The sequence below is a fragment of the Halorhodospira halochloris genome (assembly GCF_002356555.2).
GTDB lineage: Bacteria > Pseudomonadota > Gammaproteobacteria > Nitrococcales > Halorhodospiraceae > Halorhodospira > Halorhodospira halochloris.
On sequence record NZ_AP017372.2, the window covers coordinates 2634296 to 2691966 of the forward strand.

47 protein-coding genes (2 of these 47 running past the window's edge) are annotated in these 57671 nt (G+C 54.5%); 23 read left to right on the forward strand and 24 right to left on the reverse strand.

Features of this window, described 5'->3' with window-relative positions; all coding sequences use genetic code 11:
- Positions 1 to 702 carry the 3' portion of a HesA/MoeB/ThiF family protein gene (locus HH1059_RS12105; protein WP_096406404.1) on the forward strand. 45 nt of this gene lie to the left of the window's left edge, so only the last 702 of its 747 coding nucleotides appear in the window; its start codon lies off the left edge, out of view; its stop codon occupies positions 700 to 702.
- Here HH1059_RS12105 and hslO read toward each other — a convergent pair.
- The 4 genes from hslO to gatC all read right to left on the reverse strand — a co-directional run bounded on the left by hslO (position 699) and on the right by gatC (position 4879).
- A complete protein-coding gene (gene hslO, locus HH1059_RS12110) occupies positions 699 to 1586 on the reverse strand; it encodes an Hsp33 family molecular chaperone HslO (RefSeq protein ID WP_162549546.1) in 888 nt (295 codons plus the stop codon). The genes HH1059_RS12105 and hslO overlap by 4 nt on opposite strands.
- A complete protein-coding gene (gene gatB / locus HH1059_RS12115) occupies positions 1583 to 3022 on the reverse strand; it encodes an Asp-tRNA(Asn)/Glu-tRNA(Gln) amidotransferase subunit GatB (RefSeq protein WP_096406410.1) in 1440 nt (479 codons plus the stop codon). Before gatB ends, hslO begins: the two co-directional genes overlap by 4 nt.
- Positions 3023 to 3113: 91 nt before the next feature.
- Complete coding sequence (gene gatA, locus HH1059_RS12120; protein WP_096406412.1) at positions 3114 to 4568, reverse strand: Asp-tRNA(Asn)/Glu-tRNA(Gln) amidotransferase subunit GatA; 1455 nt, start codon at positions 4566 to 4568, stop codon at positions 3114 to 3116.
- A 23-nt stretch (positions 4569 to 4591) separates the two neighbouring features.
- On the reverse strand, positions 4592 to 4879 hold the full coding sequence (gene gatC, locus HH1059_RS12125) for an Asp-tRNA(Asn)/Glu-tRNA(Gln) amidotransferase subunit GatC (protein ID WP_096406414.1): 288 nt from the start codon (positions 4877 to 4879) through the stop codon (positions 4592 to 4594).
- A 129-nt stretch (positions 4880 to 5008) separates the two neighbouring features.
- Between gatC and HH1059_RS12130 the strand changes: the two genes are divergently transcribed.
- The 10 genes from HH1059_RS12130 (at position 5009) to lipB (ending at position 15756) form a co-directional block, all read left to right on the forward strand.
- Positions 5009 to 6052, forward strand: coding sequence for a rod shape-determining protein (locus tag HH1059_RS12130; RefSeq protein WP_096406417.1), 1044 nt, complete (start codon positions 5009 to 5011; stop codon positions 6050 to 6052).
- Positions 6053 to 6158: 106 nt separating this feature from the next.
- Positions 6159 to 7043: a rod shape-determining protein MreC gene (gene mreC, locus HH1059_RS12135; protein WP_096406420.1), complete on the forward strand. Its 885-nt coding sequence runs from the start codon at positions 6159 to 6161 to the stop codon at positions 7041 to 7043.
- On the forward strand, positions 7043 to 7552 hold the full coding sequence (mreD, locus tag HH1059_RS12140; RefSeq protein WP_096406423.1) for a rod shape-determining protein MreD: 510 nt from the start codon (positions 7043 to 7045) through the stop codon (positions 7550 to 7552). The genes mreC and mreD overlap by 1 nt, the downstream gene beginning before the upstream one ends.
- Positions 7553 to 7645: 93 nt before the next feature.
- A complete protein-coding gene (gene mrdA, locus HH1059_RS12145; protein WP_231901957.1) occupies positions 7646 to 9589 on the forward strand; it encodes a penicillin-binding protein 2 in 1944 nt (647 codons plus the stop codon).
- Positions 9586 to 10719 (forward strand): rod shape-determining protein RodA, encoded by a 1134-nt coding sequence (gene rodA / locus HH1059_RS12150; RefSeq protein ID WP_096406425.1) that lies wholly within the window; start codon positions 9586 to 9588, stop codon positions 10717 to 10719. The genes mrdA and rodA overlap by 4 nt, the downstream gene beginning before the upstream one ends.
- Before the next feature lie 16 nt (positions 10720 to 10735).
- The gene (mltB, locus tag HH1059_RS12155; protein WP_096406430.1) at positions 10736 to 11758 is read left to right on the forward strand and encodes a lytic murein transglycosylase B; all 1023 of its coding nucleotides are present in this window, start codon (positions 10736 to 10738) and stop codon (positions 11756 to 11758) included.
- A complete protein-coding gene (locus HH1059_RS12160) occupies positions 11755 to 12789 on the forward strand; it encodes a septal ring lytic transglycosylase RlpA family protein (RefSeq protein WP_096406432.1) in 1035 nt (344 codons plus the stop codon). Before mltB ends, HH1059_RS12160 begins: the two co-directional genes overlap by 4 nt.
- 291 nt (positions 12790 to 13080) lie before the next feature.
- Positions 13081 to 14259 (forward strand): D-alanyl-D-alanine carboxypeptidase family protein, encoded by a 1179-nt coding sequence (locus HH1059_RS12165; RefSeq protein ID WP_096406436.1) that lies wholly within the window; start codon positions 13081 to 13083, stop codon positions 14257 to 14259.
- A gap of 15 nt (positions 14260 to 14274) precedes the next feature.
- The gene (locus HH1059_RS12170; RefSeq protein ID WP_096406439.1) at positions 14275 to 15120 is read left to right on the forward strand and encodes a D-amino acid aminotransferase; all 846 of its coding nucleotides are present in this window, start codon (positions 14275 to 14277) and stop codon (positions 15118 to 15120) included.
- Positions 15121 to 15756, forward strand: coding sequence for a lipoyl(octanoyl) transferase LipB (gene lipB / locus HH1059_RS12175; protein ID WP_096406441.1), 636 nt, complete (start codon positions 15121 to 15123; stop codon positions 15754 to 15756).
- 100 nt (positions 15757 to 15856) lie between these two features.
- Here lipB and HH1059_RS12180 read toward each other — a convergent pair whose 3' ends face one another.
- Complete coding sequence (locus tag HH1059_RS12180) at positions 15857 to 16885, reverse strand: M14 family metallopeptidase (protein WP_096406444.1); 1029 nt, start codon at positions 16883 to 16885, stop codon at positions 15857 to 15859.
- Positions 16886 to 17157: 272 nt separating this feature from the next.
- On the opposite strand from HH1059_RS12180, the gene HH1059_RS12185 reads away from it, so the two are divergent.
- From HH1059_RS12185 to pdxA, 7 genes are read left to right on the forward strand one after another with little or no spacing between them, the layout of a single operon-like run.
- Positions 17158 to 17424: an HP0495 family protein gene (locus tag HH1059_RS12185; RefSeq protein ID WP_096406447.1), complete on the forward strand. Its 267-nt coding sequence runs from the start codon at positions 17158 to 17160 to the stop codon at positions 17422 to 17424.
- Positions 17425 to 17449: 25 nt separating this feature from the next.
- The gene (locus HH1059_RS12190; protein ID WP_096406449.1) at positions 17450 to 18487 is read left to right on the forward strand and encodes an aminoglycoside phosphotransferase family protein; all 1038 of its coding nucleotides are present in this window, start codon (positions 17450 to 17452) and stop codon (positions 18485 to 18487) included.
- Positions 18484 to 19140 carry an N-acetylmuramate alpha-1-phosphate uridylyltransferase MurU gene (gene murU, locus HH1059_RS12195; RefSeq protein WP_096406452.1) on the forward strand — a complete coding sequence of 219 codons (657 nt, stop codon included), beginning with the start codon at positions 18484 to 18486 and terminating at the stop codon, positions 19138 to 19140. The genes HH1059_RS12190 and murU overlap by 4 nt, the downstream gene beginning before the upstream one ends.
- 13 nt (positions 19141 to 19153) lie before the next feature.
- Positions 19154 to 20584, forward strand: coding sequence for a glutamate-cysteine ligase family protein (locus HH1059_RS12200; RefSeq protein WP_096406454.1), 1431 nt, complete (start codon positions 19154 to 19156; stop codon positions 20582 to 20584).
- Positions 20581 to 23025, forward strand: coding sequence for an LPS-assembly protein LptD (locus HH1059_RS12205; protein WP_096406457.1), 2445 nt, complete (start codon positions 20581 to 20583; stop codon positions 23023 to 23025). The genes HH1059_RS12200 and HH1059_RS12205 overlap by 4 nt, the downstream gene beginning before the upstream one ends.
- Positions 23026 to 23080: 55 nt before the next feature.
- Entirely contained in the window at positions 23081 to 24364 is a 1284-nt protein-coding gene (locus HH1059_RS12210) for a peptidylprolyl isomerase (protein WP_096406459.1), read from the forward strand.
- Positions 24361 to 25371, forward strand: coding sequence for a 4-hydroxythreonine-4-phosphate dehydrogenase PdxA (pdxA, locus tag HH1059_RS12215; protein ID WP_096406462.1), 1011 nt, complete (start codon positions 24361 to 24363; stop codon positions 25369 to 25371). Before HH1059_RS12210 ends, pdxA begins: the two co-directional genes overlap by 4 nt.
- A 254-nt stretch (positions 25372 to 25625) precedes the next feature.
- Here pdxA and rsmA read toward each other — a convergent pair whose 3' ends face one another.
- Both rsmA and argH read right to left on the reverse strand, forming a co-directional pair.
- Positions 25626 to 26387 (reverse strand): 16S rRNA (adenine(1518)-N(6)/adenine(1519)-N(6))-dimethyltransferase RsmA, encoded by a 762-nt coding sequence (rsmA, locus tag HH1059_RS12220; RefSeq protein WP_096406464.1) that lies wholly within the window; start codon positions 26385 to 26387, stop codon positions 25626 to 25628.
- Entirely contained in the window at positions 26384 to 27781 is a 1398-nt protein-coding gene (gene argH / locus HH1059_RS12225; protein WP_096406467.1) for an argininosuccinate lyase, read from the reverse strand. Before argH ends, rsmA begins: the two co-directional genes overlap by 4 nt.
- A gap of 209 nt (positions 27782 to 27990) precedes the next feature.
- Between argH and hemC the strand changes: the two genes are divergently transcribed.
- The 4 genes from hemC to HH1059_RS12245 are packed head-to-tail and all read left to right on the forward strand — an operon-like array spanning position 27991 to position 32980.
- Positions 27991 to 28923: a hydroxymethylbilane synthase gene (hemC, locus tag HH1059_RS12230; RefSeq protein ID WP_096406470.1), complete on the forward strand. Its 933-nt coding sequence runs from the start codon at positions 27991 to 27993 to the stop codon at positions 28921 to 28923.
- Complete coding sequence (locus HH1059_RS12235; protein ID WP_096406472.1) at positions 28920 to 29705, forward strand: uroporphyrinogen-III synthase; 786 nt, start codon at positions 28920 to 28922, stop codon at positions 29703 to 29705. Before hemC ends, HH1059_RS12235 begins: the two co-directional genes overlap by 4 nt.
- 6 nt (positions 29706 to 29711) lie before the next feature.
- Positions 29712 to 31613, forward strand: coding sequence for a uroporphyrinogen-III C-methyltransferase (locus tag HH1059_RS12240; protein ID WP_096406475.1), 1902 nt, complete (start codon positions 29712 to 29714; stop codon positions 31611 to 31613).
- Positions 31614 to 31615: 2 nt separating this feature from the next.
- Positions 31616 to 32980 carry a heme biosynthesis HemY N-terminal domain-containing protein gene (locus HH1059_RS12245; protein ID WP_096406478.1) on the forward strand — a complete coding sequence of 455 codons (1365 nt, stop codon included), beginning with the start codon at positions 31616 to 31618 and terminating at the stop codon, positions 32978 to 32980.
- A gap of 65 nt (positions 32981 to 33045) precedes the next feature.
- On the opposite strand, the gene HH1059_RS12250 is transcribed toward HH1059_RS12245, so the two are convergent.
- From HH1059_RS12250 to ubiU, 5 genes are all read right to left on the reverse strand, one after another.
- Complete coding sequence (locus HH1059_RS12250; RefSeq protein ID WP_096406480.1) at positions 33046 to 35337, reverse strand: NADP-dependent malic enzyme; 2292 nt, start codon at positions 35335 to 35337, stop codon at positions 33046 to 33048.
- Entirely contained in the window at positions 35327 to 36142 is an 816-nt protein-coding gene (locus HH1059_RS12255) for an alpha/beta fold hydrolase (protein WP_096406483.1), read from the reverse strand. Before HH1059_RS12255 ends, HH1059_RS12250 begins: the two co-directional genes overlap by 11 nt.
- A gap of 56 nt (positions 36143 to 36198) precedes the next feature.
- Complete coding sequence (gene ubiT / locus HH1059_RS12260) at positions 36199 to 36660, reverse strand: ubiquinone anaerobic biosynthesis accessory factor UbiT (protein ID WP_096406485.1); 462 nt, start codon at positions 36658 to 36660, stop codon at positions 36199 to 36201.
- Positions 36661 to 36726: 66 nt separating this feature from the next.
- A complete protein-coding gene (locus tag HH1059_RS12265; protein WP_096406488.1) occupies positions 36727 to 37632 on the reverse strand; it encodes a U32 family peptidase in 906 nt (301 codons plus the stop codon).
- Positions 37633 to 37779: 147 nt separating this feature from the next.
- Positions 37780 to 38775 (reverse strand): ubiquinone anaerobic biosynthesis protein UbiU, encoded by a 996-nt coding sequence (ubiU, locus tag HH1059_RS12270; protein WP_096406491.1) that lies wholly within the window; start codon positions 38773 to 38775, stop codon positions 37780 to 37782.
- Between the two features lie 213 nt (positions 38776 to 38988).
- Between ubiU and HH1059_RS12275 the strand changes: the two genes are divergently transcribed.
- Entirely contained in the window at positions 38989 to 40422 is a 1434-nt protein-coding gene (locus HH1059_RS12275) for a hypothetical protein (protein WP_096406493.1), read from the forward strand.
- Between the two features lie 80 nt (positions 40423 to 40502).
- On the opposite strand, the gene HH1059_RS12280 is transcribed toward HH1059_RS12275, so the two are convergent.
- The 12 genes from HH1059_RS12280 to tkt all read right to left on the reverse strand — a co-directional run.
- Positions 40503 to 41078, reverse strand: a complete 576-nt coding sequence (locus HH1059_RS12280) for a hypothetical protein (RefSeq protein ID WP_096406496.1) — start codon at positions 41076 to 41078, stop codon at positions 40503 to 40505.
- A 79-nt stretch (positions 41079 to 41157) separates the two neighbouring features.
- Positions 41158 to 42264 carry a hypothetical protein gene (locus HH1059_RS12285; RefSeq protein WP_162549547.1) on the reverse strand — a complete coding sequence of 369 codons (1107 nt, stop codon included), beginning with the start codon at positions 42262 to 42264 and terminating at the stop codon, positions 41158 to 41160.
- Between the two features lie 124 nt (positions 42265 to 42388).
- The gene (locus tag HH1059_RS12290; RefSeq protein ID WP_096406501.1) at positions 42389 to 43534 is read right to left on the reverse strand and encodes a transglycosylase SLT domain-containing protein; all 1146 of its coding nucleotides are present in this window, start codon (positions 43532 to 43534) and stop codon (positions 42389 to 42391) included.
- A gap of 449 nt (positions 43535 to 43983) precedes the next feature.
- A complete protein-coding gene (locus tag HH1059_RS12295) occupies positions 43984 to 44565 on the reverse strand; it encodes a hypothetical protein (RefSeq protein ID WP_096406506.1) in 582 nt (193 codons plus the stop codon).
- 89 nt (positions 44566 to 44654) lie between these two features.
- A complete protein-coding gene (locus tag HH1059_RS12300) occupies positions 44655 to 45809 on the reverse strand; it encodes a transglycosylase SLT domain-containing protein (RefSeq protein ID WP_096406509.1) in 1155 nt (384 codons plus the stop codon).
- A gap of 171 nt (positions 45810 to 45980) precedes the next feature.
- Positions 45981 to 47777, reverse strand: a complete 1797-nt coding sequence (lpdA, locus tag HH1059_RS12305) for a dihydrolipoyl dehydrogenase (protein WP_096406511.1) — start codon at positions 47775 to 47777, stop codon at positions 45981 to 45983.
- 217 nt (positions 47778 to 47994) lie between these two features.
- On the reverse strand, positions 47995 to 49386 hold the full coding sequence (gene aceF / locus HH1059_RS12310) for a dihydrolipoyllysine-residue acetyltransferase (RefSeq protein ID WP_096406514.1): 1392 nt from the start codon (positions 49384 to 49386) through the stop codon (positions 47995 to 47997).
- Between the two features lie 2 nt (positions 49387 to 49388).
- Positions 49389 to 52067, reverse strand: a complete 2679-nt coding sequence (gene aceE / locus HH1059_RS12315; protein WP_096406516.1) for a pyruvate dehydrogenase (acetyl-transferring), homodimeric type — start codon at positions 52065 to 52067, stop codon at positions 49389 to 49391.
- 87 nt (positions 52068 to 52154) lie between these two features.
- Complete coding sequence (fba, locus tag HH1059_RS12320; protein WP_096406519.1) at positions 52155 to 53219, reverse strand: class II fructose-bisphosphate aldolase; 1065 nt, start codon at positions 53217 to 53219, stop codon at positions 52155 to 52157.
- A 20-nt stretch (positions 53220 to 53239) separates the two neighbouring features.
- Positions 53240 to 54706, reverse strand: a complete 1467-nt coding sequence (gene pyk, locus HH1059_RS12325; RefSeq protein WP_096406521.1) for a pyruvate kinase — start codon at positions 54704 to 54706, stop codon at positions 53240 to 53242.
- Between the two features lie 91 nt (positions 54707 to 54797).
- Positions 54798 to 55964 (reverse strand): phosphoglycerate kinase, encoded by a 1167-nt coding sequence (locus HH1059_RS12330; RefSeq protein WP_207148163.1) that lies wholly within the window; start codon positions 55962 to 55964, stop codon positions 54798 to 54800.
- An 87-nt stretch (positions 55965 to 56051) separates the two neighbouring features.
- Positions 56052 to 57671, reverse strand: the 3' portion of a protein-coding gene (tkt, locus tag HH1059_RS12335; protein WP_096406526.1) for a transketolase. 384 nt of this gene lie beyond the right edge of the window; only the last 1620 of its 2004 coding nucleotides appear in the window; its start codon lies off the right edge, out of view; it ends in the stop codon at positions 56052 to 56054.

Consider the following 57671-nt stretch of genomic DNA (forward strand, 5'->3'; position numbering starts at 1 on the left):
CCGCAAATAGATGTCGCAGGCCAACAACGCCTGCTTTCAAGCACTGCCTTAATCATTGGGGCCGGCGGCCTGGGCTCACCAGTCTGCATGTACCTCGCCGGGGCAGGAGTAGGCAAGCTGATCATCGCCGATGGCGACACAGTGGAGCTAGCCAATCTTCAAAGGCAAATTGCTCACACAACAGCTGACATTGGCCAGCCAAAGTCCAAATCAGCAGCCAGCGCAGTATATAATCTAAACCCCGAAGTCATTACTAATACTCTACCTGCCCTTAACGACCACGAACTGATATGTGAGCAAGCCCGACGGGTTGACCTGGTCATTGACTGTTCCGACAACTTCGCTACCCGTTTTGCAGTAAACCGAGCCTGCCTTGCAACCGAGAAACCTCTAGTCAGCGCGGCCGTAATCCGCTGGGAACTGCAAGTTGCTACCTTTAGCCCCACAGGAGAGCCCTGTTACCGCTGTATCTTTGGGGGAGGTGATGTAAGCCATGAAGGGTGTAGCGACAACGGTGTAATCGCGCCATTACCCGGCATCGGCGGTAGCATCCAGGCATTGGAAGCAATCAAACTGCTTGCCAATGCCGGTGAGCCACTAATCGGCAGGATGCTGGTTATGGACACGCTATCTATGCGTACCAGGACCCTCAAGGTGCCGGCTGACCCGAACTGCCCCAACTGCGCAAGAGAGGGCGGTTAGTGGTATCTTTCACTACCCGGCGTAGCACTATCGGCGAGAGCGTGCTCGACATCAACCCGATCATACCGAAAAGCCGCCCCACAGAACTCACAACGCACTTCGACTACACCTGCCTCGTCGAGGACCTTGTCAATCTCCTCGCGTTCAAGCCCACGTAAGATTGAGGCAATACGCTCGGCAGAACAGCGACACCTAAAGTAAAGCTCACGAGGCTCAAAAACTCGCACCGTCTCCTGGTGGAAGAGCTTATGCAACAGCTCCTCAGACCCGGTCTCCAAGAGCTCACGCTCACTCAGAGTAGCTGCAAGATGACCTACTCTTTCCCAGGCGTCTGGATCTACCGCAGGTGATTCACCTTCGCTAGTTTTCTGTGGCATGCGCTGTAATAGCATACCGGCGGCGCGGGCACCATCACTCGCGAGGAAAAATCGGGTTGGTAACTGCTCAGAATCGCGGAAATAGGTCTCCAGGGTTGCCGCCAAGCCTTCTTCCTCGGTGCCAACAACGCCCTGGTAGCGCTGCCCATCTTCGGGCTCTATGGTGATAGCCAGGCGCGCATTACCGCAAAGTTGATGCAGCCCACCCCGCTGCGGCTCCCCCTGATAACGCACAGTACCTCGCATAGCCCCATCTCCATCTGCATGAACTAGCAACAAGGAGATAGCGGCGTCGTCATCACCATAAACCTGCAATGTCAGCTGACCCTCAAGCTTGATAGTTGCGCGCATCAGGGCACATGCGGCCAATGCCTCGCCAAGCAGGCGCGCAACCGGCAGAGGGTACTGGTGATGCTCACAGGCCGACTCTAGTACAGAGTCGAGTTCGACTACCTCACCGCGAATATCAGCTTCATCAAATAGAAAACGTTGGCAAGCGTCGGTCACGATTGATCCAGTTTATTTTTGAGTAACTCATTTACCTGCTGAGGGTTAGCCTTACCCCCAGAGGCCTTCATAACCTGTCCGACAAAAAAGCCGAACAGCTTATCTTTACCAGCTCGGTACTGTTCTAGCTGCTTAGGGTTGTTAGCAATAACCTCATCGACCATCTCTTCAATCGCCGATGAATCGGTAACCTGTTTTAGTCCCTTAGCCTCAATGACCTCATCGGGTTCGCCCTCGCCTGCCCACATGGCCTCAAAAACATCCTTAGCTACGCGCCCCGAGACCGTTTCGTCTTCGATACGCGCCACCAAACGTCCCAGCATCTCTGGGGTGACTGGAGATTCAGTAAGGTCTAACCCATCTTTGTTCAAGTAAGCGAGCAGCTCGCTCATAACCCAATTAGCCGTCCTTTTTGCAAACCCCCCTGACTCGGTCACCGCTGACTCATAGAAGTCGGCCAACTCTCGGGTAGCGGTCAAGACCCCGGCATCGTAGGCAGGGAGTCCGTGCTCCTCGATGAACCGGTTACGCTTCTCATCGGGCAGTTCAGGCAGCGTCTCCCGGACTTCGGCTACCAGCTGTTCGCTCACTTCAACCGGGAGCAAATCGGGCTCCGGGAAGTAGCGATAATCGTTGGCCTCTTCCTTGGTGCGCATTGAGCGGGTAACGCCCTTGTCGACATCGAAAAGGCGAGTCTCTTGGACTACCTCACCCCCGCCTTCAATAACATCGATTTGGCGTTCCACTTCATATGCCAATGCCCGCTCGACAAAACGGAATGAATTGAGATTCTTTAACTCAGCGCGGGTACCAAACTCTTCCTGGCCACGCGGACGAACAGAGATATTGGCATCACAGCGGAATGAGCCTTCCTGCATGTTGCCATCACAGATTTCTAGGTAGCGGACCAAGGCATGGAGCTTCTTCATGTAAGCGGCAGCCTCCTGCGGCGAACGCAGGTCAGGCTCGGACACAATCTCCATTAGTGGTGTGCCGGCACGGTTTAGATCCACCCCGGTCATACCGTGAAAATCTTCGTGCAAAGACTTCCCGGCATCCTCTTCCAGATGAGCCCGGGTAATACCGATACGCTTGGTGCCGCCATCGTCGAGTTCTATATCTAGGCTGCCACCTTCAACCAGCGGCAAATCGTACTGAGAGATCTGATAGCCCTTGGGCAAATCAGGGTAAAAATAGTTTTTCCGGGCAAAGACCGAGCGGGGTGCTATATGTGCCCCTACCGCCAAACCAAACTTAATGGCCATGCGGACAACTTCGGCATTTAACACCGGCAGAACTCCTGGCATCCCAAGATCAACCGGACATGCCTGCCTGTTGGGTTCGGCGCCGTAAGCCGTAGAGGCGCCCGAAAAAATCTTACTTTTTGTGGCCAACTGGACGTGAATTTCAAGGCCGATGACGGTTTCCCACTGCATGGGCGATATAGCTCCAGTTTTTGTATGCTTAGATTACTCTTTCGTACGCACGAGACGTTAGGCGAAGCAGCTGCCGCCCAACGGCAACTGCTTACTCAAAGCCTTCGGGCACGAGTCTATGCCAATCAGTAAGCTGCTGATACTTATGGGCCACATTGAGCAAGCGAACTTCATCGAAGTGGCCACCAATTAGCTGCAACCCTACCGGTCGGCCGCGCGAGAAACCGGCTGGTATCGACATGCCAGGCAAGCCGGCAAGGTTAACTGCCAGGGTGTACATATCGGACAAATACATCTGAACCGGGTCGTCGCTTCGCTCGCCTATGTCAAAAGCGGGGGTCGGCGCAGTCGGTCCGGCGATGACATCCACCTTCTCCAATGCCTGGCTAAAGTCGTCTGCAACCAATCTACGTATCTGCTGCGCTTTACGGTAGTAAGCGTCGTAGTAGCCGGCCGATAGAGCATAGGTGCCTACCAGTATCCGCCTTTTTACCTCTTCACCGAACCCTTCTGCTCGGGTGCGCTTATAAAGATCTTCAAGCCCCTGAGGATCTGCGCAGCGGTGGCCGTATCGAACACCATCATATCGAGCAAGGTTAGAAGAGGCCTCGGCCGGGGCTATCACGTAGTAAGCAGGTAGGGCCAAATCCATATTCGGCAGGTCCACTTCTATTAACTCGGCCCCCTCTCCCTGCAAGACCTCAAGCGCCGCCTCTACCCGGGATCGCACATCGGCGTCCAGGCCGGTACCGAAAAACTGTGCCGGAACGCCTACCTTTACCCCCCTTATGGAACGGTTCAGCCCCTCGGTGTAATCGGGCACAACATGATCAACACTGGTCGAATCGCGCGGATCGAAACCTGCCATCGCACCTAGCATCAAGGCCAAATCCTCGGCAGTACGGGCAAACGCCCCACCCTGATCGAGACTAGAGGCAAAGGCGATCATGCCATAACGAGAAACCCGGCCATAAGTGGGCTTGAGCCCACAAACCCCGCTAAGCGCTGCTGGCTGGCGTATCGATCCCCCCGTATCAGTGCCCGTTGCCGCGGGAACCAGACGCGCGGCAACCGCGGCCGCTGAGCCTCCGGATGACCCGCCGGGTACTGCATCAAGATCCCAGGGGTTACGCACCGGGCCAAAATAACTGGTCTCGTTTGAGGAGCCCATGGCGAACTCATCCATATTCGCCTTGCCAAGCACAACCGCGCCAGCCTCAGCCAAGCGCTCTACAACCGTCGCGTTGTAGGGCGCTTCAAAATTGGCAAGCATCCGTGACCCGCAAGTTGTCGCGACACCTTCGGTACAAAAGATATCTTTGTGGACGATCGGCACCCCGGTCAGTGGACCGCAGTTGCCGGAGCGGATCCGCTCATCAGCCACTTCAGCGGCTTGTCGGGCACGCTCTGCAGTGATTGTAATCAAACTATTGATTTGCGGTTCAACCTGCTGGACTCGCTCGAGAAGCGCCTCGGTGAGTTCGCAACTCGTAACTTCCCCAGCTCGCAGGGCCGCAGAAATCTCAGCTACTGTCTTTCGGTGCATGGATTCTCGGATTCCGTTAGGAGTTATTCGACTACGCGCGGGACCAAATATAGACCGGCCTCAACCGCCGGCGCGCCGGACTGGTAATGCTCACGCCTATCATCCTCGGTTACCTCATCAGGGCGCAAACGCTGGGTGGCATCCAGAGGATGGGACATTGGCTCTACGCCTGTTGTATCGACCGAATTCATCTGCTCAACAAAGCCGAGAATCTCGGACAGGCTGCTAGCGTAGTCTGTGACATTGCGTTCCTCAATGCCTATACGGGCTAGATGGGCGATGACTTTGACCTCTTCAGCCTCAATCGCCATGACAATCTCCTCGGGGTGATAATTTGCGGGATATTATTTTCAGATGCAAATCTACCACAGCCCTTCTCTTGCCCAAACCCCTTTACACTGCTAGATTGGGCGACTTAAGGTTTTCTCTAGGGCTAGGGCATGTTCAAAGGAATAAGAGGACTCTTCTCGAACGATCTGTCAATAGATCTGGGCACGGCCAACACGCTTATCTATCTGCGGGGCCAAGGCATTGTGCTTAGCGAGCCCTCAGTGGTCGCAATCCAGCAGGATAGAGACGGCGGAAGCAAACGGATTGCTGCGGTAGGTGCTGAAGCAAAAGCGATGCTGGGCCGCACTCCCGGCAACATTCGTGCTATACGCCCGCTCAAAGACGGCGTCATAGCAGACTTCACCGTTACCGAGAAGATGCTGCAACATTTCATTAAGAAGGTGCACGAGGCACGCTTCTTTAAGCCCAGTCCGAGAGTCCTAGTCTGCGTGCCCTGTGGCTCGACCCAAGTGGAGCGGCGCGCTATTAGGGAATCGGCAGCAGGCGCCGGCGCCCGGGAGGTCCATCTTATAGAAGAGCCCATGGCCGCAGCTATCGGCGCCAACATGCCGGTAAGCGAAGCAAGTGGTTCCATGGTCGTGGACATCGGCGGCGGCACATCTGAGGTCGCGGTGTTATCGCTCAATGGCATTGTCTACTCTGCGTCTGTACGGCTCGGAGGCGATCGATTTGATGAGGCGATCGTCAATTACGTACGACGCAACTACGGTATACTCATTGGTGAATCGACCGCTGAGCGTATCAAACAAGAGATAGGCACGGCATTCCCAGATACCGAGGTACGCGAGATAGAAGTGCGCGGAAGGAATCTAGCCCAAGGCGTGCCGCGGAGCTTTTCACTGAACTCAAACGAGATCTTGGAGGCCCTTCAAGAACCCCTCTCAGGGATAGTTTCAGCATTGAAGACGGCCCTCGAGCAAACCCCTCCGGAACTTGGTGCTGATGTTGCCGAAAGGGGTATCGTGATAACTGGTGGCGGCGCTTTGTTGCGCAACCTTGAGCGCCTCTTTATGGAAGAGACGGGCTTGCCAGTGCTAGTAGCAGAGGAACCACTTACCTGCGTAGCCCGCGGCGGCGGTAGGGCCCTTGAGTTGATGGATGAACGCGGCGCTGACCTGTTTGTAAGCGAATAAAGTAAAAGTTTTTTGTGGTGACACTTCAACTCTGGGCAAGGTTGGAGTGGATTAAATAGCAAATCTTGAGTAACAACATACTGAGCACACAGAGGCTCGGGGAACTATCAAACCGTTATTTCTACAGCGACCGTCGGCCGCAACCAGGTTGTTCCTGCTAGCCACGGCGTCCGTTTTGTTGATGGCCTTAGACCACCGGGAACATCTTATAGAACCGGTAAGAGAGGCGATGTCGGGTATTGTCTACCCGTTGAGGATTGTTGTCGACGCTCCATTTGCTTTAGCGGATAGCGGCTCCAGATGGCTTACCACCCGGCAGTCGCTTTATGCCGAAAACCATCAACTACGCACCCAAAACCTCCAACATCAGGGGCGCCTGCAACGCATGGAAGCTCTCGAGAGAGAAAACCAACGGTTACGCCAACTCCTCGACTCATCGCAGCGCGTTGAGAGTGAAGCAGCCATAGCGGAACTGATCCGGGTAGACCTGGACCCTCACTCCCACCTAGTAGAGATAAACCGCGGCACAAATCACGGGGTATTCATCGGCCAACCGGTGATAGACGCGGACGGTGTCATTGGCCAGATTGATAGAGTAGGGCCTTTTTCCGCTACTGTCAGGCTAATATCTGACGCAAGTCATGCCATCCCGGTTGAGGTCAATCGCAACGGGTTGCGAACTGTCGCCCGCGGCAGCGGCGACACCCAGCAACTTGAACTAGCGAACATCCCCACGAATGCAGATATTCGCGAAGGGGATTTGTTAACGGCTTCCGGATTAGGCGACACCTTCCCCCGTGGCTATCCGGTCGCCTATGTCTCGCAGGTGGTCAGTGAGCCGGGCGAGCCATTTGCGCGAGTACTAGCAAGGCCTGCTGGAAACCTTGATAGGAGCCGCAAGTTGTTGCTGCTTGAGAGTCGCCAAGAAACCAATACCGAGGATAAAGCGAAAACCTCTGAGCAAGAGCAAGCTGAGGAGGTGAACAATTAGTGACCGGTTACAGGCCTAACAGCGGTGCAGGGATAATCCTGCTTAGCTTTATCCTTGCGTTGATGCTAACTATTTCACCGATTCCATGGGAGGATCGGCTACCAGACTGGTTCAGCGGGCTACGCCCAGAGTGGACCGCTCTCGTACTTTTGTATTGGAGCTTGGCTGTTCCAGAAAGAGTAGGAGTAGGCTGCGGGTGGCTAGCAGGACTCTTCCAGGACGCTTTACTAGGCACCCTACTTGGCCAACACGCATTGGCTTTTGCAGTCATTGCATATTTCGCTATACGTTTGCATAAACACCTCCGCATGGTCCCAGTCTGGCAACAATCGTTAGTGGTGCTCGGGCTGTTATTTCTCGTTCAAATATTACTATTCTGGATCAATGGGATAATTGGTAGACCGTCTCCCGACTGGCAGGTGTGGACTTCACCTATAATCGGGGCCTTCTTGTGGCTGGCACTCTTCCCTTTTATGCGTAACATACGCCGACGCTATAATATACAATGAGAAGATTGTCCCAGGTTATGGATTTGCCGAAAGATAGGCAATTTTCACTCGGGCCCTGCCCGAAAGCAACTAACAAAGTATGGATCTACTAGGGTGAGCGAAGCTTCACGCATTCCTGATCATCACCGCGATGCGCACATAACTCGCACCCGCATAATATTAGCGGGAACTGTCTGCTTAATAACGGTGTTGATAGTCTTATCCCAAATGGTGCGACTCCAAATAGTCGACCATCAGCACTACGCTACTCTCTCTCATGAAAACCGCATTAAGGTTACGCCTATTCCACCGACTAGAGGATTAATATACGATCGCAATGGACACGTGCTAGCAGAGAACCGCCCTTCATATCAGTTGACTTTAATTCCTGAGCGAGTTCCTGATCTCGAAAAAACCCTCGAGCAGATTTCTCAAATAGTCCATGTCAGTGATGCTCAAAAGGAGCGATTCAAAACTCAGCTGCAACGCTCACGTCGCTTCGAGGAGGTGCCTCTTCGATCTCAACTCGATGATGAAGAAGTAGCCAAACTGGCGGTACACCGGCACCGCTTTCCAGGCATGGAGGTGAATGCCCGCTTAGTCCGGCACTACCCCAACCCGAACCATTCGAGTCATGCTGTAGGACACGTCGGGCACATAACCCGCGAAGACTTAAGGCGCATTGATCAGTCCACTTATCGCGGTACTCACCATATTGGCAAGAGCGGTATTGAGCTCGCTTTTGAAGATACCTTGCGCGGTGAGGTTGGCTTTGAGCGTGTCGAAACCAATGCCTTAGGCAGAGTTATTCGCAGCATAGAGCGCACCCCCCCGAAGCCCGGTAACGATTTGATCTTAACTATAGATAGTAAGCTGCAGGAGGTTGCCGAGCGGGCCATAGGTGATGAAAGAGGAGCAGTCGTCGCCATAGAGCCGCAGAGCGGGGAGATATTGGCCCTAGCCAGTCAACCCAGCTATGACCCGAATAAGTTTGTCGAGGGCATGACACATCAACGTTTCCGTGAGCTCGAACGAACTGGCTGGCAGCCGCTTTACAATCGCGCTAGCCGCGGCACCTACTCACCGGCTTCGACTATAAAGCCTTTCGTCGGCCTCGCAGCACTTGAGCATGGAGTGATTGAAAAGGACACAGAAGTCAATTGCGATGGAGAATTCTTCCTGGAGGGGCGTGATCGACCCTACCGCTGCTGGCGAGAGACCGGTCACGGCGACATTAACTTCGGCCAGGCTCTAGCTGAGTCCTGTAATGTTTTTTTCTATGACACCTCCTTCAAGCTAGGCATCGACCGAATGTCAAAATTCTTGGAACAGTTCGGTTTTGGGGCGCAGACAACCTCAGACATCCCTGGCGAGCGACGCGGTGTTTTACCTTCCCGTGACTGGAAAAGGGGCGCCATCGGGCAGGGATGGTTTCACGGAGAGACGGTAATAACGGGCATTGGCCTAGGTTATTTTAATGCTACCCCCCTGCAGCTGGCTACGGCCACCGCCATCCTCGGCAATAGGGGCGAACTAATAACGCCACGACTGGTTAGAGGTGTAGCTGACGGCGCCAACAATGATCAGAACTCGGCAATTGAACTGGGCCAAGCCACGGAAACCACACCAACTCAACGCATAGATATTGATGACCCATCCCACTGGGAAGAGACTATCGAGGGCATGCGTCTTGCGATACAGCACTACCGCGGAACCGCCCGGCTGATCAACGAGAACTTAAACTACGACTTCGCTGGCAAGACTGGAACGGCGCAAATCACCGAAAGAGACGTCGATGACGACGAAGAGAGACCAGAACACCTGCGCAACCACGCGCTATTTATCGGCTTGGCCCCAGCAGACGACCCCCAAATAGCAATAGCGGTGGTCATTGAGCACGGCGGTAGTGGCGGTGCCGCAGCCGCACCAGTAGCACGAGCAGTTGTAGACTACTGGATGCTGCAAGATAAAACCTACCTCCAACAGCTAGAGCAGGGGCGGATAGATGCGAGCGAAGTTGAAGACGAAGAGGATTCTGAACTCGAGATAGCCCCATGAACACCTCTACCGCACTCCCCGATCACCGCGGCGTAAACGTCCGCCAGTCTTTTCTACAATCACGGCTCCATATTGATGGAACCATGGCTACAGCCCTGCTGGTACTCGCAGTATTTGGAGTGGCTGTGCTTTATAGCGCTTTTGGCGAAGACTGGGCCCAGACCCAGCAACAAGTTATTAGGGTCTCGCTCGGATTTTTGGCCCTCTTCGTCTTTGCTCAAATACCTCCGCGAACTTTGCGCCGTTGGGCACCATGGATTTTTGGCCTAGGGCTGGCCCTATTGTTAACTGTGATGATCAAGGGGGCAATCGGCCAAGGAGCTCAACGCTGGATAGAGATTGGATTTATTCGCTTCCAACCTGCTGAGCTAATGAAGCTCGCATTACCAATCATGATAGCCTGGTTGCTTGCAGATTCCGATGTCCCCCCTCGCCCCTCCCGAGTACTACTAGCCATAGGGTTGATACTGGTACCAACGGCGCTCATAGTCCTGCAACCTGACCTTGGCACTGCTGTTCTTGTCGCAGCCGCCGGCCTGTTTGTCTTGTTCATTGCCGGCATCAGCTGGCGATGGATTGCTGGAGGGTTAGCAACCCTCTGCGTTAGCGTGCCACTATTGTGGTTTTTTGTGATGCATGACTATCAAAGGGCCCGGGTTATGACCTTCATTAACCCGGAATCCGACCCCTTAGGAGCCGGGTATCACATAATTCAGTCCAAGATAGCTATCGGTTCGGGAGGGCTGTTTGGTAAAGGTTGGTTAAACGGCTCCCAGGCACATTTGGAATTCATTCCTGAAAGGCATACTGACTTCGTTCTGGCGGTAGTAGCAGAAGAATTTGGCTTGGTTGGCGTAGCGCAACTGCTCGCCGTCTATCTGATAGTGGTTGGTAGAGGGCTATATATTGCTGCCATGGCTCAAGATAATTTCAGCCGATTACTGGCTAGCAGCATATCCCTAACATTTTTCACCTATGTTGTAATAAACGCTGGCATGGTTTCCGGACTACTTCCCGTAGTTGGGCTGCCACTTCCTCTCATCAGCTTCGGCGGGTCATCTTTGGTTACAGTAATGGCGGCCTTCGGCATACTGATGGCTATTCATACACACCGACGACTCTGGACATAAACACGGGCTCCTGGACATGCTCAAGCCACTGATAACCTATTATGCACTTATAGCTGCTGGTTATGTCATAGTTACTACTATTCTGGCGCTGGCACCATTTGCTACCACCCTCGCCAACCAAGGCCTATCCACTGACAAAGAAAGCTTTGTTGAGCGGATGTCCAGCCAGCATGGTTTTGATGCCGAAGAGATGCGTGATCTGTTGGCGCAGGCTCGCCACGACGATAGGGCTCTAAAAAGAATCAAAAGCCCAGCGGAGGCTTTAGAGTGGCACCGCTACCGACAAATTTTCCTAACCCGTGAAAGAATCACGGCAGGGGCAAAATATTGGCAAGAGCATGAGAAGATTATTGATGATGTCGTAGACAAGTTCGGGGTAGAAGCGCATATCCTAATTGCCATACTTGGAGTGGAGAGCTACTACGGGGAGCGCTCGGGTGATCATCGGGTCCTTGATGCGCTAAGTACGTTGGCGTTCCAGTACCCGCCACGCAGTTCTTTCTTCCGCAACGAACTCGAGGCCTTCTTGCTGCTAGCCAAGCAGCATGGCCTTGATCCCACAGAGATTTATGGCTCCTATGCAGGGGCGATGGGCAAACCGCAATTCATTTCCTCAAGTTACAAGCATTATGCTGTAGCTGCCGATGGCGATGGACAAGCCGACCTATTCAATAACGTCGCCGACGCCATGGCCAGTGTTGCAAATTACCTCAACAAGCACGGTTGGCAACATAACGGACAGATCACCAACAGGACAGAGGCGGATGGATCTGAGTGGGAGAAGGCTCTGGCATCGCTAAACAGACCTGTGCGCAGCGAATATACCGCTGAGCAGCTTACCAATCTCGGCGTTAAGATACCCCAAGACGCGGCTGGCAGCGATAGACTCGGGCTTATTAAACTTGAAGCCGAGGATGGTCCCGAGCTGTGGCTAACGCACACTAACTTCTATGTCCTCACCCGATATAACCATAGTGCACTCTATGCCATGGCGGTTTATCAACTTGCAGAGGCAATATTAGAGGAGCATAAGAGGTGACGCAGGGGCTTTTTGGCAACCGGGTAAAGCTGTTCATCCCAATCAGCTCGTTCTTGGTATACCAATTGCTATGCGGGTGTTCCACAACCCCTGAGCAAGCTGAAGATCCGGCAATTGAGCATGAACCAAGTGAAGAGCCAGACGCACACGCACCACCTGGACCTGACGTGGATCCGTCAGCACGAGTGGCCGGTGACGGTCCTTCGCTTCACCGCAGTCGGGAAGAGCTAACCAGCATTCCCGATGCAGTGCCACGCAAAACCAACCGGAGCCGCTACGGCAATCCCGAAACCTATGAGGTGTTTGGCCAGCAATATTCGGTGATGGATTCTGCTGAAGGTTTCACCCAGCGCGGCTACGCTTCATGGTATGGCAGACAGTTTCATGGCCAACGCACATCCAGCGGGACCCCATATGACATGTATGCGATGACCGCTGCCCACCGCGAGATCCCTTTGCCAAGCTGGGCGGAGGTGACCAACCTGGAAAATGGCCAAACTATCGTCGTTAAGATCAATGATCGGGGCCCTTTTGTTGACACCGACCGGAGGATAATCGATCTTTCTTATGCAGCAGCGGTAAGACTTGATATCGATGATCGCGGCACAGCACCTGTAAAGATCAGGGTGATAGAGACACCCCCCCCTCAGCAGGAAGAGGGGAAGTTAGCTTCTGTGGAGCAGACTGAAAAGAGCCAAACACATCATCCTACGCCGGCATACAACCAAATACCAGTTACCAGTTTTGATCATTTCATTGCGGCCGCCGACCAACTTCCCCCTCTTGAAAGCAACGCAGAAGCAGCATACCTCCAAGCGGGCGCCTTTAGTTCCAGGGATAATGCCAAAAGAACGCAACAGAAGCTCCGCCAGTTTAAGCATCCGGTCGAGATAGATGAAATCAATAGAGAACAAGGGGTTATATACAGGGTCATACTCGGGCCAATAAAAGGCGCTGATGAACTCGAAAACACTAGGGCAGATTTAGAAAAAATCGGGGTTGACGCCATACCCGTGCGCTCTATGGAATGATCATCCTCTCCACGAGGGAACCTCTAAAACTGCCCTGGCGCCATCATCTGCCCCGGTGTGGAGGTCTTGGCGCCAGGGATGGCGCCATGAAGCCTCCAGGAATGGATTCACGGCGCCCTCCACACCGGGGCAGATGATGGCGCCAGGGCAGTTTTAGAGGTTCCCACGAGCACCCCTATAGGTTTGGTCACGAGAGGTTAGACCACATTGTGGAGCGCTTCGGAATCTCGGAGTACAATGCTCCGGTATGCCAACAGCATGTAGCTACATATCCTGAGGTAAATATAGACCATGAGAAAAGCCTTTGTCAGCTTGGTCGCGGCAACGCTAATTGGTTTTTGCTGCTCCCTGTCAGTTGTTGCCGATGATTCGCGTTGGGGACAACCAATCGTTGAGGCTGTACCAACTCCTTCACCACCTAGCATAGGCTCGCCAAGTTTTATACTTGTTGACATCAAAAGCGGTAATATCATCGCTAAACGCGACCCACACGAACAGTGGGAACCAGCGAGCCTAGCCAAGATGATGACCGCGTACGTAGTCTTCCGCGAGCTTAGCGCCGGTCACATAGACTTAGAAGATCGCGTCACCATAAGTGAACGGGCTTGGCGCTCCCAGGGATCACGCATGTTCGTTGAAGTCGGCGAACAGGTGTCTGTCAAAAAGCTTCTCCAAGGCTTGATCATTCAATCAGGCAACGACGCCGCAGTAGCTCTGGCTGAGCATGTAGCCGGAGACGAAGATACTTTTGCCCAGGTTATGAATCAGGAGGCACAACGCTTGGGCATGGAGAATACTCAATATGCCAATTCTACCGGCATGCCGAATGCGGAGATGTATACAACAGCATTCGACACCGCACGCTTAGCTCGGGCAATCATTGAAGAGCATCCTGAGTTTTACAATTGGTATTCGCAACGCTCTTTTGAATACGCCGGCATCGTGCAACATAATCGCAACCGTTTGCTATGGCGCGATGAGAGCGTGGACGGCTTGAAGACCGGCTATACCAGCTCGGCCGGATACAATCTCACCACATCCGCTGAAAGAGCAGAAATGCGGCTCATATCGGTAGTATTAGGGGCTGATAGCGAAGACGCCCGTGCCCAGCAAAGCCACCAACTACTCAACTACGGGTTCCGCTTCTTTGAAACTCATCGCCTTTATAGCGCACAAGAGCGACTCAGCGAGGCCCGTACCTGGAAAGCTGATAAGGAGTCTTTGGAGTTAGGCATCGCAGAGGATCTCTATGTAACGATTCCGCGCCGGGAAAGAGATAATCTTAGCGCCTCGGTAAGGCTCCACGACGAGCTAATCGCCCCAATTACTCAAGGCGAAGAGATCGGCGAGGTGGATATCGTACTTGCGGGGGAGGTCATCCACACCGAGCCACTAATAGCCCTAAATGACCTTGAAGAAGGTGGGCTATGGCGCCGGTTAGTGGATAGCCTTTGGCTAAGATTCCAGTAAAGCTTTGTTTTAGTCATGCCTGAGCATTCTATCTGCTATCTCAACGGTCGCATGCTACCGCTCGATCAGGCCCATATCTCACCGCTTGATCGGGGTTTCCTTTTTGCCGACAGCGTATACGAGGTTATCCCCGTATACGCTGGCAAGCCCTTCCTGCTCGAGGCTCATCTGCAAAGGCTACACAGTTCTCTAGATGCTATCAGGATGTCCAACCCTCACAGCTACGCTGATTGGGAAGACATATTGACGAGGTTATGCAGCCTTAACGGGGGTGGTGATCTTGCTTTATATCTTCAGATTACCCGCGGCAGCCCTGTCCAAAGACGACACGAATTTCCCGCCGATGGTAACCAACCCACTATCTTTGCGATGGTCAGTGAGCTGCCTTCACCGACAAACCATGGATTAAAGGCAATAACACTTGAGGATACACGCTGGGCGCGCTGTGACATAAAAAGCACTGCTTTGCTGGCCAACGTTTTGCTGCGCCAGAGCGCAACGGACAACGGTGCTGATGAGGCAATCCTGCATCGCAACGGCTTAGTTACCGAAGGCGCAGCCAGTAGTCTGTTTATTGTTAAGGACCGGCACCTGAGTACGCCACAACTGAATCACGACGTTTTACCTGGGGTTACACGCAATGCGATTCTTGCTCTGGCCGAGCAATATGGCTTACCGCACAGCTGCCGCGAGATTCATATCGACGAACTGAGCAACGCCGATGAGGTCTGGCTAACCAGCTCAACCAAGGAAGTAGCCCCGGTCATTGAGATTGATGGCCACCCCATTTGTGAAGGAAGACCTGGCCCTATACATGAGTCCATGCGCCTCTGGCTAGACAAACTGAAAGAGGAAAGCTAAATGGTCACGGCCTTGCTAGACACCCAGGTAAGTTATCTGGGGTTGCGCGACTACACCGACACCTGGCATGAGATGCGCAAACTAACCACTCAACGTTGCCCAGATAGCCCTGATCAAGTCTGGATAGTTCAACACCCGAGCGTATATACCCTAGGCCAATCAGGCAAGGAAGAGCATATTTTGAATCCGGGAGATATACCAGTAATCCACTCCGACCGGGGCGGCCTGGTTACCTGGCATGGCCCTGGACAGATTATCGCTTACCCGCTGCTCGATCTCCGGCGCTGGGGCATATCTGTACGCGAACTGGTACACGCCCTGGAACAAGCTGTCATCTCACTTCTAGCAATACACGAGGTCGCCTCACACAGACGCGAAGGGGCGCCCGGTGTCTATGTCGATGGTGCCAAGATCGCCGCCTTGGGAGTAAGGGTAAAGAATGGCCGCTGCTACCATGGGGTCGCCCTAAACGTCAGTAACGATCTTGAACCATTTTCTAGGATTAACCCTTGTGGTATGAAGGATATGCCTACAACACGCCTCTACGACCATGGTGTCACACCATCGCTGGATAGAGCGGAAGTAGAGTTGGGAATTCACTTGCTAGCCGCACTCGAAAGAGAAGCAAAACACTGAAGTGGGCCTCTCCAGGCTCTTTTTTTAGCCCCTAAAACTCGACTAGGCTATCTTTAATTACCTATGTGGAATCTATAAGACAGCGCTCGAGCCCATTGGCTCAGGCGCTGTCTTTAGAGGCGTCGTACGGATGAGGCAAACGCTCCATTAAGTAGCACAGTACATCATCGCGAATTGCCTTTTCGTTGACCGCCAGCATAGCCGGCATAGCCGGTCGGCGCAGGCGAATAGAGTCGCCATCACGAACAAAGAAATCCGCGGCTGCCTCTCGGCCCTCATTGTCCTCAACTGAAAAAAATGCCCCCCGTGCCGGATCAGTCCAGGCAAATAGAGTCCCCGCAGGCAAATCGCGGAAGTTATACAACTCCAAATCGCTGGTCAAATGCAAATCGACTTCCCGCTCGCCACCAAACCCGAAGCTGTGGTGGCTAGGCACCCTGACGGCACCAACCGTATGGTATATATCAATTTCTCGCGGCGGATGCTCCTGGATGGTTGCTAGATGCAGCGCCGCATCCACCAATTCGGCCGCGTGCTCTGCTGCACCCGGACTACCCGCCTGTCCACACTCAATGGTGGTGGCAGGACAAAGCTTGGCCATTGCCAAAGACAGTACCCCATGAGGTCGCGTGAAGTACACGACCGTTCGCGAAAAAAGTGCTGCAAGCTGTAAATAAGGACCATCAAGCTTGTTTACGCAGCCATAATGGGGATTAAGACCAGTGTTGTTGTGGATATCAATAGCTGCAAAACAGCCACGCGACTTCACTCGCGCTATCACCTCAGCAGCAAGCCTTTTCTCAGGCGAATCGGGTAAGGCCGTACCAGGCCAAACGCGGTTCATATCCGGCTGCTCTGGAAGCTTTCGCAACCCTCGCCGGGCAGCTGCAACATTTCCTACAAACAACAAGATCGTGCGCGGTAACTCACGCTCCCGATATTTATTAAAGATAAGCTGTAGCGCATCCAGGCCGGTGGTTTCATTGCCGTGCAACAAGATAGAAACAAACAGGGGAGGCTCCCTGCGCCCTACGATCTCTATCAGGCTCGGCCCGCCAAGCAGCTGCTGCAAGTCGCTTGCCTTGGCCGCAAGAAACCCCTCTGGTAAACCACTATATACATTCAGCATAGATTATCTTTTGCATGCTCAAAATTTTTATGAAGAGGCCTTTTACTGCCACTGGATGAGCAGCATAATACAGTTCCAGAAGGATTTACGAATCCTCACGAGCGCCCCAATAAACTTCCCCGGCCCCACCCACTATCTGCCCCGGTGTGGAGGCCTTGGCGCCAAGGGTGGCGCCATGAAGACTCCAGGGAGGGATTCAAGGCACCCTCCAAACCGAAGCAGCCGGCTCAGCGGGGATTTTATTGAGGCCCCCAACTGGAGGAGGCATACCTATGTCTGGCTTTGATAGCGAAACAACTCCCCTTGAATTTCCTTGCCAGGTTGGTATTAAGGCGATGGGATCTTCCACGGCCAACCTGACGGACAGGGTTGAGGAAATCGCTTCGTCACACGCCCAGGTAGTCAACACCAAAACCACAGCAAGCCGCAATGGACGTTACGTTTCAGTCACAGTGACTGTAGAAGCCAGCAGCCGCGAGCAGCTAGAGGATATCTACGGTGCCCTCCAGAGTGATGATGCTGTCATAATGACCCTTTGAGAGCCACGTAGCAAAGCACTTAACCATGACAGGTTACCCTGACAGCCGCCTGGATCGCGCCCTTGACTGGTGTCAACGGGTGCTCGAAACGAGTGTGACAGCCGCACCAGCAGCATCTGATGCCAGCTCCAGGCGCTATTTCCGTATCACAAGGGTAGGTTCTGACCCCTACCGCCCTGTCCAGGAAAACGGCCACGTCACCAGTTACATACTAATGGACGCACCGGGCCAGGGGGACAGTACCGCCGCCTTTGTGCGCATTGGCTGGATGATGCGCCAAGCTGGGCTTAACACCCCTAGGATCATCGCTGCCGACTACCGTAACGGCTTCCTACTTCTAACCGATCTTGGTCAATTGACTTACCTCGACGCGCTCACAGAACAGGGCCAGTCGCCCGAACCATTGTTCTCAGCCGCCATTACAGCTCTTATCGATTGGCAGCTAAGCAGCCGTCCTGCGAGGTTGCCGGAATTCTCCGCCCGCTTACTCCGAGCCGAGCTCGACTTATTCACCAATTGGTATTTAGAGCATCACTGTGCTCTTAATCTATCCGTCTCCGCTAAGAGTGAGATAGACGGTTTATTCGACTGCATAGTTGAACAACTTATAAGCCAGCCACAAGTATATGTGCACCGCGATTTTATGCCCCGCAACTTGATGATTTCTCAACCCCTCCCCGGGGTACTTGACTACCAAGACGCAGTAACTGGCCCAGCCAGTTACGACCCGGTATGCCTATACCGTGACGCCTTCTTAAGCTGGCCAATCGACTTTGTTCGAGAAGGCCTTTATGCATATTGGCGGCAAGCACGCCAGGCGGGGGTTCCACTCGATGATTCTTTCGACAAGTTCTGGATAGATTGTCAATGGACTAGCTTGCAACGCCATTTCAAGGTAATAGGAATCTTTGCGCGGCTTTTTTATCGTGATGGCAAAACTAGCTACCTTAGAGATGTGCCACGCTTTTTCGGCTACCTGCGCAGCGCGGCCGAGTCATTGGAGTGCCGAGAAAAGGTCGATTTTGTTCTGCAGTTGGCCAACAAATCGGGTGAGCAGACATGAAAGCTATGATACTCGCCGCCGGGCGCGGCGAAAGAATGCGGCCCCTAACCGATCTGACGCCTAAGCCACTAATAGAGGTTGGCGGCCAACCACTTATCAGCAGGCACCTGGAAAGATTAAAGCAGGCCGGTGTGGATGAGGTCATTATCAATACGGCATGGCTTGGCGAGCAGATAGAAGAGTATGTCAGTGATGGCCACCCTTGGGGTGTGAAAGTAGTCTATAGCCGTGAGGCAAAGGGCGCACTAGAGACCGGAGGCGGCATATTGAAGGCAATGCCCCTGCTAGGCAATCAACCCTTCTGGTTAGTAAACGGCGATATATGGACCGATTTCCCCTTTGCTCGCCTGCCAGAGCGACCGAGTGATTGCGCACATCTAGTATTAGTCGACAACCCACCGCATAATGAAAAAGGCGATTTTGCATTGGCAAACGGTCGAGTACACACTAGTGGCGCGCAAATGCTAACCTTTGCCGGCATCGCCGCTTTGAAACCTAACTTGTGGTCTGGTTACCGGCCTGGCAACTTTCCTCTCGCCCCTTTGCTTCGCCGCGCAGCTGAACTGGGCCGAGTAAGCGGTGATTACTGGCCAGGCGCTTGGCACGATATCGGTACACCTGAGCGGTTGCAGGCTGCTCGCCAGGCTATTTAAAGGAGAGCATCAGGTGGGACAGGAGATCGCCAAATCCCGCTTCAGTGCTGCAGATTTTCGCCGCTTTCGCCAAGCTCTCAAGGAAGAGACCAACCTGCTAAGTGAATGGATTAATAAAGGCAAGTTGGCTGACGACGGCCTGCGCTTTGGACTCGAGTTAGAGGCCTGGCTGATAGATGGCCACGGCTCACCAGCCCCGTTGAGCGATAGGGTTCTAGGCAACACAACCGATCCAAGAGTTGAGAATGAGCTAGCCCTGTTCAACCTTGAGATCAACACCGATGTCAGGGATCTGCTCAATGCCCCATTCTCAGCTCTTAGCAACGAGTTGAGTAAGCGTTTGCTGAATGCCCATGAGGCTGCCCAACAAGAAGACGCAGCAGTATGCCTTATCGGCATCCTACCCTCAGCCACTGAGGCTGATGTATCTCTTGATAATATAACTCCTTCGCCGCGCTACAGCGCCCTTAACGAACAAGTTCTCGCCCTGCGCAACGGCCAGCCTCTAGCCCTTAATATCGAAGGTACTGAGCAGATATCAACCACCCGTACCGATGTCATGCTGGAGGCCATGACAACCTCCCTGCAGCTTCATCTGCAGCTTCCGGCAGATCGAGCCAGCTACTACTTTAACGCAGCGATTGCTCTCTCTGCTGCGACTGTAGCGGCTGCAGCGAACTCTCCATATTTTTTCGGCCGCAGACTCTGGGAAGAGACGCGTATCCCTGTCTTTGAACAGGCAGTCGCTGTAACCCAGCTTGAGCCTGGGGGAGCGGGCACCCTTGCTCGAGTAGGATTCGGCAGCGGCTACGCGCGCGACAGCCTGCTGGATTTCTTTATCGAAAACCGCCAACACCATCCTGTACTACTACCAATGCTTCTCGATACACCTCATGAGCAGCTAGCCCACCTGCGCCTGCACAATGGCACCATTTGGCGCTGGAATCGACCCCTGGTAGAAACGACCGAAGACGGCTGCCAACTCCGCCTTGAACATAGAGTGATGGCGGCAGGACCTACCATAAGTGATGTTATTGCTAACGCGGCGTTTTTCTATGGGGCAGTAGCTGAACTGGCCGAATCTGAGAAACGTCTGATCGAAAGATTGCCTTTTCACGTGGCAGAACAGAACTTCTATCGCGCCGCCCGTTATGGTCTGTCAGCCGAGGTTGAGTGGCTTGATGGCTGGTACGGTACCGTTAGGGAATTGATCCTCGACAAATTGCTCCCCGCCGCGAGAAGGGGGTTAGCTCGGGCCGCAGTGAATATGAAAGATGCTGGAGAACACCTTAAGGTCATTGAACAAAGAGTAGCTTCGGGCCAGACAGGTGCTGCCTGGCAAGCAAACTGGGTAGCCAAGCATGGCCACGACATGCAGGCACTTACATTGGCCTACCTGGAACAATCGCGCTCAGGCAACCCAGTGCATACCTGGCAGCTGTGACAACTAAGGGTCTGCTAGCAAAAACCGGCGGCTATTGGCTGTGCGCGGCCCTGTTTTTAAGCCCTTTAGCTGAGGCTGAAGACTCTTCCTCAAATATTCTCAGTGAAGACCAGAACGAGAACGCAGAGGAGCTGCCAGCTAGCACATCGGCTGGACTCGAAGATCCACGGCTACTGCGCCGAATCCAACTCTGTGGCCCACCGCTCGCAGCGCCGCCCGATTCTGTAGATCGGTCCAAGCGCAATGATCCACAGACTCCCTGGCAGCTCGAAGCTGATGAGATCAGTGGCAACTATTTGCTTGGCATATACACCCTGCGTGGCCGTGCCGGACTGCAGCGCCTAGATCAGCTCCTGCATGCTGATAACGTCGAGTTGAATGAGGCTGAGGGGCTCGCAATTGTTCCTAATCAATTCACCTATTCTGAGGCAGGCTTAAATCTGTGGGGTGGTGCGGGTCGATTCGACATTCATGCTGACAGCTTGGAGGTCGATAGAACTGAATTCAGGCTCTTTCCCTACCACCAAGGCGCAGCCCGCAGACTTCTCAGCACCGGGGCAGAAATGGCGCGCATAGAGGATTTACGTTACTCGACATGCCCTCCAGGTGAAGAGATGTGGTTGCTCCAGGCCGGGTCTCTGGAAATTAACTATGAAACAGGATTCGGCACGGCACGCCACGCTCGTCTTGAGGTCGGAGGTATACCCTGGATCTACACCCCCTACCTCCGATTCCCAGTCGATGACCAGCCCCGTACTGGGCTCCTACCACCAAGCTTTGGTCAGTCCGAGTCCGATGGTGGGCACTTCACCCTGCCGCTATACATTCGGCTTGCCCCGAATTACGATCTTACTCTGGCTCCTACATACTACTCTCGCCGTGGGGAGAAGATTGGCGGAGAATTTCGCTACTTACGTCCCGAACTTGAGGGTGAATTTACCGCAGAGTACATGGACAGTGACGATGTATATACCGAGCACTTAAGTGAACAGGGCCACGCCGATCCCGATAAGCCGCGCTGGGCCGTCGATTGGCAACACAGTGGAGACTTACCCTACGGCATCGATTATGGCATTGAGCTTGAGAGAGTGAGCGATGAAGATTACCTGCGTGACTTCTCCTCAGATCTGGTCGGCAGCAGTGGCACAGAGCTGGAGAGCAAAGGCTATGCAGAACAGTCCATAGGCAATCACTCCTGGGAGGCAGAAATACAGCATTGGCAAAATCTTCGACCTGGATCTGATGACCCCTACCGACACTGGCCGGCGATTTGGTATGAACACAATCCCGGACTACTCCCAGGCAACTTAGAGTACCGCTTAGAAGCTCAGGCCATCCAGTTTGAACTGCCCGATGAAGCCAAAGAAGAAGGTGATGCGCAGCGACCCACAGGCAGGCGCTACCATATCAACCCACGCCTATCTTGGCCCGTTCATAGACAGGCTTTTTTCTTAGAGCCTGCGCTGAGCCTTCACCACTCGCACTATGATACGACCAACCATCTACCTGATGATCACGACGGTGATAGCCCATTTGCGGAGGGCAAATTAGACCGTACGGTGCCCATAGCCAGTATAGACGCCGGCATATTTCTCGAACGCCCCTTTATCTTTGGTCAACGACCATTTTTACAAACCCTCGAACCGCGTATCTTTTATCTTTACGCTCCATACGAGGAGCAAGGCCAATTTCCCATTTTCGACACCGGTGAACGCCCAAACACAGTTGCCCAGCTCTTCCAGGAAAACCGCTTCTCGGGAGTAGACCGTATTGCAGATGCCAATCAGATAACTACCGCTGTCACCACCCGTTTGCTTAACGTAACCGAAGGCTCTGAACCGTTTCGAGCCAGCGTCGGCCAGGTGCACTACTTGCATGATCGCCGAGTAACATTGCCAGAAGACCAGGACTCTGAAGAGTTATCCCGGTCACGTTCAGACATCTTCGCTGACGCGGAGTTACGCCTACCCGGCGATCTAAATCTACGTGCGGAGCACCGCTATGACCCGCATCGTGATGAACCTGTCGCTACCAGCTTTAGCGCCGACTGGCAGTACCGTCCCGCCCCGCGCACCTTACTAAACTTAAGCTACAGAATACGCGAAGAGCAGGACGACGATGACACGTCAATATTCGAAAGGACCCAAGACTATATAGAGGCTTCTGGAACCTTGCCTGTAGATGTAAACTGGAGCTTAGTGGGTGGCTGGCAGTACTCTCGCCTGGAACGCACTAATCTTGAAGTGGTCGGAGGAGTTGAGTACCGCTCGTGCTGTTGGGCTGTGCGCGGCGTAAGCCGGCGCTATCGGCGTGGGGCAAGCGGAGAGCTGGAAAACACCATAATGCTCGAGTTCGAGCTTACCGGGCTTACCCGGTTTGGCGATGACACCGAGTCTTTCATCAAAGACATAGTGCAGGATTATGATGAAGCTGTATTCTAGTGTTAACTGCTAAAATCGAAAAAGCACTCTCAGTGGAGCACATATTATCAGCAACATGCAAAGACTAACCGTAATCACCGTACTGATAGCCCTGCTTACTGCAACAGGCGTATTGGCAAGCGAGCGCCTTGACCGGATTGTCGCCGTCGCTGATCAGGAGATTGTTCTGGCTTCTGAACTGGAGCGTGAAGTTCAGGGCATCCAGAGTCAACTTATGCAGCAAGGGCAACCGCTGCCAGACCTCGATCAACTGCGCCGTCAGGTTCTAGAGCGCCTAGTTATGCAGCGGCTGCAGCTTGCGCATGCACAACGCGCCGGAGTAAGAATAGATGATGCCACTCTCGACGCCGCCATGCAGCGAATAGCCGCGCAAAACAACATGACTTTGACTCAGCTGCGCAGTGCTGTAGCTCAGCAGGGCATGGATTTCGCCGAGTTCCGCTCCGGCCTACGGGATGAAATCGCCATCAGCCAACTCCACCAAGCCATTGTGCAACAAGAGGTTGATGTCTCACCCAGGGAGATAGAAGATGCAGTTGAGGCAGCGGCAGCGCAGGATAATATCGAATATCTTGTCGCGCATATACGCGTTGGCACTCCTGAAGGCGCTTCCCCTGAGCAGTTGCAAAGCGCCGAGGAGCGTGCCAAACAGCTTCGCGAGCAGGCGCTGGAGGAAGACACTGACTTTCAATCACTAGCTGAAACCTTCTCCGACGCTGCCAGTGCTGAAGACGGAGGAGTACTTAGCTGGAGACTGCCTGGGCAACTGCCTGGCTCTATAGCTGAACCAGCAACCGAATTGGAGACCGGGGAAATCAGCCAGGTAATCCAGGCGGCGGACGGCTTTCACATCGTCAAGCTATTGGACAAACGCCGCGAAGATGCCCAAATCGTGGAGGAGACAAAATCGCGCCATATCTTACTTCAAACAGATGAAGGGGTCACTGACGACGATGTCCGGCAAAGGCTGGAGAGCTTTCTTGAGCGAATTGAAGAGGGTGAGAGCTTTGAATATCTCGCTCGCATGTACTCAGAAGACCCAGGCAGTGAGGCAGATGGCGGCAACATCGGCTGGACCTCCCCAGGGCAACTGGTACCTGAATTCCAGGAACAGCTCGACAAGCTTGAGCCCGGCGAGACAAGCGAGCCTTTTCAGACTCAATACGGCTGGCACATCGTCCGCGTAGAGGAACGCCGCGAGCGTGACGTCACCGATGAGCAGCGACGAGAGCAAATTGCTCAGCAGATATTTGAGCGCAAGAGCCAAGAAGCCCTTGAGCAGTGGCAACGACAGCTCCGCGAGGAGTCCTACGTCGACTACCGCCTGGAGAGCCCATGAGTTGCACCCCGAGGATAGCAGTCACCTGCGGCGAACCGGCCGGCATAGGCTATGAGCTTGTTGCCGCAGCGGCCTGTAGCCAGCAGAAAGCTGAAATAGTAGCCATAGGCGACCCTGATCTTCTCCGCCAGCGCTCTAAGGTTTATTCTTGCCCAGCCCAAGAACTAGAGCTTTTCCCTTGGCAAAGCCAAAACCCTCCATGCGGTCACACAGCAGGTCGCTTGCCGGTTGATGGCGTTGAGCTAGCGACTCCAGCGCAGGCAGGAGTCCTTAACCCCGCCAACTCGCCAGCGGTCATTAAGACACTCCAGCGCGCAGTTAACCTGACGCTCGATAACCAGGTTGATGCCATAGTTACAGCGCCAGTACATAAAGGGGTTATAAACGAGGCCGGGATCCCCTTCACCGGCCACACAGAAATGCTCGCTGAACTGTTCGGCACCGCCAACCCAGTTATGATGCTCGTCGCAAAAGGGCTGCGGGTCGCGCTTGCCACTACCCACCTCCCGCTAAGAGAGGTCCCGGATGCCATTACCGATGAACTTCTAGAATGCGTAATAACCACACTACATCATGATTTAGTAGATAAATTCGCCATTGCCGCGCCCCGTATCGTAGTGACTGGTATAAATCCACACGCCGGCGAAGGAGGCCACCTAGGCAGCGAAGAGATTGACACAATAATCCCCGTGCTCGAACGACTGCGCGGCGCTGGCATGAACCTTACGGGGCCAGTACCAGCAGATACCGCCTTTATCCCAGCTGCCCTGGAAGGAACCGATGCGGTTCTGACCATGTACCATGATCAGGGCCTGCCAGTACTCAAGCGCACCGGGTTTGGCCACGCAGTTAACGTAACTTTGGGCTTGCCGATAGTCCGCACTTCTGTCGATCACGGCACAGCTTTAGAACTGGCCGGCAGCGGTCGCGCTGACTGCGGCAGCCTGCAGTCAGCAATTGACCTAGCAGCTGAGTTGGCAATTCGTCGTCAACATAGACCAACCTAACTAGGGCACTTGCTTAGGGAAGACCCACGGCCTCCTCCACAATAAGGGTGCCTTTAAAACACCTCCCCGGCGCCATCATCCGATCTGCCCCGGTATTGAGGGCGCCGTGAACCCGTCACTGGAGGCTTCATGGCGCCATCCCTGGCGCAAAGAGCTCCGCACCGGGGCAGATGATGGCGCCGGGGAGTTTTTTTAGAGGTTCCCAATAGGAGGCATGCGGCTGAGCGGGTTTCAGCGCTACTAAAAATCCCAAGTCATGCAGCGATGTTGACGAACTCTGCCACAGTTAGGCTCTCGGCACGCCGTCCTGGATCCACGCCTGCACGGACAATCTTCTGCTCATCGACCAAGCCACGTAGACTATTTCTAAGAGTCTTGCGACGGGTAGAGAAGGCTGCAGCTACCACTTTAGCGAACAGTTGTTCGTCCCTTGCCGCCGCGGGCAATTGCCGATAAGGCACCAGACGAGCGAAGCTAGACATAACTTTGGGAGCAGGAAAGAAGGCCCCGGCAGGAACATTAAAGCAGCGTTCGACATGGCAGCGATACTGAATCATAACCGAAAGTCTGCCCCTGGCTTTGGATCCAGGAGCAGCAAGCATGCGGTCAACTACCTCCTTTTGCAGCAGCAAATGCATATCTTCTATATGCTCTGCTACCGCCAATAAATGAAAGAGTATCGGCGTCGAAACGTTGTAGGGGAGGTTACCCACCACACGCAATCGCCCCTGATCCGGCAAATACGGTTGGAGATCTAGCTCAAGTACGTCTCCAACTAGAAGGTGCAAGCGTTGCCCAAAACGCTGCTCAAGAGCCAGCGCCAAATCTCTGTCCAACTCTACCGCTGTTAGGCTGCCCAGCCGATCCAATAATGGCTCCGTCAAGGCGCCCTGCCCCGGCCCAATCTCGAGCAGCTGCTGCCCTTGCTGGGGGGCAATGTGGGCAACCATGCGCTCTATAACTGCTCTATCATGCAGAAAATTTTGGCCGAATCGCTTCCTTGGCCGGTGGCTCAAGCTAACCGCTCCCGAGCTGCCTTAACTTGTGATTTAACCTGCTTTGGCGCCGTCCCGCCGATGTGGGATCGGGCTGCAACTGAGCCCTCCAGGGTCAAAACTGCATAGACATCATCTGCAATGGCTGAAGAGAACTGGCGTAGCTCTTCAAGACTCAGATCAGCCAAGTCACGGTCATTGTCAGCAGCATAACGCACTGCCTTACCTACAACTTCGTGGGCATCACGGAAGGCCACATTCTGTCTTACCAAATAATCTGCCAAATCAGTTGCTGTAGCGAATCCTGCTCGGGCAGCTTCCCTGCAGCGCTTACGGTTAACTTCCATGGCTGGCACCATGTCAGCAAATGCTGTTAGCGAGTCGCGTAGGGTATCCACACTATCGAAGATGGGCTCCTTGTCCTCTTGGTTATCGCGGTTATATGCCAAGGGCTGGCCTTTCATTAGGGTTAACAGTTGGACAAGGTTGCCCTGTGCCCGCGCCGCTTTTCCTCGCACCAGTTCGGCGACATCGGGGTTTTTCTTCTGCGGCATAATAGAAGAGCCCGTGCAGAAGCGATCAGGCAATTCGATGAAACCAAACTGTTGTGATGCCCAGAGAATCATCTCCTCAGCCATCCGCGATAAATGGACAAGGGTAATACTGGCTACTGAGGCGAACTCTATGGCGAAGTCACGATCGCTCACCGAGTCCAGAGAGTTGCGCGTCGGCGCATCAAAACCAAGTTCTTCTGCAGTAGCAGACCGATCGATGGGGAAGGAGGTGCCCGCCAAGGCAGCTGCGCCGAGTGGGCACATGTTCATGCGGCCACGACAGTCAGCCAACCGGCCCCTATCACGCTCCAGCATCTCCCACCAGGCCAGCAGATGGTGCCCCATGGTCACCGGTTGAGCCACCTGTAAATGCGTAAAGCCCGGCATAATTGTATCTGCTTCACGCTCAGCCAGATCTAACAGTCCCCTTTGAAAACGGGTAAGCTCTGAAGAAATAGCATCTATCTCAGCGCGCAGAAACAGACGAATATCGGTGGCGATTTGATCGTTACGTGAGCGCCCCGTGTGTAGTTTTTTGCCCGCCTCGCCAATCTTCTCGGTTAGACGATGCTCGATGTTCATGTGGACATCTTCTAACTGCGTCGCCCAAGGGAAGACGCCAGCTGCGATCTCCTCACCGATCTGCTCTAATCCGGCAAGAATTGAGTCCCGCTCATCTGGACTGAGCACGCCACAATCGGCTAGCATCCGTGCGTGGGCCGCAGAGCCTTGGATATCATGCAGGGCTAGGCGTGAATCAAAATCCACCGAAGCGGAGAACCTCTCAACGAAGGCATCGGTAGGCTCGCTGAAACGGCCTGTCCAAAGCTGTTTGCCGGCAGGGGAGGTAGATTTACTCATCGACAAAAATCACCGTAGTCTTAGCTATAGCTGGATGTATACTGTGTAGTTTACTAAGTTTGCGCGAGTATTTGGGAGGGGGTTGCTAAATCGCCAGGGCTGTTTGCAATATGCCCGCCGTTTGCGCCATTCTTGCATCGGGGACGGTTTAGCAACGATACTCTACGTGAACTTGCTTATAACAAACCACCGGACGGATCGATAACACAATGGCATCAGAAACCCTGCGTATTGCTACCCGCCGCTCCCAGCTCGCCCTGTGGCAGGCTGAGTACATAGCTGCCGAACTGCGTCGGCTCCACCCTGAGCTCGAGGTAGAGCTGGTGCCCATGTCCACACGCGGCGATCAGATACTCGACCAGCCTCTCGCCAAGATAGGCGGCAAAGGGCTGTTCATGAAGGAGCTTGAAGACGGGATGCTGCGCGGTGACGCAGACTTGGCGGTCCATTCAATGAAGGACATCCCCTGGCGACTGCCGGAAGGTTTCGCCCTAGCGGCAGTTTCCAGTCGAGCCGATCCGCGCGATGCCTTCGTCTCGAACAAATATACCACTCTAAGTGAGCTGCCCGAAGGGGCCTGCGTCGGAACGGCCAGTTTACGCCGGCAGTGCCAGATAAAAGACCGCCGTCCCGACTTGCACGTAGAGGTACTGCGGGGCAATGTGCAGACTCGGCTGCGCAAACTCGACGACGAGGTTTACGACGCCATAATCCTAGCCGCTTCTGGGCTCGATAGGCTCGAACTGACCGAACGCATAGCTAGCCGCTTAACCCCTGATGAGAGTCTGCCTGCCGTTGGCCAGGGAGCTCTTGGTATTGAGTGCCGGGCAGATGATGAGCGTGTCATGGATCTGGTGCGCGGCCTCGAGGACCCCTTAACGCGTACCTGTATAGATGCAGAGCGAGCCATGAATGCCCGCCTGGAAGGCAGCTGCCAAGTTCCCATAGGTGGCTTTGCCGAGCTGGGCGGGACCGAGTTGCATCTGCGCGGCTTGGTTGGAGCGCCGGACGGCAGTGAGGTAATCCGCGGGGAAAAACGCGGCCCAGGTGTAGATGCCGAGAAGCTTGGAACGGAGTTGGGCGAGGAACTTCTAGCTCGCGGCGCCGACCGGATCTTGCAACAACTTGCCGAGGAATCATGAACGGAAGCCTTGATGGCATAGGAGTAGTTGTTACCCGCCCAGCGCACCAGGCAGGGCCATTAACTGCTGCCTTGGAAAAGGCCGGGGCGGAAGTAATTGGCTTCCCTTCGCTAGCCATCAAGTCAGAGCCTGACAGCGAAACCACCAGGGCTCTTGCAGCGGAGGCAGCATCGGCAGATTGGCTGATCTTTGTCAGCCCCAATGCAGTTGAACACGGCCTTCACCGGATTAAAGAAGCTGGCGGCCCTTCTGCCAATACTCGTGTTGCCACAGTGGGGCAAGGCACCGCAGAGGCACTTCGTCACGCAGGCGTAGGAGATGTACTTTTCCCCAGGAAGGGCGCGACTAGCGAGGATTTGCTGGTCGAAACACCACTTGGCAAGGCAGCACACGAGCGAGTAATTATTGTTAGAGGGCGAGGAGGCCGTCAGCACCTCGCCGAGACTTTACGCAAACAAGGTGCAAAAGTCGACTTTCTAGAGGTGTACAGTCGCGAATGCCCGAATACCGACCCACAACAACTGCACGCTGCTATATCTCAGGGCAGAGTTCACGTTGTCATCATCACTAGTGGCGAAGTCCTGGGTAATTTTCTTACCCTAATAGGCGAATATGGCCGGCGCTGGCTCGAACAAGCCGGAGCGGTGGTTATCGGGGATAGGGTTGCGGCATTGGCGAAACCGCATTTTAGACATGTTGAAACCACACAAACTGCGGCCGAACATGAGCTTATCGCGGCCTCAGCACGGGCGGCCGCGGCCGTCGAAGAGATTCAGGAGTAGGCGACGATGAACGATCCGAACCGCCCGGAAAATAACCAAGGCGGCCAAGGTGGCCAAACCCCGGGGCAACCGGGTAACGGTAACCCGCCGAACCAGCAAGAGAACACAGGCGCTAGTGAAAGCTCCGCACATCCTGCGCAGCAACAAGGGCAACAGCCCCCTCAAGGTGATCAGGGTGGCCCTGTGAGCCAGACCGACTCACAGCAGGGTTCTGCCCCGGCCGGCGAACAACCCCCGTCCGGCGAGCAAACCCACCCCAACCAATCCGGTGGCGCCCAGCAAGCCAATCAAGCATCCGCTACCACCGGCACCGCGGCACCTAGCGGACCAAGCAGCGGCTCCAGCCGTGGGGGCCCGGCAGGGCCTAGCTCCGGTGGGCCGGGATCCGGTGGCTCCGGCCCCAGAAGAGGGCCCGCCCAGTCCCAACAGCCGCGTAGCCGGGCCTTCTTGTGGCTGTTTATTTTAGCCCTTACCGGTGCTGTCGGCGGCATGGGCTACTACGGCTACCAAGAGTTTTACCTGCAAGAATTTACCGAACTGCGCGATCAAGTTGACCAGCTAGACCCAGACACCCTCGCTGATGAACTGGCTACCAGGCAAGAGGAGGTAGCGGCAGATTGGGAAGAGCGAGCCGATGAGGTTGAGCAACAGCTAGACCGAGCCGAAGAACAAGCCGATAAATTATCAGAGCTCGAGGATAAGCTCCTCGAACTAGAAGAGTCCCTAGCTGACTTAGAAGGCCTTGATGAACTCCGCGAAATACGCGATGAATTAGATACCGATCTTCTAGAGCGTATTGAACAAGGTTTGGCTGATGTAGAAGACCTGGAACAGCTCGAGGGTATCGATGACCGTCTAAGCGATTTGGAAGGTCGTCTAGCCCAGCTTGAGGAACTAGACGGTGTCGATGAACTGGTCGACGAGCAGCTTGGCGGCATAGATGAACGCATCAGCTCAGTTGAGGAGCAGCTAAGCGGTTTTGAGGAGAAGTTAGACGAGCTTGACTCTCGCCTGACCGATATGGATTCGGTCAAGGAGCGCAGCGAAGAAACTGCCGACAAACTAGCTGACCTTGAGAGCCGCCTGGACGAATTAGCCGAACAGGCCGAGGATACGGAAGCAGCCGAGAAAAAGGCCGAGGAACTTATCAGTGAACTCGAAGAACGATTCAGCGGTCGTCTCGATGAGCTCACCGAGAAAGTAGAGAGGCTTGATACTCTCAGCCCAGAAGATGAGGAATCTTGGATAAGGGCAGAGGCGGCACACCTTGTCCAAATCGCCCAACAACGTGTCCGTTACCACAAAGATGTGCAATCTGCTCTTGAAGCTTTGAAGTCCGCTGATAGCCTTTATGCGCAACTTGGTGGTGCAGCCGTTGACGAACGAGAAGCCATTGGTGAGGCAATAGATCAACTCCTCGACTACAGTGCGCCGGATCTTAAGGGGCTGCGTGATCGCATCACGGCTCAGATGGGAGCAATTGAGGCTATGGCACTACGCAGCGAAAACGGCCCAATAGTCGACGGCGAAGTGCCAGAACTGGATGATGAGGCAGCAGAGGAGGGATGGGATCGCGCAGTTGCACGTTTGCGCGAGGGCCTCGGTTCCTTGATCAGAGTTGAACGAGAAGACGAAATAAGGCAGTACATCCCGGCGGAACAGCGGTTTTTCATCCGCGAAAACCTGCGCATGCAGCTAGAGGGCGCAATACTCGCCCTAAACCGTGCAGATGAAGAGATGTTCCAGGACAATATCGAGCGTGCAAAGGGATGGCTCGAGCGTTACTTCGACGATGACGACGATGCCGTCATCGAGGCCCAGCAGGAACTAGAAGATATCGTGGAGGAAAGCATTCAGCTTGATCCGCCGGATATCCAGTCAGTCCTTGATCCAGTGAAGTCGTTCTGACCATGCGCCGTTTATTCATCTATCTACTAATTCTCGCGGGCGCCGTAATAGCTGCGCTCTACTTCAATCAGCTCGATGGCTATGCCCACTTCGTGGTAGGCGAGTGGCGCATAGAGATGAGCCTGCTTCTCACAGCATTGCTCATAGCGCTGACCGTGTTAGTCCTGTACAGCGTGATGATAGGCACGCGCCGGCTGCTCGCGATACCCGCACAGCTGCGTAATTGGCAGGGCAGAAAAAGGCAGGAAAGCGCCCGCACTGAGCTTACCGGCGGACTACTGCGCTTTGCCGAAGGCGACTATGACGGTGCCGAGCAACAACTCGCGCGCAGCGCGAAACGCAGCGAAGCACCGCTGGTTAATTATCTAACAGCTGCAATAGCCGCCCACCGGCGTGGCGCACGCGAGGCACGCGACGAGTATTTGAACACCGCAGAACAGTCTGGACTGGGTTCATATACAGCTGTGCAACTTTTGCAGGCCCAGCTGCAAATCGAGGCAGGTGAGCTAGAAGAAGCTCAGGCTACAGTTGCCAACGTCCTTGATACTAATCCTAAGCATCGGCGAGCACTAGAGCTAATGGTCACTTGCAGCCGTGCGCTCGGTGACTGGGAGCGGGTAGAACCCTTGCTTAGTCGAATCGAGCGTTACGGTTTTCTGCCCAAAAGCGAACTCGAGGAAATTAACCGCTGGGTAGCACGAGAAAAGCTCTCGCGAGCATCAACCGTAGGTAGAGATGCGCTAGAGCGGACGTGGAATGAGTTCAGCCGAGCGCTGCGCCGAGACCCTGAGGTTATCGGAGCTTATGCTGATGGTCTTGCCATGAATGGGCAAGTCCGAGCAGCCGAGGAGCTCATTCGCAGGCAGCTACAAAAGAATTGGGATGAAGGGTTGCTTTTGCGATATGCTCGACTCCCTGCAGAAGCCCACATCGGCGAGCGCCTTGCTCAGGTCGAAGCATGGCTTGAAACACGCCGTGACGACCCTCAAGTGCTGTTCGTGGCTGGAGCACTGGCCATTCGAGCAGAACAATATGATAAGGCGCGCGAGTACTTGGAGGCGGCAGTAAACTTAAGCGCTCAACCCAAGTACTTGAGAGCCTTGGCCTATGTACAAGAACAATCTGGTCATTTGGAATCTGCCCGGCAAACCTACCGCGAGGCGATGGCGATAACATCCGACGGCGATGATCTCCCTGAGGTCCTCGGCCTCCCCGAGCCAGCTAGCAGTGACAGCATGGAGTACATGACGGCAAGTGATGACTCCTCATCGGATGGTGAGCAAGAATCAAGCAGAGAGGGTGATTCTCTTCTTGGTAAGCCTAAGGAGCCTGGTTCGGCCTTACGCTCTTACCTTAGAAAAGAGTAAGAAAATAAACTGTTTACGCCAAACTAAACCCCGCTAAACATAATAGCGGGGTTTTTTGGATAAGGCTACTCAACCTGTTTGTCGAGGCTTCCAGCCATCTGTGCCTCAACTACTGACAGAGCTGATAGATTGACAATCGCCCGAACAGTTGCCGAGGGAGTCAATATATGAGCAGGTCGCTCCGTTCCAAGCAAGATCGGACCTACCGAAACGCTTTCGGTTGTACCTTTTAACAGGTTAAAAGAGATGTTCGCAGCGTCCAATCCGGGCATTATCAACAAATTTGCTTGACCAAAGAGCTGTGCTTCAGGGAATAACCTGCGCCTAACCTCCTCGCTAATGGCAGCATCGCCATGCATCTCACCCTCGACTTCAAGACTTGAGTCCCGATCCTGGATGAGCTCCAACGCCTGACGCATCTTCTCTGCTGAAGGATCGCTTGAAGTACCGAAATTGGAATGGGATAGCAATGCGACCTTCGGAGTAATGCCAAAACGGCGCACCCCGTCAGCAGCGAGAAGAGTCATCTCAGCTACCTCATGAGGACTGGGGTCATAGTTCACATAGGTGTCGCAGAGGAAAAATGTCCCGCGCGGCAGGACTAAAACGTTCATGGCCGCCATGTTACGCACCCCACGGCGGCGCCCAATTACATTCTCAATGTGCTGCAATTGGCGATGATAACGGCCTTCTATCCCCCCGATTAGTGCATCGGCGTCGCCTAGATGCACCATCAACGCGCCGATTATGGTCGTTCTAGTCCTTACCATGGTCCGCGCTGCTGCTGGTGAAACCCCGCGGCGTGCCATAAGCGAATGATAAGTTTGCCAGTACTGACGATAACGGGAATCATCATGGGGGTCCACTAGCTCAAAATCCTTATCCATTCTTACCCTAAGGCCCAACTTGCTCAACCGCTTTTCTACAACCCAACGGCGACCCACAACTATGGGATGCACAAGCCCCTCATCCACAACCAGCTGCACAGCCCGCAGTATCCGCTCCTCTTCACCATCGGTATAAACCACTCGCATTGGCTGCTCGCGCGCCCGTTCGAATACCGGCTTCATAAGCAACCCGGATTGGAACACGTACTGTTGCAGCTGCAAGCGATAGGCATCCATGTCATCTATGGGGCGGCATGCCACACCGCTGTCCATGGCTGCCTGGGCTACAGCTGGGGCCACGCGAGTTATTAGCCTTGGATCGAATGGTTTAGGGATAAGGTAGTCTGGGCCAAAGCTAAGGCTCTTACCGCCGTAAGCGGCAACTACAACTTCTGATGACTCCTCCATCGCCAAATCAGCAACGGCATCAACCGCCGCGATCTTCATCTCTTCATTAATCGCAGCCGAGCCAACATCCAGTGCTCCACGAAACATGTATGGAAAACAGAGGACGTTATTAACCTGATTAGGGTAATCGGTACGCCCTGTCGCTATGATTGCGTCCGGAGCAACTTCACGAGCTTGTTCAGGATCAATCTCTGGCACCGGATTAGCAAGAGCCATGATGATCGGTTGACGAGCCATTTGCGCTACCATGCTCTTACTAAGTACGCCTGGCGCTGACAAGCCTAGAAATATATCTGCGCCCTCGATGACATCTTGCAAGGTCCGTGAAGCAGTCTCCCGTGCATATATCTCCTTACGAGGATCCATGTTCTTTTTACGGCCTTTATAAACGACCCCGTCGATATCAGCTACTGTGATATTGCCTTTCGGCATACCCATGGCTACAAGCAGGTCTAGGCACGCAATCGCCGCGGCCCCAGCACCAGAACAGACAAGCCTGACCTCATCAATACTCTTCTCAACGATGCGCAGAGCATTGCGTATCGCAGCCGCGGCAATAATCGCTGTGCCGTGCTGATCATCGTGAAATACCGGGATATTTAGGCGTCGCCGCAGTTCATCCTCGATCTCAAAACATTCTGGCGCCTTTATGTCCTCGAGATTGATCCCCCCAAAAGTTGGCTCCAGGGCCGCTACAATATCGACGAAACGCTGCGGATCTGGCTCATCTACCTCAATATCAAAAACATCTATGCCTGCGAATTTTTTAAATAAAACGCCTTTACCCTCCATCACGGGCTTGGAGGCTAGCGGGCCGATATTACCTAACCCCAGGACTGCTGAGCCGTTAGTCACCACTCCGACTAGATTGCCCCGCGCTGTCATCTGCGCGGCTGCTTGCGGATCAGCAGCTATAGCCTCGCAAGCGGCAGCTACTCCAGGAGAGTAAGCAAGTGCTAAATCACGCTGATTTGCAACCGGCTTAGTTGATACAACCTCGATCTTTCCGGGGGTCGGATGGCGGTGGTACTCAAGGGCTGCATGTTTAAAATCATCCGTCATTAGATAACTCAGCAATATGTTGGTTAAATATGCCTTTCCTGTGCAGGAATGCACCGATTATACGATTGAACTCTTGTGGGTTTTCAGCATGAAGCCAATGTCCAGCTCCTGGTATTGCGGCGTACTCAGGCTGCGTAAAGTACTTCTGCACAAGTTCCTCATCACGCTCAAGTATGAAATACTCTGATCGGGTTCCATACACGAATAGGGCGGGGCCTGTATATACACCATCCAAGGCAGGAAAACCTTCTATTTCCGGGACCGCATTAGCGAGATAATCTAGCGGTATGCGCCAGAAATACCCTCCGTCCTGAGCCTTCTGTAGATTAGTCAGTAAAAATTGTCTTACTTGACCGTCTTCAACGGTACTGGAAAGCTGAGCGTCGATTTCAGCTCTTGACGTTGCCCCTTCCACATCAACTGCTTGTAGACGCGATATAAGAGAATCGTGGCTGCGTCTATATAGCTTCGGCGCGATATCCGCAGCAATTAAGCAGCTGACACGCTCTGGCATTGTCAACGCCATGGTCATCGCTACTTTGCCACCCATTGAGTGGCCAAGCAGCGCAGCGCGCTCTATCTGCTCACGCTCCAGCAGTGCAGCCACATCCGCAGCCATCGCGGTGTAATCCATCTGCGGACAGTGCGGAGATTTACCATGATTACGTAAATCGGGCACTATAACGCGGCAACCCCTGTTCAAATATCGAGCTACCCGGGCCAGGTTACCACTGCTGCCATAAAGGCCGTGAAGCAGGACAACCGGCTCCCCCTGCCCTCGCACCGAGTAATTAAGATCGACCAATACTGTACCTCTGCATAGGGAGTCTGTTGCTTACTTCTACTATCTCTGCCTGAGAATTAAACTTTTACTTTGGCCGCCGCTGTCTCAAGGGCATGTCGCAAAGGCGCGGGCAGTTGTTGTCGAGGCTCGTAGTTCTCAAGCAGGTTTTTGATAGAGAGGCCTAAGGCTACGTCTCCCTCAACGCTCAATCGACGCCTAAAAAAGAGCATATCTGGATCGGCAGATCCCCCGGCCAGTGCTAAGAATGCGGCGGCATCTCCGCGGATTGAGACATCGGGCCTCTCCACCCTTGTGATGATCAAACGCTGGTCATTTAGCGAGATCCCAATATTTAGCCTCGCATCGGTAACCTCGAGTCTCACCGTCCGACCCTCAAGAACATCTAGCTCTCCCTCCTCCATCGCTTCAGCGAGGGCGTGGTGCAACATAATCGGTAAAATCCGAGCTGTCACCTGCTCTGGAGCAAAGCGCAGGGGCAGTAGGAAAAAAGGTAAAGCACGGTCGATGGAAAGCGTCATGATTCTATTGACTCCGATGCGGGTCTCTTTCTTTGCTTAGCGCTATATTTTTACTGCTACAAACTATTAAGTTTCTGCCTGGTAGTTTTCAACTGCTCGACTACCGCAGCCAGGTTGCCCCCACCAATAACCATCGCACTGCATGCCCGGGTCCGGTTCTGTCAGTTGCACGTCCTCACCATTAATGCCTGCGCGAAAGGCTTCCACGACCTCTGTCATATCAACAGGACGCGGCGATAACCGGACAGCACTAACACCCATTTGCTTCATATCAGTTAGAGCAGGGAGCAAATTAAGGCAACCAAATGACTGTGCTTGTATTCCATTGATGGTCAGAAAACTCTCCCCCGCTCTGGTTACAACGCCCAACCCCTCTGGATGATTCTTGCATACAAAATCGCAGTCGTCCTTACCCAGACCATAATGTCGAGCAGTGAAGCAGCGGGCAGAAAAAGCCAGTGGCATCCGGCCATAAGCGTATACTTCCGTCTCCATCGGATCCTCACTAAGCTCAGCAAACTCAGACAGTACCTGACGCAGCCCTTGACCAGGCAATTCCACAGGCGGCACCCAGCGCCTAGCGCCCAATTTCTGCATCTCTCTGAGCGCGCGGCCACTGTAGATATTCAAGCTCGGACCGGCGACAAACGGGGTCTTGTTGGCCTCAAGGAAGCTAATGGCGGTAAAGTCGTTCGCCTCAACCATAAAATCGCCGTTCTCGCACAAACGCTTTACTTGGGCGGCCTCTGAACGTGCTTCAACTAAACCCAGAGCAGAAAGCACAACCTCATGCCCCTCTTCAGCGAGTTCTTTGCCAAGGCCAACCCACTCCGCCGGCCCCATTTCACGGCGTCGCCCGCACACCGTCTCACCCAGATAGATTAGTTCCACCTTGCCGCGCAGCTGATCATAAAAAGACTTAATCTGCTCGGCAGGCCAGTAGTACTGTATAGGTCCGAGGCTAATTCTCATTGCAGCATTCTCCACCCAAGTCTTTTGTAAATTTGCCGGTTGGGACAGGGCAAACACTACTCCTACAGGGAGCATCATAAAATACCAGGTGGATCGATCGAAGCTTGTCGACACCGTCGCCTGAGGTACTGAAAAGCCCGCCAGAGGTTATTGCCATTTGCGCTCGTACGGACCCAGGGTTGTAGTGCTGCCTTCACAGAGTTCTAGCAACTCGGCAACAAGCTCACTGTCGGGTTCAGTTCCGGCGGTGCCGGAATCAATCTCTTCGAGCAGCTGCCGCCATATTCGCGTGACTTTTCCAACATAAGCTGGGCTTCTCTGCCTGCCTTCAATCTTAATGGCCTGAATCCCGGCTTTTTTTAGCTGCGGGAGCAGTTCCGCAGTAGCCAGGCTTGTTGGCGACTCAAAGGCGTGCTCAACTGAGCCTTTAATGTCGTATCTGCCCTTACATATGGTCGGGTATCCAGCCGGTTCATCAGGAGCGAACCGGTCGATCAATATGCCGCCCAGGCGAACCTCACGGCCTCGATTGGTCTCTTGCCAGTCTACTGCCCAAGCTGGCGAACAGGCACCTACCGTATTCGGTGATTCCCCAGTAGCATACGAAGATAGCAAGCATCTTCCTTCTGCCATTACGCACAGTGACCCGAAGCCGAACACTTCCAGCTCTACATTGGTCTCCTTCGCCAGTGCCTCTACTTGCTGTATAGAAAGCACCCGTGGCAACACTGCCCGCTTCACCCCATAGCGGCGCTGATAAAAATTTAGGGATTCCGGAGTGGTAGCTGATGCCTGAACCGACAGGTGGCGCGCAAGTTGCGGCCACTCCTGAGCTGCGTAGTCGATCAGCCCCAGGTCGGCTAGGATCACGGCATCAGCTCCAACACGTCCTGCCTCATCTACAGAGCTGCGCCACTTATCCCAGCCATTTGCCTGAACGTAGGAGTTGATTGCAACAGCAACCTTTACTCCATGTTCATGGGCATAGCTAACCCCTTTTGCAGCCTGCTGCGGGGTGAAATTCAAGCCTGGAAACTGTCGTGCATTGGTCTCGTCACGAAAACCTATATAGACAGTATCGGCGCCATTGTCGACCGCAGCGCGCAGCGCTGTCAGGTTACCGGCTGGACTTAGCAGCTCCATTGAGCCCTCCTGAGAATTTGCGCATCACCTACATTCTACTAACTTTTGACTAGCGTGTGTGGGCCAACCCTACGGTAGTTGACCTAACCAACCAAAGCGGGCAACCTACTTGCTTATAGGGTAAATAATGCCTGCAAAAGGCTTGGAAATGAACTTATATGCTTAAAACAAAAAGACTTAGAGTTTGACTAGCAATATCTACTGGGGATACAAATGATCAAGAGAAAACTTATACCCTGCCTCATCTTAGGCGCCGCTCCATTACTAGCTCAAGCATCAGATGATGATTATTATCAGGGCTCATGGGAAGAATCTACGGAAGCTGCGCGCACCTCTTTAGCACAGAACATATTTGTGCGTGTTGACAGTGACATACAAAGGGAAGTTGATACGGAAATATTTGACGACACTATACGCGACGAAGAGCGTTACAAAGAGCGCGTGCGTCAGGAGACGACTCTTGATCTAACCGGGGTAGAGATTGAAGAAGATTCAGAAAGGGGGTATAGGGCTCGCATAAGCCGTGATGATTTCAACCGTCAAGCAACGAGAAGTAAAAGAAATTTCCACGAGCGGTGTGTTGAAGACAACTTACCCAGCAGTTGGGATTCCCGCCGAGATTTCATCATGGACTGTTATCGAGATGCCAACGCCGTTCTCGCCATGACGTCAGTTGCCGGGCTCGGCACCGGTCAAGTCTCCAGTATGTTGGCCGATTTCAGCGACTGGAGTGAGCAAGGACTGCTGGTCGTATCCACCTCCCCCGATAAGTCATTTCGAGTCGATGGGCAGACGTATAGGTACGGGCAGGAAATACCCCTCTCAAGTGGAAGTTACACCATAAGCTGGGATAATCCTGGATATTGCCCAGTTGAGAAAGAGGTTGAAGTTGAGGCAGGAGAAATAACTGAAGCCTCAAAGGAATTGGATGAGCTACCTACTATCGCTATAAGTAGCCGAACTCCTGGCGCACAACTCACTATAGATGGCAGATCAAGAAACCTTGGACAAACCTACACTCAGGATTCATGTTCGGGTGAAGTCGCATACCAGGTTTCAAATGACTTTACTTCCCAGGAGCGCACAGTAAACCTCGAACCAGGGCTAGAATATACTAATACTGTCAACATCATGACCGCTGACGATGCGCAAAGACTGGAAGAGCTAGCTTCTTCATACCGCGCGGATACTCGCTACAGGTTGCTGGTTGGCTATAGCTACGAGGATGATCTGGAAGATGCTTACCGTGTTAGGCTAGAGCAGTCAACCGGGCGAGGCGCGGTGCGATACGGTTATGGCGTCTCGTACGGTTGGAACGACGCTACAGAGATTGGCTTTTATGCCCAGGCAGCTTTACAGCTAGCTCAGTGGGGTGGAAAACCGCTACACTTAACGCCGAAGTTCGGCTTCATACCTTATGCAGGTCTCGAGTTGGGCCTTGCTTACCATGAACGCGAAGACAGCGATGGCAGCTCAGTAGATAGCTACGGCAGTGACTGGCATGATGACTACGTGCTATTCAGGTATATTGCTGGGCTTGATATACCAGTCGACGAATATCTTGGGTTTAGCTTGCAAATAGCTAAAGCTACAACTATGGAGGAATCCTGGGAATCCTCTTTTGGGCTAACAATTGCTTTCGACTAAGGCAATAAGGGCAGCAGGCATAACCTGCTGCCCTTAAGCTGCTGAGCTAACGAAGTTATAAAGAATAGATTGGTCAGCGATTAATTTCCAAGCTGCTCATCCATTCGGTTTAGGGCTTCTTGGCTCATAAACTGCTCACGCATCTCATCTTGGGTGAACGCATCTTCATCAGCGCCGGCCGCGCTTGCGACCTCTTCAAGGATAGCGTTTACGCTCGACTGCCCGACCGCCATCATGGAGCAAAACTCCTGATCTCCACCAGGCATGGTCACATAGTCACCCTTGATACGGTTAGATCCCTGTAACTCTTGTTCTACCACACCCCGGGTAACTTCCTCGAAGTGGGCTCCAGTAGAGATTTCGCCATCCGTTTCAATGGTACGCTCGTACTGTTCAGCCATTGACTCAATCTGGGTACCCATTTGGGCCGCCAACTGTTGTCGAGCCTGCAAGTCGGCGCGACTCTGGTCACGACTAAAGCTGCCGGCCGTGGCAACACAAGCGGTTGCTGCGAGCCCATCTTCGGCGTGCGGCTGAGTTACCCAATCGGGCAGGTCTGACATGTCCGGGTCGTCATCCTCAGGAGTTGTCTCGCAACCAACTACCAAAGCTAGCGGAAGACCCAACGCCAAGACCGATATAAGACTCTTTTTCATAAAACTACTCCTTTCATCTACAACGGCACCGCATTAGCACAGCCTCCACCCCATGTAATGGCGTGGGACTATACTCACTTCATTCATTAAACCCACTGTTTTCAAGCAACACGTACACAGTGGGCGAACTGCCATCACCAACGAAACGAACTGATCGCACCATCGCCTCTACGGTTGCATCCGTCTCAGCGTGAGTTATTCGTCCGTAGTAGCCTCCCCCTGACGTGCGACCGATATTAATTTCTTCGCTTGTAATGTCAACGTGCTCGGAGCGAGCTATGCTTACCAAAGCCTCTTCAACAGCCCGCATAATCTTTTTGGACAGCAGGTTACGCGACAAATGGCCGGAGAAGGTGCCGATCTCTAGGCCTGGTGACTGAGACCTAAGTTCTCGGTGCCAGTCCCTATTCCACCTGTCTGACTCATCTGCTAGCACCACCCCCTTTAAAGCCACCCTGGCATATTTAAGGGTACCCTTTCGACAGGTGTTGGCCAGCACCATATTCGGGTCAGCGCCCTGCTCAAACTCCAGACTCGACTCTTCAACGTGGTTAAGGCTTAGTCCGCGGGAAGAGTCGCTAGTCTCACTGACCTGTTCGTATGACTGGACATCAACCCCGTACATGGCTTGAATCTGGTCAAGGGCATTATCAAAAAAAAGGCTGTATTGGGTGGGCAGGTTTGCAGCTATTTGGCTAACCGTAACTACTGAGGCATAATCGAGATCCGCACCATCTGCACACAACCACTCAGGGTCGCATTTCTCTGGCTGGCATTTGCGCTCAGGGCACTCCTCACGAATCCAGCCAGGATCACTCCTGTCAACGATATAAGCATAACCAAAGTGATAGTTGCCGTCAGTCCACACCGGGGCGAGAGCAACTTCTTGACTACCCAGATGATAAGGCCCTGCGCCTTCCAACTCGTCTTTGCTCGGCGCACTAACCCCGAGCATGTCAGCTACCGATTCCATAGCACGGTGTTGGCTCAGCTTTTCTAGATCCGTGCCTGGTGAACCGAAACGTCCCGCAATGCCAATTGCACCTTTGGCGTCTTCGCCGTAGGGAGAACTCAACCAACACGGCTCATCGGCATAGCTAAAGTCCTCATCATCAGCCGGGTGCTGCTGCGTCCCTGAACACCCCCCCTGTAACAACACCAAGAGCACTACGAGTGCTAATGGCAAAGCGCCTAAACCTCCATAGAGGGGTTGCAGATGGCGCGTTAGGGAATTTCTTACAAGCCCCCGATTGCTATGGTACCCCTGACAAAGGCACCACTCCCCCCGCCTAGGTGACATGGCCATTCCTCTAAAACTCTCTGTACGCCTCAGTCCTGCTCGCCACGTTTACCAGGTAGTTGCGTGTCTCTTCGTACGGCAGATCCTCAAGCATCCGTTCATAAACCTCTTCGGGCTCCATACTGTTTATAACCTCTGCAGCTTCGGCAACGTTTGTACCGTCTACAAAAGTCCTAGCTACATTACCCGCCCCGGTGTTATATGCGGCTATAACTGCATACATCCTGCTTTCAGGGTCTTCAATGCTTGATAGATGTGAAGACTCGAGTATGTCCAAGTAGGCCGCCCCCGCTTGGATATTATTCTCAGCGTTATATAAGTAATCAGGCGATAACAGGCGTGGCTCGCCATAAACCTGCTGCGCTATGTCTTTGCCCGCGGTCTCCGGCACAATCTGCATCAAGCCATAAGCGGGAATATGGGACCGAGCCATCGGGTTGAAGCTGCTCTCGCTGTGCATAATTGCCATCATTAAGGCCTCATCCACCCCATACTCCTGGGCTTCACGCTCGATTTGAGCACGATATTCCTCGGCTTTATCACTCGGCCTTTTCTCTGGCATAGGCACAGACATTGATATAACTCCGCGTGAATCGTCGCCTTTAGGCTCTTCCCGCTCCTCCACCTCTGCCTTCTCAATCATCCGCTCGGCGTCTTCGGGAGAGATCTCATTGAGTACCCTTTCATTGCCTGCCGATGTCGGCGCACCATCACCCAGGTCTACCTTTTCTTGAGTTCTCTGCGTAACCTCATCGCCTTCGTAGGCCTCATCCATGGTCCGGTTAAGCAAGTCATCGAACTTGAGCATTAACCCCTCAGCACCTTCATCTTCGGGCACATCAACGGTGATCTCGTTCTCTTCATAGTCGACTACCGAGCGCGAGCTTTGATCCTCGCTGTATTCAACCCAGCGGTGGCGATCGCTTACCTGGGGATCCTCCCACTGCGAGCGCAGCTCTTCCTGATATGCCTCGAACTCTTCATGAAATGTATCTTGGAATTCTTGGAAGGACTCCCGGAACTCGTCCCGATGATCCTCAAACGCCTGCTGTCTTTCCTGCTGAAATTCCTCGAAGCGATCCTCAACAGACCAAGTCAGAATCGGCACCGAACACAAGACCATCCCCGCCCCTATAAGGATATAGTTAGCTCTCATCCCAACACCTATCTATTTCCTGCACGGTCTCAATGGCTATCCTACCTTCGAGTTCATAAATGGCACAAGGGGGAACCTCTACAAACTTCGCCGGCGCCACCATCCACCCCGGTGTGGAGATCTTGGCGCCAGGGATGGCGCCATGAAGCCTCCAGGGATGGATTCACGGCGTCCTCCACACCGGGGCGGATGGTAGCGCCGGCGAAGTTTATAGAGGCCACCAAGGGGCAGGGATATAATTCGATCTGGCTGCTGTGTAAGCGGCAGGGAAAAGGCAACAAAAACCTTCTTCTGCATACATATAATAGGATACTGCGTGGTACAATATTTAGTATCGCGCAGTATCCAGAGCTTCACCATCGCACAGCTCAGAGTGGCAAATTTTAGTAACCCGAACCAAAGCCACTCTTAAATCTAATTAGTCTGGACAGGCAATAGCTACGCTGACCTCAGTTGCCCAGTTGCCTATCCATCCTGTTCAACGCCTCTTGGCTCATGAATTGCTCACGCATTTCCCCTTGAGTAAACACTTCCTTATCAGCGCCGGCGGCTGATGCCACCTCATCCAGAATAGCATTAACGCTCGATTGGCCAATTGCCATCATCGAACAGAATTCACTGTTGCCATTAGGCATGGTTACATAATCACCCTTGATACGGACTGATCCCCGCAATTCTTGCTCGATAACACCCCTGGTTACCTCTTCAAAATGGGCTCCTGTAGTGATCTCTCCGTCCGTCTCAATGGTCCGCTCGTACTGCTCCGCCATTGACTGAATCTGTATGCCCATCTGCGCTGCTAGTTGCTGCCTTGCCTGCAAATCGGCTCTACTTTGATCACGGCTAAAGCTATTCGCCGTTGCTACGCAAGCTGTTGCTGCCAGACCATCTTCCGCAAATGGCTGTGTTACCCAGGATGGAAGACTGGCAAGGTCTACATCATCTTGCTGATCCTCTGGAGTACTACCGCACCCTGAAACCACGGCAAGTGGCAATGATATCAGTAGAGCAGACAAAAATTTTCTGTTCATAAAACAGTTCCTCAAGATACAATAATTCTAATTACGCTAAACTGTTATAGTACGCGTTCTGATACGACTCCAACTAATCTCTTCCCTCCTCAAAAGTTACGATATGCCTCAGTACGACTAGCAACGTGCACAAGATAATTTCTGGTCTCATCGTAAGGAAGATCGGCTAGCAGGCGCTCATATACCTCGTGCGGAGTGAGATCGTTGATAACTCTAGCTGCTGCCCGTATATTACGACCATCAACAAAAGCCCTAGCAACATTGCCTGCACCCGTATTGTATGCGGCTATTACGGCATACATCCTGCTTTCAGGGTCTTCTATTGCTGAAAGATAGCTGTAAAAGAGAATATTCAAGTAGACAGCGCCAGCTTGAATATTATTTTCAGGGTTGTACAAGTATTCTGGAGAGAGAAGCTTCATCTCGCCATAAACACGCTGTGCCACGTCTTTACCTGCAGTCTGCGGGACAATCTGCATCAACCCGAACGCTGGTATATGCGAACGCGCCATTGGATTGAAACTACTTTCGCTATGCATGATAGCGATCATCAGGGCTTCCTCAACTTCGTAGCGCTCCGCGTGGCGCCTGATCTGCTCGCGAAACTCCTCCACTTTGCGGCTAGGGCGCTGCTCCGGCATGGGCACTGTAAGTGATATAACGCTGCGGCTCTCTTCGCCCTTAGGCTCTTCACGCTCTTCAAGCTCAGCCTGGGAGATCATCTCATCGAGATCTTCAGGTTTTATCTCACTGAGGACCCGCTGATCACTTGCAGCCTCTGGGGCATCTTCGCCTAGACCAACTCGCTGCTGAGTACGCTGGGTAACTTCATCTCGATCATAGGCCTCATCCATGGTGCGCCCCAACAGATCATTAAGATGGGACAAAACCCCCTGAGTCCCAGCTTCTGAAGGGACATCGATGGTTATGCTATTTTCCTCATAATCCACCACCGTCCTTGAGCTCTGATCATCGCTATACTCAACCCAGCGATGTCTATCGCTTATCCGAGGCTCGCGCCAATTTGCCCGGAGCTCCTCCTGATAGGCTGCAAACTCTTCATGAAAGGCGTCCTGAAACTCCTGAAAGGCCTCTTGAAAATCACTTTGATGTTGCTCAAATGCTTGTTGGCGCTGCTGCTGAAAACGCTCGAAAGCACTTACTTCAGACCACGCAAGCATCGGCACCGTGACAAGACTGACCGCCACCCCAAAACCTAAACCGATTAGGCCGTACCGAGCCATACCCACCCTCCTCACATAACACGGTTATAACTTATCAAGACAGATAATAGCGCGAAAATTATGGGGCCGCTACAGTTTTATAAAATAAATACTGCATTCCACGCCGGGGCCACCGGATAGCCCAGGGGGGTCTCGGAGCCCCCCCCCCTAATAGCGCTACTGGCAATACTTTTAGCGCTTCTTCTTTGGGATCAAATCAGTCAACGTGCCTGCCGCAGCTTCGGCAGCCATAGCAACCGTCTCGGAAAGGGTAGGATGGGGGTGTACCGTCAAACCGATATCGTGGGCTTCGGCGCCCATCTCAATGGCTAGGACCACCTCGGCGATTAGCTCGCCAGCACCGGGGCCGACGATGCCACCGCCGATAACGCGGCCGCTTTCTGAGTCGAAGAGAAGTTTTGTTAAGCCGTCACCACCCCCCAGAGATAACGCCCGGCCGTTAGCTGCCCAAGGGAACATCCCTTTTTCATAGTTGATCCCTTGCGCTCGTGCTTGCTCCTCAGTCAACCCTACCCAAGCCACTTCCGGGTCAGTATAGGCAACCGAAGGTATAGCCCTAGCATCCCAGGCACTGCGCTCACCACTGCAGACTTCTGCTGCTATCTTGCCTTCGTGCACAGCCTTATGCGCCAGCATCGGCTGCCCGACCAAATCACCTATAGCGTAGATATGCGCCGCAGCGGTGCGCATATGCTCATCGACTGCGATAAATCCTTGCTCATCAACACTCAAACCGGCCTCGGCAAGGCCAATGCCGTGCCCATTCGGGCTCCTACCAACCGCCACCAGCACCTTATCAAATCGCTCACTACTCTCTCCTTCGCTGCCCTCCATGGCTACAGTTAGCGATTTCTTATTGGCCTTTATCGCGGTAACTTTGGTATTTAGATAAATCGAATCGCAGCGCTTATCGAGGCTTTTGCGTAAAACCTTAACCAAATCCTTATCTACCCCCGGTAGCAGCCGGTCAGCCAATTCTACTACGGTAACCTTAGAGCCGAGCCCGCTGTAAACCGAGGCCATTTCAAGGCCAATAATCCCGCCCCCTATGACCAAGAAGCGCTCCGGGATCTCGTCTAACTGCAAAGCTCCCGTCGAATCGATAATCCGCTCGTCGCCCATATCAATCCCGGGCGGCACCACCGGGCTTGAGCCTGTAGCCAAGATGCACTGGCGGAAACTTAGAGTTCGCGTCTCCCCTTGTCCCTCAACGTGGAGGCTGTGCGAATCGAGCAATCTCCCCCGACCGGTGACCACCTCAACCTTACGTTGCTTAGCCAACCCGGCCAAGCCATCGGTAAGTTGCTTAACGACACTGCGTTTCCATGCGTTGAGTTGATCTAGATTTACCTTCGGCTTGCCGAAGCTGATTCCGTGCTCCCCCATCTGTTCGGCCTCGTCCTTGACCTTGACAGCATGGAGCAGGGCCTTCGACGGTATACAGCCGACATTCAAACAGACTCCGCCGAGGACTGGGTACTGATCAACCAAGATGACTTTCAGCCCCAAGTCAGCGGCGCGGAAAGCGGCAGAGTAGCCACCCGGCCCCGCACCGAGGACTAACAGATCGCAATCAGGGTTCGCCGGCGTCTCACCTGCCGCCGGCGCCGGCTCCTGGCCACTCGCCACGCTACTGCTGGCTTGTCCTGAGGCGCTCTCCGCCCCCTGATCGCTAGTAACTGGCTTAGCACCAGCATCGGCACCAGTGTCGATGTCGGTATCGGTCGCTGCTTCTGCCTCCAAGGTTAAGATTACACTGCCTTGTGAGACACGGTCACCAACACCTACTTGGAGCTCCTTCACAACTCCTGCAGCACTAGCCGGCACCTCCATGCTTGCCTTGTCCGACTCTAAGGTAATCAGTGGCTGTTCGTGCTCGATGCGATCTCCCGGAGCGACTAACACCTCGATTATTTCCACATCCTCGAAATCGCCAATATCCGGTACTTTAAGCTGTTGCTCTGCCATCACTGCCTATCCTTTAATCCTATAAGGAACCCCTAATCCCCCCAGGGGCCCAATTGGTTGCCCAAGGTGGAGGTCTTGGCGCCAAGGATGGCGCCATGAAACCTCCAGGGATGGATTCAGGCGTCCTCCACCCTGGGGCAGCCGACTGGGCTTTCCGAGGGAGTTTTTAGCGGCGCTCTATAGGAAACCGCTAAAACCCACAACGCTTAGAGGCGCCCTAAAGCACCAACCGGCGCAGATCTCCCAAAACCTTCGCCAAAAAGTTAGTAAAGCGCGCCGCCATCGCCCCGTCGATCACTCGATGATCGTAAGAGAGTGACAACGGCAACATTAATCGGGGCTCGAATTCTTTGCCGTTCCAAACCGGCTTAGTAGCTGAACGCGATGCGCCTAGAATCGCCACCTCGGGGGCATTAACGATGGGTGTAAAGGCAGTCCCGCCAATGCCACCGAGGCTGGAAATAGTGAAACAGCCACCTTGCATATCGGCGGAAGAGAGCTTGCCCTGGCGGGCCTTTTGCGAGATCTCACCTAATTCAGCAGCAATCTCCATTACCCCCTTACCATCAACTCCACGCAGTACCGGCACTACTAAGCCATCCGGTGTATCGACAGCAACACCGATGTTGCAGTACTTCTTGACGATTAGCTCCTGGCCGTCCGCAGCCAAACTGGAGTTAAACCGTGGCATCTCGTGCAGGGCAGCGCTCACCGCCTTAACCAGAAACGCCAGCGGGGTGAGCTTGACCCCGCGGTTTTCCGCTTCTGGCTGCATAGATTTACGAAACGATTCCAACTCGGTGATATCCGCCTCATCGAACTGAGTGACGTGGGGAACATTGAGCCAGCTGCGGTGCAAATGGGGGCCCGAGAGGCGCTGAATCCGGGTCAATGGTACCCTCTCGACCTCGCCAAACTGGCTAAAATCTATCTCTGGTAGCGGCGGAATTGCCCCACTTGCGGTGCCTTCTGCAGCTGGCCCTGGTGCTGCACTAGTTGCTGCCGCTTGCTGCATTGTCTGCTTAACAAAGGCCTGGACATCGTCTTTGCGAATCCTACCGTAGCGCCCGCTCCCGCTGACCAGGCCAAGATCGACCCCCAGCTCGCGGGCGTAGCGGCGTACCGCTGGGCTAGCGTGGGCGGCACGATGCCGCTCGCGATCGATGCGTGCGTCACTCGCGCCCGCAGCCTCAGAAGCCGGAGCAGCAGCGCTCGATTCTGGTGACGCTGCAACCTCCGCTTGAGGGGTAGCGGCAGCACCTGCCGAAGCGCTCTCCTCCGCGGCACTAGGTGTCGCCGCCGCCTGCTCACTGGCCCCGGTAGCGGCCTGGCCACTATCAACGGTGGCTGAATCCTGAGACTCGGCAGCAGCCGCAGTATCCAGGGTAAGAATGACGCTGCCCTCCGAGACGCGGTCCCCCACCCCGACGTGGAGCTCTTGGACTACGCCACCGGCGCTCGACGGCACTTCCATGCTCGCCTTATCCGATTCCAGTGTGATCAGCGATTGCTCCGGGGCAACCACATCCCCCGGAGCAACCAACACCTCGATGATTTCTACATCTGCAAAATCGCCGATATCAGGGACCTTGACTTGTTCAACTGCCACGGTCACACCTCCCACGGATTAGCGGCATCAGTGGCAAGTCCATACTCTTTCACGGCCTGTCCTACCTTAGCCGCATCAATCTCACCCTGCTCAGCCAGCGCCCACAATGCCGTCGTCGTGATCTGGTAGCGATCAACCTCAAAGAAGCGGCGCAGACTCTCGCGAGTATCCGAACGCCCGAAACCATCGGTCCCCAGCACCCAGTAGGGCCGATCAATATACGGCCTAACCTGCTCGGCGTAGGCGCGGACATAATCGGTCGCGGCGACAGCAGGTCCCGTATAATCGGCCAAGCACTGCTCGATATAGGGGCGTGCAGCTTTGCTAGCGCCGTGCAAGCGCTGCTGACGCTGACAGCTCATGCCGTCTCGAGCCAGCTCAGTAAATGATGGACAACTCCAAATGTCGGCCTGCACCCCCCAGTCGTCTTCAAGCAGCTGCGCCGCTGCCATCACTTCGCGCATGATACTTCCGGAACCGAGCAGCTGAACCCGCGGCGCATCAGACGCAGCATCACCGTGGCTAAAGCAGTACATGCCGCGCAGGATGCCCTCCTCGACCCCCTGCGGTAACGCCGGCTGCGGGTAGTTTTCGTTATATATAGTGATATAGAAGAAGACATTATCCTGATCGGCAAACATCCGCTGCATACCGCCTTGGAGAATAACCGCAAGCTCATAAGCAAAGGCCGGATCGTAGCTGATGCAGTTAGGAATAGCCGAAGCCAAAAGGTGGCTATGGCCATCCTGGTGCTGCAGCCCCTCGCCGTTGAGCGTAGTCCGGCCTGCGGTGCCGCCCATTAAGAAGCCGCGCGCCTGGATATCGCCCGCCGCCCAAATAAGATCCCCGACACGCTGGAATCCGAACATTGAGTAGAAGATATAGAATGGGACCATATTAACGCCGTGATTAGCGTAAGCCGTAGCAGCGGCTATCCAGGTCGACATAGCCCCCGCTTCGTCGATCCCCTCTTCCAAGATCTGACCCTTCTTATCCTCTTTATAAAACATCAATTGATCGGCATCCTCGGGCTCGTAGAGCTGCCCGACCGAGGAGTAGATGCCAAGCTGACGAAATAGCCCCTCCATACCGAAGGTGCGCGCCTCATCCGGGACTATCGGTACGATATTCTGACCAACATTCTTATCCCGCGTCAGTGCCGTCAGGGCACGGACAAAGGCCATTGTGGTCGACTGCTCGCGATCGCCACTGCCCTCAAGCAGGGCCTTAAACGTATCCAGCTGCGGAACCTCTAGCGCCGGCGCCCGCTGCACTCGCTGCGGCAGGTAACCACCGAGGGCTCGGCGGCGCTCGTGCAGGTAGCGAATCTCCGGGGCATCATCATCCGGCTTGTAGAACGGCGTCTCTTTAAGCTGCTCATCTGGGATGGGAATCTCGTAGTGATCGCGAAACTTACGCAGCGCGCTCTCGCCCATCTTCTTTTGCTGGTGAGTAATGTTCTGGCCCTCACCAGCCTCACCCATGCCGTAACCCTTGACTGTCTTCGCTAAGATGACCGTCGGCTGACCGGTGTGATTGACTGCGGCGTGGTAGGCGGCATAGACCTTATGCGGATCGTGGCCACCGCGGTTAAGGCGGTAGATGTCGTAGTCCGACATGCCCGCGACCATCTGCTCTAGCTCGGGATACTTAGCAAAGAAGTGCTTGCGCGTATAGTCGCCGCCGCGAGCCTTGAACGCCTGATACTCGCCGTCGACGCACTCCTCCATGCGCTGCTGCAACAGCCCGGTGTGATCCATCTCCAGCAGCGGATCCCAGCGCGACCCCCAAATGACCTTGATGACGTTCCAGCCAGCGCCGCGAAACTCGCCTTCAAGTTCCTGAATAATCTTACTATTGCCGCGCACCGGACCATCTAGGCGCTGTAGGTTGCAGTTAACGACAAAGATCAAATTATCCAAGTTTTCGCGCGCGGCGGTATCGATTGAGCCGAGAGATTCAGGCTCATCCATCTCGCCATCGCCCATGAAGGCCCAGACCTTGCGCCCCGAGGTGTCACGGATACCCCGATCGTGCATATAGCGCATGAACCGGGCCTGTTGCACAGCTTGAATCGGCCCCAGCCCCATAGATACGGTGGGGAATTGCCAAAAGTCCGGCATCAGCCACGGATGCGGGTAAGAACTGACCCCCTGACCATCGACGTCGCGCCGGAAGTTGCTGATTTGCTCTTCACTCAATCGCCCTTCGAGGAAGGCCCGGGCATAGATACCTGGTGCAGAGTGGCCTTGAATAAAGACCATATCGCCATCTTGTTCGGCATTAGGCGCCCGCCAAAAGTGGTTAAAGCCGATTTCGTAAAGCGTGCAGGCCGATGCATAGCTAGCGATATGGCCGCCGATACCATCATTTTGACGATTGGCATTGACCACCATAGCGATAGCATTCCAGCGCACCAGCGAGCGGATGCGCCACTCTAGGTGGTGATCGCGATACTCCGGTGGGCGGGCCTCAAGGTGGCGGGGAATGGTATTGATGTAGCCTGTGGTGGCCTTAAACGGTAAGTGGCCGCAGCGCCGGCGACCTTTCTCTACCAACTTCTCGAGTATGAAGTGGGCCCTCTCTGGCCCTTCGTTATCGATTACAGCATCCAGGGCCTCAAGCCACTCTTGGATCTCCTCCGGATCGGGATCGTCGTGCAACTGCGGTATAGCAGCCATACATCACCTCTTGGCTAAGAGACGCTGATTAGCCGCCCCGCAAGCCGCACGGAGTGCAGCTCGCAGGGCTTTAGCGGCTAATAAAGGTTAGCTGACTTTGGGGTCGAGCTCACCGGATTCATAACGCTCGAACATCACCGCCGTTGACAGCGGCTTGATCTTAGAGGCCATGCCGGCTGAACCGAAGGCCTCATAACGAGCCTTACAGATCTCCTTCATGGCATCGGTGGAGGCCTGGAGGAACTTGCGTGGGTCGAAGTTCGACTTGTTCTCGGCTAGGTGTTTGCGGACTGCACCAGTCGAGGCCAGGCGCAAGTCGGTGTCGATGTTTACCTTGCGCACCCCGTTCTTGATCCCCTCCTGGACCTCTTCTACTGGCACACCGTAGGTCTCGGGGATCTCCCCGCCGTACTGGTTAATGATCTCCAGCCACTCTTGCGGGACTTGCGACGAACCGTGCATAACCAGGTGGGTATTCGGCAGGCGCTGGTGGATCTCTTTAATCCGGCTGATCGCCAGGATGTCGCCCGTCGGTGGGCGGGTAAACTTATAGGCACCATGGCTCGTGCCGCAGGCGATCGCTAGGGCATCGACGTGGGTGTCACGGACGAACTGAGCCGCCTCTTCCGGATCGGTCAGCAGCTTATCCTTGTCCATCTTGCCTTCGGCGCCGACGCCATCCTCTTTGCCGGCCTCACCAGTCTCAAGCGAACCGAGCACGCCGATTTCGCCCTCAACCGATACACCACCGGCATGGGCCATCTCGACGGTGCGCCGGGTGACGTTAACATTGTAATCGTAATCCGCCGGGGTCTTGCCGTCTTCGCGCAGCGAGCCGTCCATCATCACCGAAGTAAATCCGGATTGAATGGCGCGCATGCACATCCCCGGATTAGCGCCGTGGTCGAGGTGAACAACCAACGGCACCTCGGGATAATTCTCCACTGCCGCCTCCATCAAGTGGCGGTAGAAGGGCACACCGGCGTACTTGCGTGCACCGGCCGAAGCCTGCACGATTGCCGGACTATCACACTCCTTTGCCGCCTCCATAATGGCGTGCAGCTGCTCCATATTATTGGCGTTAAAGGCTGGCATCCCATAGCCGTTCTCAGCAGCGTGATCAAGTAGCTGCCGCAGGGTTATCATCGCCATAGTCTCGACTCCTCCATTATTTAACTTTTCGAGATGGATGTGTCATTGAGATAGTCATCAACACATATAATCCGCAGCGTATTTGTCCCACCCGATGAGCCTATGCTGTCACCGTGGGTAACTACGACATGATCGCCTTGGGTCAGTAATCCCTGCCTGGACAAGCGCTCGAGCAGACGACTCTTAAGCGCATCCAGGTCTTCTTGCTCAGGATCGATCTCTAGGGGATAGACGCCGCGATAGAGCGTGACGCGGCCACGGGTTTGCGGATGTCTGGTTAGGACATAAATTGGCAAACCGGAGCTGATTCGTGACATCCATACTGCGGTTGACCCCGATTCAGTAATCACGATGAGGGCCTTGATAGCAAAGTGATTGGCAGCATACATCGCTGCCATAGCGATGGTTTCATCGACCCGACAAAAAACCTCATCCAGACGGTGGTGTGATACCGTCACCGTGCGGTTCTTCTCCGCCTCACGACAGACACGATCCATAGCCCCCACCGCCCGATCCGGGTAGCGGCCGGCCGCGGTCTCGGCAGAGAGCATCACGGCGTCGGTGCCATCAAGCACGGCATTAGCAACATCAAAGACCTCGGCCCGGGTCGGAATCGGATTCTCAATCATCGACTCCATCATCTGTGTTGCTGTTATCACCGCCCGATTACTCTGCCGGGCATTCTGGATGAGCCGTTTCTGCACCTCGGGCAACGCTGCATCACCGATCTCAACGCCGAGATCGCCTCGGGCCACCATAATCGCATCGGCCGCTTCAATGATCTCGTCCGCAGCGGTAATCGCTTCGGCCCGCTCGATCTTAGCGACAATCCCGGCACCGCGCCCCCCCGCGTCAATCATAAGCTGCCGAGCTTCCTCAATGTCAGCAGCACTTCGCGGAAAGGAAACCGCCAAGAACTCCACACCGAGATCTGCAGCTGTGGCAATATCCCGGCGATCCTTGTCGGTCAACGCAGGCGCTGAAAGGCCACCACCACGGCGATTGATGCCCTTGCGCGCCGAAAGTTCACCGCCATGCACCACGGTCGTCTTCACCGCACTGCCTGCCACCTCATCAACCCTTAGCACTAGACGGCCATCGTCAAGCAAAAGCTCATCGCCGGGCACCACGTCATCGGGCAGTCCGGAATAAGCAATGCCTACCGCCTCCTTACTCCCTGCCTCGGCCCCCATTTGTGCATCGAGGGTAAAACCATCGCCTTCGCGCAACTGTACTGGGCCATCGCGGAAGCCCTCAATGCGAATCTTCGGCCCCTGGAGATCGACCAGTACCCCCACCCGGCGCTGATGTGCTGTAGACCACTCCCGAACTTCGCTAACGCGGCGACGGTGATCCTCTACATCCCCATGAGAAAGGTTGATGCGCACCACATCAACGCCAGCGGCCAGCAGCCTCTGCAGTGCCCCGGGCTGGTCGGTCGCCGGCCCGAGGGTAGCGAGTATCTTGGTACGCCGGGGCTTGGCCATAGTCTATCTGCTCCCCCTGGAGCTGATCATGAAATTTTTATTTTGATTCTGTTAGTAGTTGTCCTACTCAAAGCGGCACGTTGCGCCATGTTCAGCCCTCTCGCGCCCGCTGCTCAAGCACCGCGACTCCAGGCAGCTCACGCCCTTCCAGCAACTCGAGGAAGGCACCACCACCGGTAGAGATATACGAGATATTTTCAGTTACTCCGAACTGTTCGACAGCCGCCAAGGTGTCACCACCACCAGCTATCGAAAAGCCGTTACTCGCACCGATCGCGGCAGCGAGGGCACGCGTACCGCCAGCGAATTGCTCCATTTCGAAGACCCCAACCGGTCCGTTCCAAACAATGGTCCCGGCATTGCGCAGCATACCGTCGTAACGTGACTGGGTTTGTGGCCCGACGTCGAGGATCATCTCATCATCGGGAACGGCATCCACCGCCCTGACTTCTGCCGCAGCTTCGGCTGAAAACTCTTTGGCAGTGATAACATCCTCTGGCACCGGAATCTCGCCGCCCTTTGCCAGTGCCTCATCCATAAGCCGTTTAGCCGTGTCGACATAGTCCTTCTCGTAGAGCGACTTGCCAACACTGTAGCCGGCGGCGGCAATGAAGGTGTTGGCAATACCGCCACCCACAATCAGCTGATCGACCTTCTCGGTAAGAGCTTCTAAAACCTGGACCTTGCCCGAGACCTTGGAGCCACCAACAATAGCCACCATCGGCCGATTGGGGTTATCCAATGCCTTATCGAGGGCCTCCAGCTCGGCCGTAAGCAGCGGCCCGGCACACGCCTCAGGGGCAAAGCGCGCGACACCGTGGGTTGACGCTTGAGCGCGGTGCGCAGTGCCAAAGGCGTCCATGACAAAGACGTCACAAAGCGCTGCCATGCGTTTGGCCAGGGCCTCATCATCCTTGGTCTCCCCGGCGTTAAAACGCACGTTCTCACACAGCACCACCCCCCCGACGGGGACATCGACACCGTCGAGCCAGTTAGCCTCGACGGGAACCTCACATCCGAGCACTTCGCCGAGACGTTTGGCTACCGGGGCCATAGAGGCCTCGGGGTCGTATTGACCCTCTTGCGGGCGACCCAGGTGCGACATCACCAGGACTCTGGCACCACCATCCATGGCTTGTTTGATACTCTCAGCCGCTGCCCGAATACGGGTGTCGTCGCTCACCTCACCGCCTTTGATAGGCACATTCAAGTCTTCCCGGATAAGCACGCGCTTACCCTGCAGATCGAGATCGCTCATGCGTTTAGCTTTCACGACTCACTCCTTCTCTCAATATTCAGTTGAACGGGTCGCAGCACCGCCACCACCGCGATAACTAATACCTAATCAAGCGAGTAGGCGCTGCGCAGTAGCGACGACATTATCAACCGTCAGGCCGAAGTATTCGTAAAGCTGCGGCCCCGGCGCCGACTCGCCAAACCCATCAATGCCCATAGCCGCACCATTGTCGCCTACCAAGCCTTGCCACAGCCCTGTCGAGCCGGCCTCAATCGATAAGCGCGGCACGCCGGCGGGCAGGACTTCGCTACGATACGCAGAATCCTGGGCCTGGAAGCGCTCAACACATGGCATTGAGACCACCCGCACACTCCTTCCCGCGGCCTTAAGCTGCTCTGCCGCAGCTTGCGCTAGTTCCACCTCGGAGCCGGTTGCGAGTAACACCAACTCCGGGGCACTAGAGGCGTCACTTAAGACATAGCCACCACGGGCAATAGCCTTGACCTGATCAGCACTGCGCGCTTGCGGCTCCATGCCCTGACGGGAGAGCGCCATCGCCGTCGGACCCGAGCGGCGCTCGATAGCCGCAGCCCAAGCGCCCGCCGTCTCCTGCGCATCGCAAGGCCGCCATACTTCAAGGTTCGGGATCATACGCAGCGAGTTAAGCTGCTCGATAGGCTGGTGGGTCGGCCCATCCTCGCCGAGGCCGATGGAATCGTGGGTGTAGACCAGAATCGTGCGCTGTTTCATCAATGCCGCCATGCGCACAGCGTTGCGGGCATAATCGGAAAAGATCAGGAAGGTCCCGCCATAAGGAATCCACCCGCCGTGCAGGGCTACGCCATTCATGATTGCGGTCATCGCAAACTCACGAACGCCGTAAAAAATGTAATTGCCATCAGGCGAATCGGCACTAACCTGCTGACAACCGCTCCACCAAGTATTGTTCGAGCCAGTCAAATCGGCCGAACCACCCAACAGCTCCGGCAGCTGCGGCCCAATATGATCAAGCACCGCTTGGGAGCTCTTGCGCGTCGCATCCTTCTTGGCTTTACCAAACTTATCCAGGGCTTCATCTACCACTTGCTGCCAGTTCGCCGGCAGCTCGCCGCGCATGCGCCGCTCCAGCTCCGCGGCCAGCTCTGGGTACGCCTCGCGATAAGCCGCAAAGGCCTGCTGCCACTCCTGAACCAAGCGCTCCCCGGACTGCCTCGCATCCCACGCCTGATAGTGCTCTGCGGGGATCTCAAACGGCCCATACTGCCAGCCCAACTCTTCGCGCGTCGCGGCGATCTCATCATCACCTAGCGGCGCCCCATGGACGGCACTGGTGCCGGCCATCTTTGGCGACCCCCAGCCGATCACCGTCCGGCAGTTAATCAGGCTCGGCCGGCTGGTATCGGCGCGCGCCTGCTCGATGGCCGCTTTGATGGCGGCAGGGTCGTGCCCGTCGATCGGCCCGATAACCTGCCAGCCGTAGGCCTCAAAGCGCTTATTGACATCCTCGGTGTACCAGCCACTGACATCACCGTCGATAGAGATGCTGTTGTTATCGTAGAAGGTGATCAGCTTACCTAGGCCGAGGGTCCCGGCTAGTGAACAAGCCTCATGCGAGACCCCCTCCATAAGGCAGCCATCACCAGCGAAGACGTAGGTGTAGTGGTCGATAACGTCATGGCCGGGACGGTTGAACTTGCCCGCCAACATCTTCTCTGCTAAAGCCATGCC

What these genes read in the sequence shown, in the direction of transcription:
- aceE (WP_096406516.1), bottom strand. Translation starts at nt 52,067, where the DNA reads ATGGCTGCTATACCGCAGTTGCACGACGATCCCGATCCGGAGGAGATC.
- argH (WP_096406467.1), bottom strand. Translation starts at nt 27,781, where the DNA reads ATGAGTAAATCTACCTCCCCTGCCGGCAAACAGCTTTGGACAGGCCGT.
- fba (WP_096406519.1), bottom strand. Translation starts at nt 53,219, where the DNA reads ATGGCGATGATAACCCTGCGGCAGCTACTTGATCACGCTGCTGAGAAC.
- HH1059_RS12210 (WP_096406459.1), top strand. Translation starts at nt 23,081, where the DNA reads ATGCAAAGACTAACCGTAATCACCGTACTGATAGCCCTGCTTACTGCA.
- murU (WP_096406452.1), top strand. Translation starts at nt 18,484, where the DNA reads ATGAAAGCTATGATACTCGCCGCCGGGCGCGGCGAAAGAATGCGGCCC.
- gatB (WP_096406410.1), bottom strand. Translation starts at nt 3,022, where the DNA reads ATGCAGTGGGAAACCGTCATCGGCCTTGAAATTCACGTCCAGTTGGCC.
- HH1059_RS12185 (WP_096406447.1), top strand. Translation starts at nt 17,158, where the DNA reads ATGTCTGGCTTTGATAGCGAAACAACTCCCCTTGAATTTCCTTGCCAG.
- gatA (WP_096406412.1), bottom strand. Translation starts at nt 4,568, where the DNA reads ATGCACCGAAAGACAGTAGCTGAGATTTCTGCGGCCCTGCGAGCTGGG.
- HH1059_RS12330 (WP_207148163.1), bottom strand. Translation starts at nt 55,964, where the DNA reads ATGAGCGATCTCGATCTGCAGGGTAAGCGCGTGCTTATCCGGGAAGAC.
- pyk (WP_096406521.1), bottom strand. Translation starts at nt 54,706, where the DNA reads ATGGCCAAGCCCCGGCGTACCAAGATACTCGCTACCCTCGGGCCGGCG.
- HH1059_RS12280 (WP_096406496.1), bottom strand. Translation starts at nt 41,078, where the DNA reads ATGAAAAAGAGTCTTATATCGGTCTTGGCGTTGGGTCTTCCGCTAGCT.
- HH1059_RS12170 (WP_096406439.1), top strand. Translation starts at nt 14,275, where the DNA reads ATGCCTGAGCATTCTATCTGCTATCTCAACGGTCGCATGCTACCGCTC.
- HH1059_RS12265 (WP_096406488.1), bottom strand. Translation starts at nt 37,632, where the DNA reads ATGAGAATTAGCCTCGGACCTATACAGTACTACTGGCCTGCCGAGCAG.
- HH1059_RS12130 (WP_096406417.1), top strand. Translation starts at nt 5,009, where the DNA reads ATGTTCAAAGGAATAAGAGGACTCTTCTCGAACGATCTGTCAATAGAT.
- HH1059_RS12300 (WP_096406509.1), bottom strand. Translation starts at nt 45,809, where the DNA reads ATGGCTCGGTACGGCCTAATCGGTTTAGGTTTTGGGGTGGCGGTCAGT.
- HH1059_RS12295 (WP_096406506.1), bottom strand. Translation starts at nt 44,565, where the DNA reads ATGAACAGAAAATTTTTGTCTGCTCTACTGATATCATTGCCACTTGCC.
- mltB (WP_096406430.1), top strand. Translation starts at nt 10,736, where the DNA reads ATGCTCAAGCCACTGATAACCTATTATGCACTTATAGCTGCTGGTTAT.
- HH1059_RS12180 (WP_096406444.1), bottom strand. Translation starts at nt 16,885, where the DNA reads ATGCTGAATGTATATAGTGGTTTACCAGAGGGGTTTCTTGCGGCCAAG.
- lpdA (WP_096406511.1), bottom strand. Translation starts at nt 47,777, where the DNA reads ATGGCAGAGCAACAGCTTAAAGTACCGGATATTGGCGATTTCGAGGAT.
- HH1059_RS12190 (WP_096406449.1), top strand. Translation starts at nt 17,450, where the DNA reads ATGACAGGTTACCCTGACAGCCGCCTGGATCGCGCCCTTGACTGGTGT.
- HH1059_RS12235 (WP_096406472.1), top strand. Translation starts at nt 28,920, where the DNA reads ATGAACGGAAGCCTTGATGGCATAGGAGTAGTTGTTACCCGCCCAGCG.
- HH1059_RS12240 (WP_096406475.1), top strand. Translation starts at nt 29,712, where the DNA reads ATGAACGATCCGAACCGCCCGGAAAATAACCAAGGCGGCCAAGGTGGC.
- HH1059_RS12165 (WP_096406436.1), top strand. Translation starts at nt 13,081, where the DNA reads ATGAGAAAAGCCTTTGTCAGCTTGGTCGCGGCAACGCTAATTGGTTTT.
- rodA (WP_096406425.1), top strand. Translation starts at nt 9,586, where the DNA reads ATGAACACCTCTACCGCACTCCCCGATCACCGCGGCGTAAACGTCCGC.
- ubiU (WP_096406491.1), bottom strand. Translation starts at nt 38,775, where the DNA reads ATGGAGCTGCTAAGTCCAGCCGGTAACCTGACAGCGCTGCGCGCTGCG.
- ubiT (WP_096406485.1), bottom strand. Translation starts at nt 36,660, where the DNA reads ATGACGCTTTCCATCGACCGTGCTTTACCTTTTTTCCTACTGCCCCTG.
- pdxA (WP_096406462.1), top strand. Translation starts at nt 24,361, where the DNA reads ATGAGTTGCACCCCGAGGATAGCAGTCACCTGCGGCGAACCGGCCGGC.
- lipB (WP_096406441.1), top strand. Translation starts at nt 15,121, where the DNA reads ATGGTCACGGCCTTGCTAGACACCCAGGTAAGTTATCTGGGGTTGCGC.
- gatC (WP_096406414.1), bottom strand. Translation starts at nt 4,879, where the DNA reads ATGGCGATTGAGGCTGAAGAGGTCAAAGTCATCGCCCATCTAGCCCGT.
- HH1059_RS12290 (WP_096406501.1), bottom strand. Translation starts at nt 43,534, where the DNA reads ATGAGAGCTAACTATATCCTTATAGGGGCGGGGATGGTCTTGTGTTCG.
- hemC (WP_096406470.1), top strand. Translation starts at nt 27,991, where the DNA reads ATGGCATCAGAAACCCTGCGTATTGCTACCCGCCGCTCCCAGCTCGCC.
- HH1059_RS12250 (WP_096406480.1), bottom strand. Translation starts at nt 35,337, where the DNA reads ATGACGGATGATTTTAAACATGCAGCCCTTGAGTACCACCGCCATCCG.
- HH1059_RS12245 (WP_096406478.1), top strand. Translation starts at nt 31,616, where the DNA reads ATGCGCCGTTTATTCATCTATCTACTAATTCTCGCGGGCGCCGTAATA.
- HH1059_RS12275 (WP_096406493.1), top strand. Translation starts at nt 38,989, where the DNA reads ATGATCAAGAGAAAACTTATACCCTGCCTCATCTTAGGCGCCGCTCCA.